Source organism: Nocardioides sp. NBC_00850, assembly GCF_045207335.1.
GTDB lineage: Bacteria > Actinomycetota > Actinomycetes > Propionibacteriales > Nocardioidaceae > Nocardioides.
In genome coordinates, this window is record NZ_CP108845.1 from 3269854 (window position 1) to 3327122 (window position 57269).

Genomic DNA, 57269 nt, shown 5'->3' on the forward strand with positions numbered 1-57269 from the left:
AGGACGGCGTCGTCGTCGACCTCATCGACGGCAAGGCGGAGATCGCGGGCAAGGTCGAGTGCGGCTACGTCTTCGTCGACGGCACCACTGTCGGGGACGTCACCGAGTCCGAGCTCAAGGACCGCCGGATCCTCAGCGAGGAGGGCTTCGTCTCGATCGTCGTCGTGGTCGACTCGGTCAAGGGCATCGTCGCCAGCGGCCCCGAGATCCACGCCCGCGGCCACGTCTGGCCCGACAACGCCTTCGAGCCGATCAAGCAGCCGATCGTCAAGGCGGTCAACCGCGCCATCTCCGAGGGTGCGACCGACACCTACCAGCTGCAGCAGGCCATCCGGCGTACGTTCGGGCGCTGGGTCTCCAGCACCCACCGCCGCCGCCCGATGATCGTTCCCGTAGTCATCGAGGCGTAGCGAGCGAGGTCGAGCACCGAGCTTGCTCGTGTGCTCGCGCCGAGCGAGTGAGCAAGGCGCGAAGCGCCAGGCCTAGGCGAGCGCAAGCAGTACGCCAGCCGTGATCAGCGCCTGGCCGACGTGATAGGTCACCATGATCTGCACGTTGGTCAGGCGCGGCGGCTCGTTGCCGTGCTCGGCGAGGTTGAGCCCGATCAGGGTGTCGCTGACGACGAAGATCAGCGCGCCCACGGCGATCCACACACTCCCGGTCATCCAGCCGAGCACGAGCATGGTGGCGATCACCAGCGAGTACGCCGCCAGGGCAGCCGCCATCGGCGTGCCGCCCATCTCCCGGGCGCCCCGGAGCACCCGGCCCATCGGGATCGCCAGCACGACCGCGACCGCGATCCCGGCCCAGGACCACGCGGGGGTCTCCAGGCCGAGGGCGAGGAAGGTCACGGCGTACGCCAGATGGCCGACGAAGAAGAGCGCCACGCCGCCGAGGAACCGCCGCGCGGAGGAGCCGATCATCGAGATGTCGCCGAGCATCCCGAAGAAGAGCGCGACGACCAGCCACCACGCCGCCGGCTCGCCGTCGCTGACGAGCCCCACCAACACCATCAGCCCCACCATCACCAGGGGCTTGGTGACGTAGTGGACCCGCCGCCAGCCGAACCACACGCAGGTCCAGTCCGCCACGGCATCGGCGGCGGTGAGAAGGGCGACGAGGACTGCCAGGCTCTGCATGGCGGCAAACTACACCGTTGCAACACACCCCCATGGGGGTCCCGGGCCCAGGCCGCTTGGTCGAATACCCTGCTTGTATGGCGACCCGTACGTCTTCCCCGCCGGGTTCGCGGAGCTCGACCACCACCAAGAGCACCCGTCCCCGGAGTACGACCACGACAAAGCGAGCAACGGCCACGAGCCGGGCCCGCTCAAAGGCAGCGCCGAACAAAGGCCAGAACAAGCGCCGTCCCGCCGCAAAATCGAGCAACCGGAAGACGACGAACCGTACGCCACCTCGTGCCGTACGCAACGGGCCCAGCCCGATCGCGGTCCTCTTCGACGCCATCTTCTCCACCATCGCGAGCCTGTGGCTGGCGATCGCCGGGGGAGTGGCGGCCATCTTCCGTGTCGGTGGCCAGGCCGCCAGTGACCTCGAGCCGGAGCACCGGCGCGACGGTGCGGGCCTGTTCCTGATCGGCCTCTCCGTCCTCGTCGCTGCCGGCGTCTGGTTCCAGCTCGGCGGACAGTTCTTCGACGTGGTCCGCATCGCCGTGGCCGGCGTCGTCGGCAAGGTCGGCTGGCTGGTGCCGGTCGGGCTCGTCGTCGCCGGTGCCCGGTTGATGCGCGACCCGGTCAACGCCGCTCCGGTAGGCCGGCTCGCGATCGGCTGGGCAGCGTTCCTGATGGCCACGCTCGGCATCATCCAGATCGCCAACGGCAACCCGCAGCCCACCTCGGGCGACAGCACCGAGCTGCAGTGGGCCGGCGGCGCGATCGGCTACGTAGTGGCCAGCCTGCTGCTCGACGTCCTGCGCTCGACGGCCGTGGTCGTCGTACTCCTGTCCCTTCTCGTCGTCTTCGGGATCCTGGTGATCACCGGGACCCCGCTCTACCAGGTGCCGAGTCGCCTGGTGGAGCTGCGCGACCGGGCGCTCGGCCTGACGCCGCCCGAGGAGATGAGCGAGAGCGGCACCAACATCCGGCGGGTGCGCCGGGGCAACAAGCTCTTCGCCGACGACGACACCTTCGACCCGGAGGGCTTTGAGCCCTACGAGACGCCGCTCCTCGAGGAGGAGAAGCCGAAGAAGAAGCGCAAGAAGGACGGGCTCGACATCGCGCTCGCCCTCGACGAGGACCCGGACGCCGACACCCAGCCCGACGAGGCGGTGCCCAGCGACGCGGCGGGCCTCATGCCCGCGGTCGCGGACAACGCCCCGAAGCCCGGCAAGCGGCGCGACCTCGAGCCGCCGCCGCACGCCGAGCTGCCGCAGCGCGTCGAGCAGCTCATGCTTGCCGGAGACGTGGCCTACACGCTCCCGGGCAGCGACCTGCTCAAGCCCGGCTCGCCGCACAAGGCCCGCTCCAAGGCCTCAGACGACATCGTCAGCCGGCTCCAGGCGGTGCTCGAGGAGTTCAACATCGATGCCGCGGTCACCGGCTACACCCGTGGCCCGACGGTCACCCGCTACATCGTGGAGCTCGGCGCCGGCGTGAAGGTCGAGAAGATCACCGGCATCCAGAAGAACATCGCCTACGCGGTGGCCTCCGCCGACGTACGCATCCTCTCGCCGATCCCCGGCAAGTCGGCCGTCGGTGTGGAGATCCCGAACATCGACAAGGAGATCGTCACCCTCGGCGACGTGCTCCGCTCCAACGCCGCGCGCGGCGACCACCACCCGATGATCACCGGGGTCGGCAAGGACGTCGAGGGCGGCTTCGTCGTCGCCAACCTCGCCAAGATGCCCCACCTGCTGGTCGCGGGTGCGACCGGTTCGGGTAAGTCGTCCTTCATCAACTCGATGATCACCTCGGTGCTGATGCGGGCCACGCCCGACGAGGTCCGGATGATCATGGTCGACCCCAAGCGGGTCGAGCTCAACTCCTATGAGGGCGTGCCGCACCTGATCACGCCGATCATCACCAACCCGAAGAAGGCCGCCGAGGCGCTGGCCTGGGTCGTACGCGAGATGGACATGCGCTACGACGACCTGGCCAACTTCGGCTTCCGCCACGTTGACGACTTCAACAAGGCCGTACGCGCCGGGAAGGTGCAGCTCCCGCCCGACTCCGAGCGGGTCCTGTCGCCCTACCCCTACCTGCTGGTCATCGTCGACGAGCTCGCCGACCTGATGATGGTCGCCCCGCGCGACGTCGAGGACGCGGTCGTACGTATCACCCAGCTCGCCCGTGCCGCCGGCATCCACCTGGTGCTGGCCACGCAGCGGCCCTCGGTCGACGTCGTCACCGGTCTGATCAAGGCCAACGTGCCCTCGCGGCTCGCCTTCGCGACCTCGTCGCTGGCCGACTCGCGCGTCATCCTCGACCAGCCCGGTGCGGAGAAGCTGGTCGGCCAGGGTGACGGGCTGTTCCTGCCGATGGGCTCCTCCAAGCCGATCCGTGTGCAGGGCTCCTGGGTCTCCGAGGCGGAGGTCAACGCGGTCGTCAAGAGCGTCAAGGGCCAGCTCGAGCCGTCCTACCGCGAGGATGTGACCGCCCCGGCGGAGTCCAAGCGGGTGCTGGACGACGACATCGGCGACGACATGGACCTGGTCATCCAGGCGATCGAGCTGATCGTCTCGACCCAGTTCGGGTCGACCTCGATGCTGCAGCGCAAGCTCCGCGTCGGGTTCGCCAAGGCCGGCCGCCTGATGGATATCCTCGAGTCGCGCGGCGTGGTCGGTCCCTCCGAGGGCTCCAAGGCACGCGACGTACTCGTCAAGCCGGACGAGATCGACGGCGTCATCGCAACAATCCAGGGGGAGATGTGAGCGAGAATTCACCGGCGGTCGAGACCGCCGACCCTGCCGAGGCAGTCGAGGCCGTCGAGACCCACGATGTCGACGTCGTCGAGGTGCGCCGCAACGGCCGCCTCGCGCTGGTGGTGGCGCTCGCGTCGCTGCTCGTCGGCATCGCCTTCGTGCTGCGCGGCGGCATCGAGGGCTACCTGGTCGGCCTGATCCTGCTCGTCGTCGCGGCGGTGCAGGGCTGGACGGCCTGGGACTCCCGGATGCCGCTGCTGCTCGTGGACGAGCAGGGCGTACGCCTCCGCTTCGGCCAGACCTGGCAGGGCATCCCGTGGTCGAAGATCGAGTCCGTCGAGCACACCCCTCGTCCGGACGGGATCGAGCGGTTCTGGAAGGACGGCCGCATCGGCGTGCTGCTGCACGACGAGGACGAGGTGCTCGAGGAGCTCTCGCCGACCGCCCGGCGCCAGGCGATGCTGACCGAGCGCCTCTACGGCCTCCCGTTCTCCCTCCCGCTCGGCCTCTCCACCCGCGTCCTGGGCGCCGGTGACGACGTCACCGAGGCCATCGCGATCGTCGCCGCCGACGGCGTCGAGGTCGTCGAGATCGACCCCGCGCTCGACGTGGAGGAGCCGGAGACGGACACCGACGAGAGCGCCGACGACCACACTGCCGAAGCCGCCTCGGACGACGGTGACACCGCGGTCCGCCCGCCCCTCTCCGAGCGGGCCGGAGACACCAACCCCCGGATGCTCCGGGTCTTGGACGAGCCTGATATCAATGCCGCAGACGTGGTGGACGAGGCGGAGCAGGACCAGGTGGACCGGGACACGAACCAGGACGAGACGACGCCGAAGACCGACCCCGAGCCCGAGCCCGAAGTGAATCTCGTGGCCGAGGCGAAGGCAGAGCCGGTCGCCCCGCTGCGCGAGCCCTCGACGGCGGTCCGGGTGGACGTACGCTACGTGCCCGAGGAGCCGCAGGAGACCATCGCCGTCCACGGCGCGAACGCGCTCCAGCTGGACCTGGCAGAGGCGGCGTTCGCCGACGCGGACATCGACGACGTGGATGTCGACGAGGAGACCCAGGTCTTCGCGAACGAGTCGGACGCCGAGGACTCCGAGCCCGAGGGCGTACGTCCGATCGCGGTGCCCGACGAGGGGGTCAAGGCGCTCGCCATCGACGGTGTCGACGACGAGCCCACCGAGGTGGTGCCGACCAAGGTCCCCGAGATCGGTGCCGAGATCGCCGCGGCCCGCCGCCGGCTGGCCCTGGACATGGACGGTCTGGCCGAGTGGACCCGGATCCGTCCGCACGTCATCGAGGCGATCGAGGTCGACGACTTCGGCCCCTGCGGCGGCGACTTCTACGCTCGTGGCCACCTGCGTACGCTGGCGCGCGTCCTCGGCATCGAGGTCGCGCCGCTGCTGCGCACCTATGACGAGAAGTACGCCTCCGGCCCGGTCAGCCCGCGCGCCGTCTTCGAGGCCGAGCTCGCCCACAGCGCGGCGATCCGTCCGGTCCGGCGGATGCGGGGCGGGCCGTCCTGGTCGGTCCTGGTCGCCGCGGTGATGGCGGTCATCCTGGTCTGGTCGGTCGCGCGCCTGGTCATCGACGGCACCCAGCACGAGCCCGAGGCCGGAGCGATCCAGCTCGACGGCTCGGCCGGCACCGACAGCCCCTACGGCAAGTCCTCGCCCGTCCCGGTGACCATCTCCGCCGCCGGTGGTGGTGCCCACGTGGTCGTCCGCGACTCGCGCGGCAAGGTGGTCTTCAGTGGTGACCTCGCCTTCGGCGAGTCCAAGGAGCTCCAGGTCACCCCGCCCCTGCGCGTACAGACCTCCGACGGTTCCCTCAAGGTCGCCGTCGGCGACGGCAAGGCCAAGGCCCTCGGCAAGACCGGCGAAGCCGCTCAGCGCACCTACACCGCCAGCTAGCACGCTCCCTACTCCACGCACGCCGAGTCGGCTCGTCATGACGAGCCGACTCGGCGCTGTTTTCGGTCAGAACGCGCCGACTCGGCGGGTTGTTAAAGAGATCGGGATTTGGTGACGCGGGTCACATCGGCTTTGGGACCATGACACACGAGAGAGCGCTCTCACGAGTCGCCGGACTCATCGCTCATTCATCGGGAAGCGAGTCATCATGAGAAGTCTCAAGGCATTAGGAGCCGCTGTGATCGCGGCCGGCGTGGTCGCAGTGGCGATTCCGCTGACATCGTTCGGGCAGGCGTCGGAGGCGTCGGAGCCGGGCACCCCGGCCGGCTGGACGAAGGTGTGGAGCGACGACTTCACCGGCGCGGCCGGGTCGCGGATCAACACCAACAACTGGATGTACGACATCGGCCACTCCTACCCCGGCGGCGCCGCCAACTGGGGCACCGGGGAGATCGCCTACCACAGCGACAGCACCCAGAACGTCTACCAGGACGGCAACGGCAACCTCGTCATCAAGCCGATCCGCGACGGCGCCGGCAACTGGACCTCCGGGCGCATCGAGACCACCCGTACCGACTTCCAGCCGCCTTCCGGCGGCGTGCTCCGCGTCGAGGGTCGCATCCAGATGCCGAACGTCACCGGCGCGGCGGCCCAGGGCATCTGGCCGGCGTTCTGGATGCTGGGAGAGCCCTTCCGTGGCAACTACTGGAACTGGCCGGGCATCGGCGAGATCGACATCATGGAGAACGTCAACGGCGCCAACCAGGTGTGGGGCACGCTGCACTGCGGCACCTCGCCCGGCGGCCCGTGCAACGAGACCACCGGCCTCGGCGGGACCCTCCAGGGCTGCCCGGGCTCGACCTGCCAGTCGTCATTCCACACCTACGCGATGGAGTGGGACCGCAGCGCCAGCCCGCAGCAGATCCGGTTCTACGTCGACAACACGCTCTACCACACGGTCCGCTCGGACCAGGTCGACGTGACGACTTGGAACAACGCGACCAACCACGGCTTCTTCATCATCCTCAACGTCGCGATCGGCGGCGGCTGGCCCGGCAACCCGACCTCGGCGACGGCCTCCGGCGTGCCGATGCTGGTCGACTACGTCGCGGTCTACTCCAAGGGCGGTGGCACCACCGAGCCGACCGACCCGCCCGCCCCGGGCAACCGGGACGCCTACTCCACCATCCAGGCCGAGTCCTACAACGCCCAGAGCGGCACCCAGACCGAGGCGACCACCGACACCGGCGGCGGTCAGAACGTCGGCTATCTCGGCAACGGCGACTGGCTCCGCTACGACGGCGTGAACTTCGGCTCGAGCGCCGCCCGTACGTTCTCCGCCCGGGTCGCCTCCGGCGCGCCCGCGGGGGTCAGCGGCCTGGTCGAGGTACGCCTCGACAACGTGAACAACGCCCCGATCGGCAGCTTCTCGGTGGCCAACACCGGAGGCTGGCAGAGCTGGCGTACGGTCCCGGGCAGCATCAGCGGGGTGACCGGTACGCACACGGTGTTCCTGCGGTTCACCAGCGGCCAGCCGGCCGACTTCGTCAACCTCAACTGGTTCACGTTCTCCCGGTGAGCGGGAGGCGATAGGTTCCACTCATGAACGAGACCCCGGCCGGCCGGCCGACGCTGGAGACGGTGGCGCGGGCGGCCGGGGCCTCGCGAGCGACGGTCTCGCGCGTCGTCAACGGCTCCACGACCGTGCGCCCCGATGTCGCCGAGAGCATCCGCCGGGCCATCGCCGACCTCGGCTACGTGCCGAACCCGGCGGCGCGGAGCCTGGTGACGCAGCGTACGGACTCCATCGCCCTGATCCTGCCGGAGTCCGCGACCCGGGTCTTCTCCGACGACGCCTTCTTCCCCGGCGTGATCCGGGGTGTCGGGGAGGCGCTGGAGAAGGCGGACAAGCAGCTGGTGCTGCTGCTCGCCTCGACGCAGTCGAGCCACGACCGGATCCTGCGCTACGTGCACGGCCGCACCGTCGACGGTGTCGTGCTGGCATCGATGCACGGCGCCGACACCCTGCCCGAGGAGCTGCGGGCGGCGGGCGTCCCGGTCGTCACCAGCGGGCGGCCGCTGGGCGAGGCGACGGTGCCGTTCATCGACGTCGAGCACGCCAGCGGCGTCGAAGCGGCGATGAACCACCTCGTCGGTCTCGGCCGGCGCCGGATCGCGACCATCGCCGGGCCGCAGGACATGGTCGCCGGGCGCGAGCGCCTGGCCGGCTACCTCACCGGTCTCCAAGCGCTGCCGGGAGCGGTGCCGCTGGTCGAGGAGGGCGACTTCATGCGCCAGTCCGGCATCGACGCGATGGAGCGGCTGCTGGAGCGCGATCCCGGCATCGACGCCGTCTTCGCGGCCTCCGACCTGATGGCCGACGGCGCCCTGCGTACGCTGCGCCGGCTCGGCCGCAGGGTGCCCGACGACGTGGCGGTGATCGGGTTCGACGACGTCGAGGCGGCCCGGTTCACCGACCCGCCCCTGACGACGGTGCACCAGCCGATCCACGAGATCGGCACCCGCCTGGCCGAGCAGATCCTCCGCCTGGTGGCGGGGGAGGAGGTCGAGGCCTCCGTCGTGCTGCCGACGAGGCTGGTGGTCCGCGAGTCCGCCTGAGGCACCAGCCTCAGGCGTCACCCGCGCGGTAGCGCCGCTCGGGTCGCCCGGCGGTGCCGTAGTTGAGACGTACGTCGATCCGGCCCGTGCTCGCGAAGTGCTCGAGATAGCGGCGGGCGCTCACCCGGGAGACTCCGATCGCGTCGGCGCACTCGGTGGCGCTGAGCTCGCCGGCTTCCTGCAGCGCGGCCAGCACGGCGCGGGCGGTCTCTGCGCTGAGCCCCTTCGGCAGCCGCTCACGAGTCTCGCGTGCGCCCTGGTGGCTGAAGACCTCGTCGATGCCGGCCTGGACCTCGTCGCGGTGCTCGGCACCCTCGGCTCCCTTGGCCCGCTGCCCGATCCGGGCTAGCGCCTCGCGGGAGCGGCGTACGTCATCGAGTCGGGCGGCGAGGTCCTCGAACGGGAACGGCTTCACCACGTAGTGGGCGGCGCCGCCGGCCGCGGCGGCCCGCACCGTGTCAGCCTCGCGGGCGGCGGTGATGACGATGACGTCGGCGTCGTCGCCTCGTCCGCGCAGCCGGCGCAGCAGCTCGATGCCGCTGAAGTCGGGAAGGTGCACGTCGAGGAGCAGCACGTCGGGGGAGAGGCGGGCGGTCTCCTCGAGCGCCTGGGAGCCGGTGGCGGCCACGCCGACGACCCGGAACCCCTCGACGCGCTCGACGAACCGGGTGTGGATCGAGGCCACCATGAAGTCGTCCTCGACCACGAGCACGGTGAGCTCTGGTGTGGACGTCATCGGGCCTCCTCGGGGGCAGTGGTGGTGGGTGGGGCGAGCGGCGCGGCGCCCGGCAGGGTGGCGATGAAGACCGCGCCTGGGCGCTCCGTCGACCCGCTATTCTCCACCTCGACCTCGCCGCCGCGTGCACGGCACACCAGCTGCACCAGCGCGAGCCCGACACCGCGGCCGCTGGCGTCGCGCGGCTTGGTGCTGAAGCCGCGCCGGAAGATCTCGGGCAGACGCTCGGCCGGCACCCCGCCGCCGGTGTCGGAGACCCGGACGGTCACGGTCTCGCCCTCGGCGGTCAGGCGTACGCCGACCCGACCGTCGAGCGGTCCGACCAGCGCGGCCGCGTCGACGGCGTTGTCGACCAGGTTGCCGAGGACGGTGACCACGTCGGCCGACCCGTCGGGGGTGAGCCGCGGCAGCGCGCTCGACGTCTCCAGGTCGATGCTCACCCGCCTCTCGGCGGCCAGGCTGGCCTTGGCGATGAGCAGCGCGGCCACCGCGGGGTCGTCGATCCGGGAGGTGATGTGGTCGCTCAGCGCCGCCCGGCGGGCGGTCAGGCCGGTGACGAACTGGCCCACCTCGGCGTACTCCTCCAGCTCGAGGAGCCCGGTGATGGTGTGCAGCTGGTTGCTGAACTCGTGGGTCTGCGCCCGCAGGGTCTCGGTGACGCTCTCGCGGGCGTTGAGCTCGCTCTGCAGCGCCACCAGCTCGGTGCGGTCGCGCAGCGTGGTGACGGTGCCGGCGGGACGGCCGTCGTGGTGGACCCGGTTGCGGTTGAGCACGAGCACCCGCTCACCGGCGACCAGCGGCGCGTCGTGCACCTCCTCGGGTCCGCTGAGCAGGGCGAGTGTCTCGGCGGGCAGGTCGAGCTCGTCGAGCCGGCGCCCGGTCGGGTCCGAGGTCAGCCCGAGCAGCTCGCGGGCGCTGTCGCTCATCAGGCTGACCCGCCCGTCTGCGCCCACGGCCAGCACCCCCTCGCGGATGGAGCGCAGCAGACCCTCGCGGTGGTCGGCGAGGGCGGCGATGTCGCGCGGCTCCAGCCCACGCGTACGCCGCTTGATCAGCCGTGCCAGCAGCCACGAGCCCAGCACGCCGAGCGCAAGACCGGCCAGGAGGACGGTGAGGGCGTCGGCCCAGGTGCGGGCGAGGCGCTCGGTCAGCGGCGGATAGTCCTCGGTCACCACGACCACGCCGACCGGACGCGGCGCCTCGGCGTCCGCACCGGTCGAGCCACCCCCGTAGACCGGGACCTGGGCGGCGATCGCCCGGCGGCCGGCGTCGTCGATGTCGCCCGACCAGGCCCGGCTCGTCTCGCGCCTGCCCAGGTCGAGGGTCTCGCCGACCCGGGTGGGGTCGGTGGCGACCAGGACGGTGCCGTCGAGCCGGGTGAGGTAGGCGGTGTCGGCACCCGCGTCCGCGGCCCGCGTCTGCAGGTAGAAGCCCAGCGCCTGCCGATCGGGAGCGCTGGCGCTGGTCAGTCCGTCCTGGACCGCCGCGATCCCGGCCAGGCTCTCCGCGGCGGCGCGTAGCCGGTCCTCGCGGGAGTCACGGAAGTCGGCGTCGCTCTGTCGCAGGGAGACGATGCTGGTCGCCACGACGACGAGCAGCAGCACCGAGAGCTGCAGCAGCAGCACCTGCCCGGCCAGCGACAGATGGCGCCGCGGTCCCTGTGACCACAAGTTACACAACCTCCTTTGGTTGCCGAATGGTGACGGCGGTCACCCCGGACTGTGACCATCGCCACTGACCGTTTCATCCCCCTGAGTCTGGAGGCCAGCCGTTGTCGACGCCGACATCGCAGTCCCCGCCCCGACCGCCGCTGCCGCCGCAGCGGGGCCGGGCAGCGAGCATACGCCGTACCCGTGCCCTCGCCGTCGTGCTCGTGACCTGCCTGCTCGCCGCGGCATCGGCCTGCGGCGTGACCAGTGGCGAGCAGTCCCGTGACCTCGACATGTGGATCCCGAACAGCCCCGGTGGCGGCTACGACCAGACCGGCCGGGCGGCCGTGGGGGTCCTCGACCGCGACAACATGACCGGCGGCGACATCCAGGTGACCAACATCCTGGGCGCCGGCGGCTCCGTCGCCATGTCCCGCCTGATGAGCGAGGAGGGCAACGGCAACCTGCTCATGACCATCGGTCTGGGCGTCGTCGGCTCCACCTACTCCTTCGGCGTGGACGCCCGTCCGCAGGACGCCACCCCGATCGCCCAGCTCATCGAGGAGCAGGAGGGCGTGCTGGTTCCGGCCGACTCGCCGTTCAAGACCATCGACGACCTGGTGAAGGCCTGGGCCGAGGACCCCGAGTCCATCGTGGTCGGCGGCGGCTCCTCACCCGGTGGCCCCGACCACCTCTTCCCGATGCAGCTGGCCGAAGCCACCGGCATCGACCCGAAGAAGGTCAAGTACGTCCCCTACGACGGCGGTGGTCCGCTCACCAGCGCGCTGCTGGGTCACAAGATCGACGTCGGTTTCTCCGGTCTCGCCGAGTTCGAGGGCCAGGTGGAGGCCGGTGAGCTGCGGGTCCTGGCCGTCTCGGGCGACGAGCGCGGCACCGGCGTCTTCGCCGACGCGCCCACGCTGACCGAGAGCGACATCGACCTGGTCTTCCTCAACTGGCGCGGCGTACTCGCCCCGCCGGGCATCAGCGACGAGCGCCGGCAGGAGCTGATCGACCTGCTCACCCGGATGCACGACTCGAAGCAGTGGCAGCAGGCCCTGAAGGACAACGGCTGGACCGACGCCTTCGTGACCGGCGACGACTTCGACGACCTGCTGGTTGAGCAGGACCAGCGCGTCGCCTCGACCCTGAAGGAGCTGGATCTGCTGTGAGCGTCCACGAAACCGAAACCCAACCCCCCGAGCCCAAGAGCCCGGCGCGCCGGATCGACGTCGCCCAGTACGGCCTGGCCCTGTTCCTGGTCGTCGTCGGGATCTACACCGTCATCGACGCCACCGGCCTGGAGGTCGGCTTCGCCGACCCGGTCGGTCCCCGCGCCTTCCCGTACGTCATCGGCGCCGGCCTCGTCGTCGTCGGTGTGCTGCTGGCTGTCGCCACCGCCCGCGGCTCCCAGCCGGAGCCCGAGGAGGGCGAGGACGTCGACCTGAGCTCGTCGGCCGACTGGCTGACGGTCCTCAAGCTGGTCGCGGTCCTGCTGTTCACGGTCGCGACCGTGAACCTGCTCGGCTGGGCGATCTCGGGCGCGGCGCTGTTCGCCGGCGCCGCCTGGTGCCTCGGCAGCCGAACGCTCGTGCGGGACGTGATCGTCGGGCTCGTCCTCTCGGTCGCCAGCTGGTACGCCTTCTACGTCGGTCTGGGCATCCCGCTCACCCCTGGCGTACTCGACGGGATCCTGTGAGGACTGACTGATGGAGAACTTCGAACTTCTCATGGGTGGGCTCGAGTCCGCCCTGACCCCGATGAACCTGCTCTACGCCGCCATCGGCGTGCTGCTGGGCACCTTCGTCGGCGTGCTGCCCGGTATCGGGCCGGCGATGGCCATCGCGCTGTTGCTGCCGGTGACGTACCGGCTCGAGCCGACCAGCGCGTTCATCATGTTCGCCGGCCTCTACTACGGCGGCATGTACGGCGGCTCCACCACATCGATCCTGCTGAACACACCGGGGGAGTCCGCCTCGGTGATGACGGCGCTGGAGGGCAACCGGATGGCCAGAGCGGGGCGTGGCGCGCAGGCGCTGGCCACCGCCGCGGTCGGCTCGTTCGTCGCCGGCACCATCGGCACCATCCTGGTGGCGTTCTTCTCGCCGGCCCTGGCCGACGTGGCCGTCAACCTGGGTGCGCCCTCGTACTTCGCGCTGATGGTCCTGGCCCTGGTCATGACCACGACGGTGCTCGGCACCTCGGCCCTGCGCGGCTTCGCCGCGCTGTTCCTCGGCCTGACGATCGGCCTGGTCGGTCTCGACCTCAACACCGGCCAGCCGCGGCTCACCTTCGGTGTGACCCAGCTCGTCGACCGGCTCGACATCGTGGTCGTCGCGGTCGGCATCTTCGCCCTCGGCGAGGCCCTGTGGGTGGCCGCCCACCTGCGCCGACGCCCGGCGCACGTGGTGCCGGTCGGCCGGCCCTGGATGGGACGCGACGACTGGGGCCGCTCCTGGAAGCCGTGGCTGCGCGGCACCGCCTTCGGGTTCCCGTTCGGCGCGCTCCCTGCCGGCGGCGCCGAGATCCCGACATTCCTCTCGTACCTGACCGAGCGGAAGCTCTCCAAGCGCGGCGACTTCGGCCGTGGCGCGATCGAGGGCGTCGCCGGGCCGGAGGCGGCCAACAACGCCTCGGCCGCCGGGATGTTCGTGCCGATGCTGGCTCTCGGTCTGCCGGTGACCGCCACCGCCGCGGTGATGCTCTCCGCGCTCCAGGGCTACGGCATCACCCCGGGCCCGCAGCTGATGACCGACCACGCCGACCTGGTGTGGACGCTGCTGGCCAGCCTGCTGATCGGCAACACCCTGCTGCTGGTGCTCAACCTGCCGCTGGCGCCGCTGTGGGCCCGGCTGCTGCGGATCCCGCGCCCGCAGCTCTACGCAGGCATCCTGTTCTTCGCCTGCCTGGGTGCGTACGCCACCAACCTGGACCCGTTCGACATCGCGCTGCTGGTCGCCTTCGGTCTGCTCGGGCTGATGATGCGCCGCTTCGGTCTGCCCGTGCTGCCGCTGATCCTGGGTGTCATCCTGGGGCCGCTGATGGAGACCAAGCTGCGTGAGGCGCTGACGATCTCGGGCGGTGACTACGGTGTGTTGCTGAGCGAGCCGCTCGCGGTGGTCATCTACATCCTGATCGCGTTGTTCATCCTCGGCCGGCCGATCATCTCCCGGGTACGGGCACGGGCCGAGCAGTCGGCCGACGTCGAGGACGAGAAGGAGAAGGTGTTGTGATGAGTGAGACTCCCGCAGGTGGCTGGGTGGTCGTGGCGTGGGCGCCCGACGTCTACGGCTCGGTCGCGCTGGACTGGGCGCTCGCCGACGCCGAGCGTCGCGACCGCGGCGTCGTGGTCGTCAACGCCTCCCGGGGCGACGCCCTGGTCGATGACCGCTACGCGCTCGACGAGCAGGTCGCCGAGCTCGAACGCCGGCTCACCGAGTCGGGCCGGCCGCACGAGATCCGGCAGTCCATCGACCCGGACGTCGCCGGCGCCGTCCTCGACGCCGCCGAGCAGCTCGACGCCAAGCTGGTCGTGGTCGGTCTGCGGCGGCGTACGCCGGTCGGCAAGCTGCTGATGGGCAGCGTCGCGCAGCGGATCCTGCTCGGCGCGTCCTGCCCGGTCCTCTCCGTGAAGCCGGGCTCTGTGCCCGAGTGATCGACGCCGGTCCGGCGCGAGGGTTCGGTCTCCGGGGCGTGTGCCCGTCATACTTCACGGTGATGAGCACTGCCACCGAACCCTCCGCCGAGACCGCGCCGACCGACCAGCAGGCTGACCAGCCACTCGTGTCCGTCGCCATGGTGACCCTCGGGTGCACCCGCAACGAGGTGGACTCCGAGGAGCTCGCCGGCCGGCTGACGGCGGGAGGCTTCCGGCTGGTCGCCGACCCGGACGAGGCCGACACCGTGGTCGTCAACACCTGCGGCTTCGTCGAGCAGGCGAAGAAGGACTCGGTCGACACGCTGCTCGAGGCCGCCGACCTCAAGGAGACGGGCAAGGCGCAGGCCGTCGTCGCGGTCGGCTGCATGGCCGAGCGCTACGGCAAGGACCTGGCCGCCGAGCTCCCCGAGGCCGACGCGGTGCTCGGTTTCGACGACTACCCCGACATCGCCGCCAAGCTCCGCTCCATCCTCAGCGGCGAGGCCCACCACCCGCACACGCCCCAGGACCGGCGCCTGCTGCTCCCGATCTCTCCGGTCGAGCGCGACGCCTCCGCCATCTCGGTCCCCGGCATGGCCACCGTCGACCAGGTGCCCGGTTTCGCGGGACGTACTCGCCTCGATGACGCCCCGTGGGCGCCGCTGAAGCTGGCGAGCGGCTGCGACCGGCGCTGCACCTTCTGCGCGATCCCGCAGTTCCGCGGCTCGTTCGTGTCGCGGCGCCCCTCCGACGTGCTCCACGAGGGCCAGTGGCTGGCCCAGCAGGGCGTCAAGGAGCTCTTCCTGGTCTCGGAGAACTCCACCTCCTACGGCAAGGACCTCGGCGACATCCGGCTGCTCGAGACGCTCCTGCCGGAGCTGGCCGCCATCGACGGCATCGAGCGCGTACGCGTCTCCTACCTGCAGCCCGCCGAGACCCGGCCCGACCTGCTGAAGGTCATCGCCACCACGCCGGGCGTGACGCCCTACTTCGACCTGAGCTTCCAGCACGCCTCCAACGCCGTGCTGCGGCGGATGAAGCGGTTCGGCGACCCGGAGAGCTTCCTGGGCCTGCTCGAGCAGATCCGCGGCTACGCGCCCGAGGCCGGGGTGCGGTCCAACGTCATCGTCGGCTTCCCCGGTGAGACCGAGGAGGACCTCGAGATCCTGACCGACTTCCTGGTCGCCGCGCGCATGGACGTCACCGGCGTCTTCGGCTACTCCGACGAGGAGGGCACCGAGGCCGCCGGTTTCGACGACTCGCTCAAGCTGGACGCCGACGAGATCCGCGCCCGCGTCGAGCACGTCAACGAGCTCGTCGAGGAGCTCACCGCCCAGCGCGCCGAGGAGCGGATCGGCGAGCAGGTCGTCGTGCTCGTCGAGGAGGTCGAGGACGGCGAGATCCTCGGCCGGGCCGCCCACCAGGGGCCCGAGGTCGACGGGATGACCTCCCTCGAAGGAGACATCGAGGGCGTACGTCCGGGTGATCTCGTGAACGCGACCGTCATCGCCTCCGAAGGCGTTGACCTGGTCGCGTCGGTGAACGGTTAAGGTGCAGCCCGTGAACGAGCGCCAGCGAGCGAACCATGAAGTCATCACGCAGCCGCGTCCGTATTCTGGCGCTTGCGCTACGGAGGTGGCTGCGTGAACGCCGAGAATGCCGACGCTGTCGTGAAGACGAGCAACTGGAACGTACCCAACGCGCTGACCACGCTGCGGATCCTCGCGGTGCCGTTCTTCGCGTGGGCGCTGCTGGCCGACGGCGGCGACAACCCGACGCTGCGCTGGGTCTCCTTCGTGATCTTCGTGCTGGCGATGATCACCGACAAGATCGACGGTGACCTGGCCCGCAAGCACAACCTGATCACCGACTTCGGCAAGATCGCCGACCCGATCGCCGACAAGGCGGTCACCGGGATGGCCTTCATCGGCCTCTCGATCGTTGGCGACATCTGGTGGTGGGTGACCATCATCGTGCTGCTGCGCGAGTGGAGCGTCACGCTGCTGCGCCTCTCGGTGCTCAAGAAGATCGTGATCGCCGCCGACCAGCTCGGCAAGATCAAGACCACGGTTCAGGCGGTCGCCCTCGGCGGCCTGCTGCTTCCGCTGCCGCACGGTTCGGCCCACGGCGGTGCCTTCGGCGACGCCCTGGTCTGGGAGCTGCTCTTCTACGCCTTCCAGATCTGCCTCGCGGTCGCGGTCGCGCTGACGATGTGGTCGGGCGCCCAGTTCTTCCACGGCGTCTGGAAGCAGCGCGCCGCGCTCCACTCCTCGTAGTTCTCCAATTTCGGGTAGTTGTAACTCCGTTACCGGACGTTCATCCAAGATCCCCGCCGCGAGGGCGTACGCCGCGTTATGGTCGCGTGGTTTCGGTCGGTGCTGAATCGGGCAGACCGCCCATCGCCTTCTACTTCCATGCGGGGAGTCATCCATGTTCTCAGCACGTCAGGTGCTCGGTTCGGTGGTCGGCCTGACGGCCGCCGTCGCCGGCCTCGGAGCGGTCGCCATCCCGACCGCGCGCGCCGCCACGACGGCCGAGGCCGTCACCATCGCCGACATCCAGGGCACCGGCACCGCCAGCCCGCTCGTCGGTGAGACCGTCACGACCAGCGGCATCGTCACCGCCGCCTACCCCTCGGGCGGCTTCTTCGGCTTCTACCTCCAGACCCCGGGCACGGGCGGGTCGCTCGACCTCGGGTCCCACGACGCCTCCGACGCGGTCTTCGTCTACCAGCCCCGCTCGGCAGGTGCCGTCACGGTCGAGCCGGGTGACGCGGTGACCGTGACCGGTGCGGTGACCGAGTACGCCGGGCTGACCGAGATCTCGGTGCCTACGGCCGCCGACATCGTCACCGACGGCACCGGGTCGATCGACCCGGTCGTGTCGCAGTGGCCGGCGACCGCCGCCCAGAAGGAGTCGCTGGAGGGCATGCTCTTCGCGCCCCAGGGCGACGTCACGGTGAGCAACACCTACGGGGTCGAGAACTTCGGCGAGCTCGGTCTCGCCCAGGGCGACCACCCGCTGCTCCAGCCGACCGAGGTGGCCCGTCCCGGGTCGGCCGAGGCCGAGGCCGTCGAGGCCGACAACGCCGCTCGCGGGATCGTGCTCGACGACGGCTCCTCGACCACGCTGCGCCCGCCGACGAGCCGGACGATCCCCTACGTCTCCAACGCCGCGCCCGTCGTGGTCGGTGCCTCCGTCGACTTCCGCGGCCCGGTGATCCTCTCCGAGGGCGGCTCGCCCTCGGCGCCGACCTACCGCTTCCAGCCGACCCAGGTCGCGACCGCCGATCCGGCGTCGTGGCCGGCCGACTTCGAAGACGTACGCACCGACGCCCCCGACGAGCGCAAGATCGGCCGCCGTGCCGACGTGAGGATCGCCTCCTTCAACGTGCTCAACTACTTCACCACGCTCGGCGACGCCAACGACGACAACGTCGGTGACGGTGGCTGCACCGCCTTCAAGGACCGTGCCGGCGACGGCAACAACGTCAGCGGCGGTTGCGACCAGCGCGGTGCCTGGGACCCGGCCGACTTCGGTCGCCAGCAGTCGAAGATCGTCTCGGCGATCAACGCGCTCGACGCCGATGTCGTCGGTCTGATGGAGATCGAGAACTCCGCCCGCCTTGGCGAGACCCCGGACGAGGCGACCAACTCGCTGGTCGCCGCGCTCAACGCGGCCGCCGGGCGCAAGATCTGGACGGCCAACCCGTCCTCGGCCGAGCTCCCCGACGCGTCCGGCGCCGACGTGATCACCAACGCGATCATCTACAAGCGCTCGGCCGTACGCCGCATCGGTGAGGCCCGCGCGCTGGGCGACCAGAGCGGCGACGACCAGGCCTTCGGCAACGCCCGCGAGCCCATCGGCCAGATCTTCAAGCCCGCCGACGGCGGCGCGCCGTTCTTCTTCGTGGTCAACCACTTCAAGTCGAAGGGCTCGCCCGGCCCGTGGCCGGGCGACGGCGACACCGGCGACGGCCAGGGCGCCTCCAACGAGTCGCGGGTCCGCCAGGCCACCGCGCTGGTCTCCTGGGTCTCCTCGATCCGTTCCCAGACCGGGGTCGCCGACGTCGCGCTCGCCGGCGACTTCAACTCCTACACCCAGGAGGACCCGATGCAGGTCCTCTACCAGGCCGGCTACGCCGACTCCGAGACGCTCAGCGGCAACGACGAGTACAGCTACTCCTTCTCGGGTCTCGCCGGATCGCTCGACCACGTGCTCCTCAACCGGCACGCCCAGCGCCGCTTCACCGGCTCGGACATCTGGGGGATCAACTCTGGTGAGTCCCTGCTGATGGAGTACAGCCGCTACAACTACACCGGTGCCGACCTGCACACCGACTCGCCGTTCCGCTCCTCGGACCACGACCCGGTCGTGGTCGGGCTCCAGCGCAACGCCGGCTGACCGGGCTCGGGGCCCCGCGAGCGGGGCCCCGAGCCCGGTCGCTTGAGGAAGAATTTGCTCGGGCACTGACCTAAATCGGTTAAGGTCCTTCGCGAACCCCATTCTCGCGAGGGAGACGTGCCATGCGTAAGCGTTCGAGAACAACCGTCACGATCACGGCTTGGCTCACGGCGGCCCTGGCGGCCACGGCCACGATGTCGCCCCTGGGGCCGGCCTCGGCCAGCGCCGACACGGCGCCGACGAGCGCAGCGGCACACCCGCTCCCGACGATCTCACCGACGCCGCGGTCTGTGGCCCGGGCAGGTTCGGACGTGCCGGTTCCCGAACGGGTCGAGCTCGTCGTCGGCGACGACACCGACGCCCCGGCTCAGGAGCTGACCAGCCGGTTGTTGCGTGAGCACGGAGCGACGCGTCTGGACGTGGTCACCGACGTCACCGGCACGGCGCCGCTGACGGTGCTGCTCGGGTCGGCGGAGCGCAGCGACGTACGTCATGGGCTCGGTGACGTCGAGGTCCCAGCCGATGCCGAGGGCTACGCGGTCCTGGCCGACGCCTCCTCGGGCGGCGCCGGCACGGTGACGCTGGCCGGGCGCGACGGGGCGGGCCAGTTCTACGCCGCCCAGACGCTGCGCCAGCTCTTCGTGGCGGCCGCCGACGATTGGAAGATCGCGGGCGCTGAGGTGAGCGACGCCCCGAGGATGCCGCTGCGCGGGAGCATCGAGGGCTTCTACGGCAAGCCGTGGACCCACGCCGAGCGTCTCGACCAGCTGGGCTTCTACGGGCGGGTCAAGGCCAACACCTACATCTACGCTCCCAAGGACGACCCCTACCACCGCGAGCGCTGGCGGGAGCCGTACCCGGCCGAGAAGCTGGCCGAGCTGCGCGAGCTCGTGGCTGCGGCCACCGCGAACCACGTCCGGTTCACCTTCGCACTCTCGCCCGGCAACACCGTCTGCTACACCGGCACGAGCGATCGGGCGGCGCTGACGGAGAAGTTCCAGGCGATGTACGACATCGGGGTCCGAGCCTTCTCGCTGCCGCTGGACGACATCGCGCTCTCGTTCAACTGTGCGGAGGACACCGCGGCGTACGGGGAGGCGACCCAGGCCAGCGTCGGTCGTGCCCAGGCCGAGCTGCTGAGCTGGCTGCAGGAGTCGTTCGTCGCGACCCACGACGGGGTCCAGCCGCTGCAGACGGTGCCGACGCAGTACGGCGACCTGACCGAGACGCCCTACAAGCAGGCCTGGCGCGAGCATCTCGCCCCTGAGGTCGAGGTGATGTGGACCGGCACGGACGTGGTGCCCCCGGCGATCACCGTCGACCAGGCCTCGGCGGCCCGCGAGCTCTTCGGCCGCAAGGTGTTCGTCTGGGACAACTACCCGGTCAACGACTTCGGGCAGACCGCAGGCCGGCTGCTCCTCGGCCCGTACGCCCATCGCGAACCGGGTCTCTCCGGGCATCTTGCCGGCATCGTGTCGAACCCGATGAACCAGGCGTACGCCAGCAAGCCGGTCGTCTTCACGATGATGGACTTCGCCTGGAACGACATCGGCTGGGACCGGGTGACCTCCGCACGCCAGGCCGCACGCGACCTCGCCGGTGGCGATCCGCGGGTGACCGAGGCGGTGGAGATGTTCGTCGACCTCAATCACGCGGCTCCGACCTTCGGGCCGGACCTGTGGCTTCCGCAGTCACCCGAGCTCGCCGCGCGCATCGATGCCTTCTGGGAGACGTGGACGGCTCGCCCGCAGAGCGCGATCAAGGGCCTGCGACCCACGGCGCGGCTGATGGCCTCCACCCCCGAGACCATCAGGGCCGGGGTCGAGGACGGGTTCGTCGCCGACGCGGACCGGCATCTGCAGGCCACCGACCTGTGGGCGAAGGCGATGGGTGAGGCGCTCGCGGTGCTCGACGCCGTACGCCGCGACGACAAGGGCGCCGCCGCGGCCGCGCGGTCGCGGATGGAGGCGTTGGCCGAGGAGGCCTCGCAGATTCGCTCCGAGCCTGGCAAGAACCGGGTCGAGGGTCTGGTCATGATCGGTGACGGCGTGCTGGACGCCTTCATCGAGGACGTCGCCGCTGAACACGACTCCTGGCTGGGCCTGCCGCCACTGCGCAACATCTCCGAGGGCAAGGCGGCCACCCAGATCTCGGACTGGTCCTCGAGCTACGGCGCAGATAAGGCGGTCAACGGCAGCACCTCCGACTTCAGCACCACCTCCGGTAGCGAGGCGCAGCCATGGTGGCAGGTCGACCTCGGTGCGTCCTTCTCGCTCGAGACGGTCAAGATCTACAACCGGCTGGACTGCTGCGCCGAACGCCTCCGCGACTACCACGTCCTGGTCTCGGACTCGCCGTTTCCTGCCACCCTGGCCCAGGCGCAGGCCGACCCCGCGGTGACCTCGCACCAGGAGACGGCCCAGGCCGGGCGACCGACGAACATCGAGCTGCCCGCGAAGGGGAGGTACGTCAGGGTCTGGCTGTCCTCGCCGACCCCGACCGAGCTCAACATGGCCGAGGTCCAGGTCCTCGGCCGCGCTCGATGATGTCGATACTGTCTGTGGCATGAATCGAGTCGAGGAGCTCAACGGCGCTCTGCAGGAGGCCGGTGCCACCGTGGCGACCGCCGAGTCCCTGACCGCCGGCCGCCTGGCCGCGCTGCTCACCGACCCTCCTGGCGCCTCGAAGACGTTTCGCGGGGGTTTCGTGACGTACGCGACGGAGCTGAAGCACACCCTGCTGGGTGTCCCCGTCTCGGTGATCGAGACTGTCGGGGTGGTCTCCGCGGAGTGCGCGGCGGCGATGGCCGCAGGGGCGCGGGAACGGTCGGGGGCGACGTACGGAATCTCGACCACGGGCGTGGCCGGGCCGGAGGAGCAGGAGGGAAAGCCCGTCGGGACGGTGTATGTGGGCGTTTCCGGTCCGCACGGTGAAACAACGACGTGTCTCGGTCTGTCGGGCTCGCGCATGGAGATCCAGCGTGATACGTGTTTGTTCGCTGTTGATGAACTACTCGGACTACTTCGGCGGGAACATCGAAGGGTCAGGTAGCGTTGGAGCAAGACGTCACCCAGATGTCGGTGACTTGTGAACTGTAGGAGGCTGACCGCAATGGTGCTCTTCCGTCGACTTCTCGGCGAGGTGCTTCGTGCCCAGCGGCTGGAGCGTGGGATGACCCTGCGCGAGGTCTCCGCGCAGGCGCGAGTCAGTCTCGGCTACATCTCCGAGGTCGAGCGTGGCCAGAAGGAAGCCTCCTCCGAGCTCCTCGCCTCGCTCTGCAGCGCCCTCGACGTCGCTCTCTCCGACGTCCTTCGCGACGTCTCCCACGCGGTCGCCGCCGAAGAGGCCACCATCCTCCGGATGCCGGTCCGCGCCGCGGCCGACGCCGCCGCGGCTTGATTCTCTCCCCAATCTGGGGGAGTTTTCGTCACCCGTGTCTCAACACGGATCGTTCCGTCTCCTTGCCGATGTGAGCCCACCACGGGCTCGCGCATTCATGGGGAGATGGTGCGATGACCATGGCAGTCGAGAACGAGCTTCCAGACCTGACGGTGCCGTCACCGGGTCTCGAGGGCGACGTGGATTCCCCCGACCTGCTCGAGGCCGAGCTCTTCGGGCTGGAGGAGACCCTGAACATCCTTCGCGACGAGTTCACCTCGGTCGCTCCCGGCGAGCGGACGCATGTCGCCCGCCACATGCGTGACACCCGCGTCCGGATCGCCCAGATCCGGTTGCGTCTGCTGCACGGGCGCTAGGCCTGGCAGCTCGCGCAGTAGTAGGCCGGGCGCTCCTTGCCCGGAGGGCCGACCCGGGCGACGGTCACGGTGCCGCCGCAGCGTCGGCATGCCCGGCGGCCATAGACCCACATCTGCCGGGAGAGTGACCAGTCGGCCTGCATCAGGTCGCGGGTGCGCTGGAGGATGCGGGGGAGCTTGTCGCCGGCATCCGCGACCGTACGCAGCGGGTTGATCCCGGCGATGAAGCAGGTCTCGGCGGCGTAGATCGTGCCGATCCCGGCGAGGTTGGTCTGGTCGCGCAGCGCGTCGAAGAGTGGCCGTTCGGGTTGCCGGGCGAGGCGCTCGACGGCTGCGTCGGGGTCCCAGTCGTCGGCGAGGATGTCCGGGCCGAGGTGGGCGACCAGTCGCTCCTCCTGGTCGCGGGGGACGAGCTCGACGATGCCGAGGAGGAAGCCGACCGCCTCGGTCTTCTCGGTGCGGAGGACCACGCGTGCCTGGAAACCGGGCTTCGGCCAGCGCCGGCCCGCCTCGAATACCCGCCAGGATCCCTCCATCTTCAAGTGGGTGTGCAGCGTCCATTCGCCGGTGCGGTGGTCGATCCGGGTCAGCAGGTGCTTGCCGCGGGTCAGCGTCCCGCGCACGGTGCCACCGGACAGGTCCGCCGTGGCCAGCTGCGGCACCCGGAAGTCCGTACGCGTGAGCACCTGCCCCGCCAGCCCCTTGTCCAGCCTGCGGGCGGTCCGGAGCACCGCGTCACCCTCGGGCACGCGCTCACCTGCTCGGCGAGGTCAGGCGCAGGCCGCGCGGAGTGGCGACGAAGCCGGCGTACTGAAGCGCCTGGCGCAGCGGGGTGTCTCCCGAGCCGAGCAGCGGGGCGCCGTCCGCCTTCTCGACGGTGAGCCGTCCCAGCGCGCCTCTCCGGACGGCTTCGGCGAGCGCCTCGGCGCCGGGCTCGAGAAGGTTGGGGTCCTCGGACCAGGTCAGCAGGGTGCGGCCGCCACGCTCGACGTACATCGCCAGCTCGCCGTCGACCAGCACCACGATCGCGCCCGCCTTGCGGCCGGGCCGGTGGCCCTCCTCCGCGACCGGCCACGGGAGGGCCGCGCCGTAGGGATTGGCAGGGTCGGTCGCGGCGAGCGCGAGGGCGACCGGCTTGTCGGCCGGCTCGACCCGCGAGAACGTACGCAGCCGATCGACCGAGCCCGCGGTGCCGAACTGGGCCGCGCCCAGGCCCTCGACGAAGTAGCCCCGGCGGGCCCGGCCGGAGTCCTCGAACGCGCTGAGCACCTTGTAGACGGCGGCGAACCCTCCGGGGGTGCGCTCGGACTGCACCGCCCCACGGGTGACCACACCGTGGCGGTCCAGGAGTCGCTCGGCGGCCGCGTGGGCGCGCTTGGTCGGATCGGGATCGGGCTCGGGCAGGATCGTCCATCGCCCGGCCGTCTCCGGTAGACCGGCCCGGGCCGGCATCCGCGCACCGCCGGTGTAGCGCCCGCCGCGGGCGCGCGGTGGTGGCCGGCGGGAGCGGTGCGACGGCGTGCCGGAACGGGTCAGCGCGCGCAGCGGCAGCAGGGTGTCGTTGCTGACCCGCCCCGACCAGACCAGATCCCACAGCGCCGCGCTCAGGTCGGCGTCGCTCGGGGTCTTCTCGCTGTCGGCCACCAGCGTCCGGGCGAGCTGGTGGAAGAACCAGGCGCCGCCGGGCGCCAGGGCCTCGAGGAGCCGCCCGGCGAGCGGTCCTGGCGGCATCTCGGCGGGCGATGGCAGGGTCAGCTCGGCGGTGTCCGCCGGGTGCAGTGAGACCCAGCCGTCGGTGCCGGGCAGGGTGCCGTGGCCGGCCCAGAGCACCTCGCCGCCGGAGGTCAGCTCGTCGAGGAAAGCGGGCTCGTAGTCGACCACCCGGGCCGGCAGGATCAGGCTCTCCAGCGCGCTGGCCGGGACCGGGCAGCCGGCGAGCTGGTCGACCACGCTCAGCACCCCGTCGACCCCGCGCAGCGCGCCCTTGCGTACGGATGTCTTCTGCCACGCCGGCAGGAACCTGCCCAGCGCTGCCGGCTCGACGGGCTCGACCTCCTTGCGCAGCCGGGCCAGCGAGCGTCGGCGCAGCATCCGGAGCACGTCGGCGTCACACCACTCCAGCCCGCTTCCACCGGGCCGGAACTCCCCGTCGAGCACCCGCCCGCGCGCCGAGAGGCGCGCCAGGGTGTGCCGGACGACCGCCTCGCCCAGCCCCAGCCGCGAGGCCACGTCGGCGGCCGTGAACGGACCGTGTGAGCGCGCGTACCGAGACACCAGGTCGCCGACCGGGTCTTCGACGGGCTCGGTGAACGCCGACGGTACGCCCGGAGGAACCGCCACCCCCAGCCCGTCCCTGAGCCTGGCCACATCCTCGACCACCGCCCACCGAGCCTCCCCGGCAACCCGCACCTCGACCACCCGCCGCGTCGTAGCGAGATCTGCGAGCAAGTCAGGGACCCCACTGCCCTCGCTGGTCGAGCCGGATTCGTGAGGAACGAGCGAATCCGTGTCGAGACCAACACGGTCCCGGTCGGCGCTCGGATCGACTGTGTTGGTCTCGGCACGCTCGCTCTCCCTCGGGGTCTGAACGGAGTGGCCCCGACCAGCGGGGTGCTCGGTGCGGGCGGTGATCTCCTCGAGGGTCAGCGGGCCGATGGTGCGGATGACGTCGGTGATGCCTTCGGCGCCTCGGGCCCGTCGGCCGGGGGCGAGGCGCTGGAGCTCGGACTCGACCTCGGCGAGGACCTCGGGGTCGAGGAGCTCGCGGAGCTCGGCGCGGCCGAGCAGCTCGGCGAGGAGGCCCTGGTCGAGGGTGAGGGCGGCGGCGCGGCGCTCGGCGAGTGGCGAGTCGCCCTCGTAGAGGAACTGGGCGACGTAGCCGAAGAGGAGCGACTGGGCGTAGGGCGAGGGGGTCGGGGTGGCGACGTCGACGATCGAGATCTCGCGGCGCTCGATGCGGCGCAGGAGGCCGACGAGGGAAGGGAGGTCATAGACGTCGCGGAGGCACTCGCGTACGGCCTCGAGAATGATCGGGAAGCTCGGGTATTGCGAGGCGACCTCGAGCAGGGCGGCGGAGCGCTGGCGCTGCTGCCACAGCGGCGAGCGGCGGCCGGGGTCGCGGCGGGGCAGGAGCAGGGCCCGCGCCGCGCACTCGCGGAAGCGGCTGGCGAACAGCGCCGACCCGCCTACCTCGGTGGTGACCAGGTCCTCGATCTCGTCGGGCTCGAAGACGATGATCTCGCCGGTCGGCGCCTCGGCATCGGTGTCGGGCAGCCGGATCACGATGCCGTCGTCGCTGTCGATCGCCTGCCCGTCGACGCCGTATCGCTCCCGGATCCGCGCGTTGATCGCCAGCGCCCACGGTGCGTGGACCGGGCGGCCGTAGGGGGAGTGGACCACCAGTCGCCAGTCGCCCAGCTCGTCGCGGAAGCGCTCGACGACGATGTGGCTGTCGGAGGGGAGGACGTTGGTCGCCTCGGCCTGTTCGTGCAGGTAGGTGATCAGATTGGCGGCGGCGTAGGCGTCCAGGCCGTCCTCCTGCGCTCGCGCCTCGGCCTTCTTCGCAGGCAGCGCGGCGAGCTCGCGGGTGTAGGCGCCGACGGCCTCGCCGAGCTCCGCGGGCCGGCCGAGCGAGTCGCCCTTCCAGAACGGCAGGCGTCCCGGGATGCCTGGAGCGGGGGTCACCAGCACCCGGTCGTGAGTGATGTCCTCGATCCGCCAGCTCGTCGCGCCGAGGGCGAAGACGTCGCCGACCCGGGACTCGTAGACCATCTCCTCGTCGAGCTCGCCGACGCGCCTTCCGGTGCCTTCGCCGACGAGGTAGACGCCGAAGAGCCCGCGGTCGGGGATGGTGCCACCGCTGGTGACGGCCAACCGCTGCGCTCCCGGACGCCCGGTCACGGTCCCGGCGACCCGGTCCCACACGATGCGCGGCCGCAGCTCGGCGAACTCCTCGCTCGGATAGCGCCCGGCGAGCAGGTCGAGAGTGGCGTCATAGGCGGAGCGGGGGAGGGTGGCGTACGACGCCGTCCTCCTGACCAGCGTGAACAGCTCGTCGACGTCCCAGGTGTCCAGCGCCGTGGCGGCGACGATCTGCTGGGCGAGTACGTCGAGAGGGTTGGCCGGGAGGCTCATCGACTCGATCAGGCCCTGCCGCATCCGCTGCACGCTGACCGCGGTCTGGGCGAGGTCGCCGCGATGCTTCGGGAAGAGCACGCCGCGCGACACCTCGCCGACCTGGTGGCCGGCTCGCCCGACGCGCTGAAGTGCGGAGGCGACGCTCGGCGGCGACTCGATCTGGACGACGAGGTCGACCGCACCCATGTCGATGCCGAGCTCGAGGCTGGAGGTCGCGACCACCGCCGGCAGCCGGCCGGACTTGAGGTCGTCCTCGATCAGGGCGCGCTGCTCCTTCGACACGCTGCCGTGGTGAGCCTTCGCGATCACCTGAGCCGCGCCGTGCGACTGCCCCGACTGCGCCATCACCTGGGCGGGCGGCGGCCCGGCCTGGAAGACCCGGTCGGAGGCGATCTCGTTGAGCCGCGCGGTCAGCCGCTCCGCGATCCGGCGCGAGTTGGCGAAGACGATGGTGGAGCGGTGGGCAGTGACGAGGTCGGCGACGTGCTCCTCGACGTGGGGCCAGATCGAGGAGGCCCGCTGCGGGTCCTCGTCCTCCTCCTCGCCATAGGCGCTCGGCGCGGTCATGTCCTCGACCGGCACGACGACGCTGAGGTCCCAGCGCTTCTCGGCGGGTGGCGCGACGATCTCGACGGGCTGGGCGCCGCCGAGGTAGCGCGCGACCTCCTCCAGCGGTCGTACGGTCGCGGAGAGCCCGATCCGCTGCGCAGGCTTGTCCAGGAGCGCGTCGAGGCGCTCCAGGGTCAGCGCCAGGTGGGAGCCGCGCTTGGTCGCCGCGACCGCGTGGACCTCGTCGACGATCACCGTCTCGACGCTGCGCAGCGTCTCGCGGGCCTGGCTGGTGAGCATCAGGAAGAGCGACTCGGGCGTGGTGATCAGGATGTCCGGGGGAGTGGTGGTCAGCTTGCGCCGGTCGGCCGCGGTCGTGTCGCCGGACCGCACCCCGACGCGCACCTCGGGCGCCTCCACGCCCAGCCTCTCGGCGGTCTGCCGGATCCCCACCAGGGGGCTGCGCAGGTTGCGCTCGACGTCCACGCCGAGCGCCTTGAGCGGGGAGATGTAGAGCACCCGGCACCGCTGCTTCTTCTCGGGCACCGGCTCGCTCAGCAGCTTGTCGATCGACCACAGGAACGCGCTCAGCGTCTTCCCCGACCCGGTGGGCGCCACCACCAGCGCGTTGCGCCCCGCCCCGATCGCCTCCCAGGCACCGGCCTGAGCCGCGGTCGGCGCCGCGAAGGCAGCCGCGAACCACGTACGTGTCGGGTCGCTGAACTGCGCCAACGACTGGGATGTATCGCTGAAGCGGAGCCCGAAGCCATCTGGTTGGCTCATGGGGACAAACCTAGTCGCGACCACCGACACTCAGCGGCCACACTGAGCCCATGCATCTCATCAACCTCTTCGGCCCACCGGCGGTCGGCAAGATGAGCGTGGGCCGGGAGATCGCGGCACGCACGCCGTACCGCCTCTTCCACAACCACGCCACGATCGAGCCGCTGCTGGAGGTCTTCGACTGGGAGATGCCGTCGTTCGGAGTGCTCAAGGCCGAGTTCCGGCAACGGGTGATCGAGGAGGCGGTGGCCTCCGAGCTCCCCGGCCTCATCTTCACCTACGTCTGGGCGCTCGAGCTCCCCGAGGACGCGCAGGCCGTCACCAAGCTGGTTGCTCCCGTGGTCGAGGCGGGAGGGAAGGTCGACTGCGTCGAGCTGTACGCCGACATGCCGACCCGTCTGAGCCGCGAGGGCACCCCGGAGCGGCTGGCCGCGAAGCCGTCCAAGCGCGACACCGAGTGGGCGAGGGCGAACGCCGTGGACTGGAACGAGCGCCATGTGCTCTCGACCGGCCCGGAGATGCCGTTCCCTCTGCACTTCCCGCACACCGTGATCGACAACACCCGCCTGTCCGCGGCTGAGACCGCCGAGGAGATCATCACCCGCCTCGGACTGCCGACCAATCCATGATGTGTGTCGGCTGTCCTGAAACCCACGCGCGCTCGGCGCCCAGGTGTGGTCCAATCCCGCTGTGGACCTCGCGCTTGACCTGACCGACCGCGCAGTACGATCCGCGTCGCTCTATCAGGCGCTGCGCGACGCGCTCGGCGACGGCAGGTTGAAGGCGGGCGACCGGCTCCCCGCGAGCCGCGCGTTGGCCAAGGACCTCGGCATCTCCCGGAACACGGTCGCCACGGTCTATGAGCGGCTGGTCGCGGAGGGGTTCCTGGAGTCGCGCGTGGGCGCGGGGACGTACGTCGCGGAGACCACGCGGCAGCGAAAGGACCACGCCCCCGGGTCGCTGACCCCGCGCCCGGGCTGGCGCTGGGCGCCCCGGCCGACGAGCGCGGAGGCGGCGGTGCCGGCGTACGACCTGCGGGTGGGGATCCCCGATGCCGAGCTCTTCCCGTTCGACACCTGGCGGCGGATCCTCGCGGCCGAGTCGCGGCTACGCGGCCACAACCCCGGCACCTACGCCTCGCCCGCCGGTCTGCCGAGGCTGCGCGAAGCGCTGGCGCACACCGTGGCCTACCACCGTGGGGTGCGGGCCGACCCGGGGCAGATCGTGGTCACCAGCGGCACCCAGCAGGCGCTCGATCTCGTCGCCCGCGTCCTGCTGGAGCCGGGCGACGTCGTCGCCGTCGAGGATCCCGGCTACCCGTCCGCGCTCGACCTCTTCGCCTCTCACGGCGCCCGGGTCGTACCGGTCCCGGTCGACGAGGAAGGGCTGGTCGTCGAGGAGATCCCGGAGCAGGCCCGGCTGGTCTATACGACCCCGAGCCACCAGTTTCCGCTCGGCGTACGCCTCTCCCTCCCACGCCGCCGAGCCCTCCTCGCCTTCGCGAACACGCACGATGCGGGCATCGTGGAGGACGACTACGACAGCGAGTTCCGGTTCACCGAGCGGCCCCTGGAGCCGTTGCACGCCCTCGACGACCAGGGCCGGGTGATCTATGTCGGGACCTTCTCCAAGTCGCTGCTGCCGAGCCTGCGCACCGGCTACCTGGTCGCCCCGGGCTCGCTGGTCGACAGCCTGCTGTCCGCCAAGCAGCTTACTGACGGCTTCGGCCCCGTCCAGCCCCAGGCCGCCCTGGCCCGCTTCCTGGAGGAGGGCCTCCTCGCCCGTCATGTGCGCAGGGCGTCCAAGACGTACGCGGAGCGCCGCTCGCTCCTCCTCGAGACCCTCTCCACGTGGCCGGTCGAGGTGCTCCCGTCGGCCGCCGGACTGCACCTGTCCGCCTACGCGGAGCTCCCCGCCGACCTGCCCGAGCGTGCCGCGGCCGAGGGGCTGGCGCTGGACACGATCGCCGCTCATCGCCTGCTGCCTGGACGCGACGGGCTCTTCCTAGGCTACGGAGCCGTCCGGACCGACAGCCTGCCCCGCGGGCTCGAGCTGCTGGCCGACCTCGCGGGCTGGGCGTGACCGGCCTCGACGTGACGTGGCCAGCGACCAGACCAGACCGGCCCCGCCGCAGAGCACCGGGCCGAGCAGGTGGGCGCCGGTGAGGCCCAGCAGGAGCAGCGCCGCGACCAGCGAGCAGACCGCGGCCCACCACGAACGCCCGCCCCGCGGCAGCAGCCGCAGCGCGGCCGCCGCACCCACCACGTAGAGCAGCGAGAACGTCCCCGATGCCATCAGCAGCGCCGCGTCCGTCGAGGCGTCCGCAGCCCAGGTCACCGCGATGGTGCCGAGCGCCACGGCACAGATCGCGAGCAGCGATCGCCGCGGGATCGCGGACGCCGGAGCGGCCAGGGCGCGTGGCAGTCCGCCCTCACGGGCCAGCGACGCCCCGAGCCGCGAGCCGCCGGCGAAGTAGGCGTTGATCGCCCCGATGGTCAGCAGCACGGCGACCACGGCCGTTACCGGCCGCGCGGGCTCCCCGAAGCCCAGCACGAGCAGGTCCGCCAGAGGCGCGGCACCGGAGGTGGACTTGAGCGCGGCGACCGTGGCGAAGGCGATCCCGAGGTAGAGCACCGTGACGACCACCAGCGCGATGACGGTCGCCCTGCGGATGTCGCGCGCCGGGTCGCGATAGTCGGCCGAGAGGGACGAGAGGATCTCCCACCCCGCGAACGCCCACACCAACATCGCCGCCGCGGTGCCGACCGAACCCCACCCGTGCGGCGCGAACGGCGTCAGTCGCGCCAGCTCGGCGTGCGGCAGCGCCACCACGACCGCCACTGCGAGCAGCACCGCGATCGCCCCGGCGATCGCCAGCTGAACGCTTCCGGACACCTTGATCCCGAACCAGTTCATCGCGGTGACCAGCACGATGATCCCCGCCGTCGCCGCCAGCGACATGCCCTGGCCCCCGCCGAAGGCGTCGGCGACGTACGCCCCGCCGAACCCCGCCGCGACCGGCGCCCCCACGCCGATCGTCAGGTAGAACGCCCAGCCGACCATCGTCGCGACGTGCTGGTTGAAGGCGAGCCGTGCGTACGTCGCGACCCCGCCGCCGTCAGGATGCCGCGCCCCCAGCGCGGCGAAGGTCGCCGCCAGCGGCACCGAGAGCACGATCAGCGCCAGCCAGGCCACGAGCGAGGCCGGTCCGGCCTCGCTCGCCGCCAGCGCGGGCAGGGAGATGACACCGGTGCCGAGCACCGCGCCGAGGGTGAGAGCCGCGCCCTGGGGCACGGAGAGTCCGTTGTTCTTCACGAGCGTGACGCTAGTGAGCGCAGAGCCCTCCGCGCCCGGCCAATCAGGCCCTCATCTCCTGGGCCAATCTCCTGAGCCGATGCGGCCTAACGTACGTTGCGCCGCACCCGCTTCTCATACGCCGCCCGTGCCGCCGGGTCGACGCCGGCGAGCAGGTTGGACGCGTTGGTGGCACGGTCGACGAAGTCCTGGAACCGGCGCGGCATCGCCTGGGTGATCTTGGTCAGCGCCTGGGTCCAGTTGGGCACCCAGACCTCGGGCCGCGGTTCGCGGATGACCGACTCGATCGCGGCCGCGACGTCCTCGGGAGTGACCGGCTTCATCCCCTTCGCCTGCGGCACCCCGTCGGCGAGCTCGGTCTGCACCACCGCCGGCAGGATGAGCGAGACGTCGACCCCGGAGGGCGCCAGCTCCATCCGCAGCGCCTCCGAGAAGCCGACCACGGCGAACTTCGAGGCCGAGTAGGTCGCCGCGTCCGGCACCGGCACCCGGCCGACCGCCGAGGAGACGTTGACGATGTGGCCCTGGCCCCGCTCGACCATCGCCGGGGCGACCGCCTTGATCCCGTTGATCGGACCGTGCACGTTGACCTCGAAGATCGCCCGGGTGAGCGCGTCCTCCTCCTTCAGGACCGACCCGAGCGGCATGATCCCGGCGTTGTTGACCAGCACGTCCCACGGCCCCAGGTCCTCGACCGACTCGAGGAACGTACGCCAGGAGGCGGGGTCGGTGACGTCGAGATGTGCGGCCTTCACCCGCGTCCCGAACTCGGCGGTCACATCGTCGAGCAGGTCCGGGTCCAGGTCACCGACGGCGACCGAGGCCCCGGCGCGGGCCAGCCGCTCGACCGTGGCGCGGCCGATGCCACGTGCGCCTCCGGTGACGATGACGGCGGTTCCCTCGATCTGGCGTGTCATGACTCTCCTTCGGTCGTGCGGACCAAGCTGCGTACGGCTTTTCTGTCGGTCTTGCCCACGCTGGTGACGGGGATGGCGTCGAGGATGAGTACCTCGCGGGGGTACTTGTGCGGCGCGAGCCGCGTCTTGACGAAGGCGATCAGCTCCTCGGGGGTGGTGCGGGCACCGGGATGGAGGGCGACGGCCGCGACCACTTCCTCGCCTCGCTGAGCGTCGGGGCGCCCGACCACCGCGGCGGCGGTGACGGCGTCGTGGGCGAGGAGCGCGTCCTCGACGTCGCGGGGGAAGACGTTGAAGCCGCCGCGGATGATCAGGTCCTTGATCCGGTCGTCGACGTAGAGGTAGCCGTCGGCGTCGAAGTGGCCGATGTCGCCGGTGTGCAGCCAGCCGTCGACGACGGTGGCCGCGGTCTGGGCAGGGTCGTTCCAGTAGCCCTGCATGACTCCGGGGCCACGCACCCAGATCTCGCCCTCCTCGCCGGTCGGCACCGGCTCACCGGACGGCCCGGCGATGATCACCTCGGCGTGCGCGAGCGGCTTGCCGACGCTGCTGGGCCGCGACTCCTCGAGGGTCGAGGCGGCGATGACCGCGCTCGACTCCGTGCAGCCGTAGCCCTCCAGGATGGTCACGCCGAAGGCCTCCTCGGCCTTCTCCCGCAGCGCCGGCAGCAGCGGCGCGCCACCGCTGCCGAAGGAGCGCAGCGAGCTCAGGTCGTAGTCCTGGTAGGGCTGGTCGAGCAGCATCTGCAGCATCGACGGGACCACCGTGCTCGACTCGACCCGGTGCTCCTGGGCGAGCTCGAGCCATCCCTTTGCGTCGAACCACCGCTGCAGCACGGAGCTCTGCGGACGCGACGAGTGCATCCCGCTGATCACCACGATCAGGCCGTACGCATGGGAGAGCGGCAGCGGCAGCAGCCACCGTGTCGTGCCCTGGCTCTCCCCGACCCGGTGGAGGGCGTGCCCGGACTCCCACAGCCCGCGGTGGCTGAGCATGACGCCCTTGGCCCGCCCGGTGGTGCCGCCGGTGTAGAGCAGCGCCGCGAGGTCGTCGTCACCGCGCGGGGCGATGTCGATCGGGTCGGCGCCCTCCAGGCTCTCGTACGCCACCGCATCCGTTCCCTCAGGGACGTCCCCGGCCACGACGACGGTGAGATCGAGACCCTCGCCGGCAGCCTGCACCAGCGGCAGCAGCTCGGGCGTCACGATGGCCGCCCTGGCTCCGGAGTCCTCCAGGATGTCCCGCAGCTCGGGCGGGGTCTGCAGGAAGATCACCGGCGTCACCACCGCGCCGAGGCGCCACAGGGCGCGGTAGCTGACGAAGACCTCCGGGGTGTTCATGGTGAGCACCACGACCCGGTCGCCGGGCTCGATCCCGAGTCCGCGCAGTCCGCCGGCGACCCGCGCGGACCGCTCGGCGATCTCCTTGGACGAGTGCCAGGTGCCCTCGAAGAAGACCATCGGATAGTCGCCGTGGCGGGCGTAGGACTCCTCGGCGAGCACCGCCAGGTTGTGCTCGCCGGGCTGCGCACTCATCGGACGCCCAGCTTCCGCAGCGCCTTGAGCTGTCCGTTGCCGAGCTGTACGAACTTCTCGACCGTCTGGCCCTTGAACGGCCCGATCGGGCCCATTCGGGAGGCCGCGACGGTCTGGGCGTCGGTGAACTTCCGGATCCCGTCGGCGCCGTGGCGACGACCGAGCCCGCTCGATCCCATGCCACCCATCCCTGCCTCGATGCTCCCGGCCGCCAGGGCGGCGCCGTCGTTGATGTTCACCGCGCCCGCGCGGATGCGCCGAGCGATCATGTCGGCCTCGCGTACGTTCTTGCTGAACACGCTGGCCGAGAGCCCGGCCTCGCCCTGGTTGGCGATCCGGACGGCCTCCTCGTCGCTGTCGGCGCGATAGAGCGCGACGACCGGTCCGAAGGTCTCACCGAGACACAGGTCCATCTCGGAAGTGACGCCCTCCAGGACCGTCGGGGCGAAGGCGTACGGACCGACCTCGGCGAGCGGCTCGCCACCGGCCAGTACGGTCGCGCCCTTCGCGACCGCGTCGGTGACGTGGGCGGTGACCTTGTCGAGCTGCGCCTGCGAGGCCAGCGACCCGACGTCGGCCGAGTAGTCGAAGGTCTGCCCGACCACCTGGTTCTCGGTCTCGGCGACCAGCGCCTGGCGGAAGGCGTCGTAGACGTCCTCGTGCACCACCACGCGCTCGATGTGGACGCACATCTGGCCGGTGTTGGCGAAGGCCGCCATCACCGTGCCACGAGCCGCCTGGGCGAGGTCGGCGTCGCGGCGGACGATGAGCGGGTTCTTCCCGCCGAGCTCGAGCGAGGCGCCGATCAGCCGGCCCGCGGCGCGCTGGGCGACGATCCGCCCGGTGGCCGTCGAGCCGGTGAACGCGATGTAGTCGACGTTGTCGATGACCGCCTCACCGGTGGCCGCGCCCGGCCCGGCGACGACCTGCCAGACGTGCTCGGGGAGCCCAGCCTCGGCCATCAGCGCCCTCGCCCACAGCAGCGTCAGCGGCGCCTGCGGGTCGGCCTTGCTGATCACGGCCGCGCCCGCGAGCAGCGCCGGGATGGCGTCGCCGACCCCGAGATAGAGCGGGTAGTTCCACGGCGAGATGATCCCGACGACCTTCTTCGGCACCCGCAACTCCTTCACGGAGGTGATGCCGGGGATCGCCCCGCGAACGCGCTTGTCGGCCAGGTACGCCGGACCGCGCCGGGCGTAGTGGCGGGCGATCGTGCCGACCTGGAGGATCTCCTGCCAGGCGTGGAAGCGGGCCTTGCCCATCTCCCACTGGATCAGGTCGAGCACCTCGTCCTGGCGCTCGACCAGCAGGTCGTGGAAGCGGAGCATGACCTCGGCACGGTCCTGGAAGGCCAGGGTCGCCCAGTCGGGCTGGGCGGCCCGCGCCGCGGCCGCGGCCTCGGCGACGTCCGCGGCGGTCACCGAAGGCACCGGGACGGTCGGCTGGGCGTCATAGGGTGCGACTGCGGTCAGGGTGCCGTCACCTCCGGAGACCGGGCAGGCCACCCATCGGGTCCAGGAGGCGAGGCGTGCCTCGTCGATCCATCCGGGACGTACGCTTTCGGCCTCCGCTGTCTTCGTGGTCATCGATCTCCTCAGATCCGGGTCAATTGGATGGGGTTGCCGTCCTTCGGGAACGGCAGTGAGCTGTTGTCCAGGGGCGCGCGGTAGCCGGGGGAGACGCTCCATCGGTAGTCGCGCAGGAGCCGGTGCAGGATCGACTTGACCTCGAGACCGGCGAAGTAGAGCCCGATGCACTTGTGCACCCCGCCCCCGAACGGCTCCCACGCCATCCGGTGGCTCTTGTCCTCGCGCCGGTGCGGCGCGAAGCGCTCGGGGTCGAAGACGTTCGGGTTGGTCCAGTACTCCTCCATCATGTGGCTGAACTGGACCCCGACCATCACGCCCATGTCGGCCGGGATGCGGACCCCGAGGAGGCGGGTCTCCTTGACCGTACGCCGGATCAGCGCGGGCACGGGGGCACGCAGCCGCAGCGCCTCCCGCATCACCAGGTCCAGGCTGGTGAGGCTCTCGATCTCTTGCATCGTCGGCGCCTCGCCGAGCGCGAGGGACTCCTCGCGGCAGCGCTGCTGCCACTGCGGATGCTGGCCGAGGTACTGGAGCATCGTCGAGGAGGTGATGGTCGAGGTGTCGTGCGCGGCCATCATCAGGAAGATCATGTGGTTGACGACGTCCTCGTCGCTGAACCGCTCGCCGTCGTCGGTCTCGATGTGGCACAGCACCGAGAAGATGTCGTCGCTCGCGGTGGCCCGTTTGGCGGGCAGGTAGTGGCGCAGGAAGCCCTCCAGCACCTTCCGGCCGCGGAACGCCCGGCCCCAGCGAGTCATCGGCACATCGCCGCGTACGACACCGGCGGCCGCCTGCACACAGGCGATGAACGCCTTGTTGACCCGGTCCATCTCTGCCCGGCTGGTCTCGGCCGCACCACCCATGAAGATGTCGGCGGCGATGTCGAGGGTGAGCTGCTTGAGCCGCGGATAGGCCTGGAACGCGGGCGTGTTGGCCCAGCCGCGCATGCCCTGCGCGATCGCCGGGTGCATCGCGGTGGTGTAGGTGGCGAGCCGGTCTCGGGTGAAGGCCTCCTGCATGATGCGGCGATGGGCGTGGTGCTCCTCGAAGTCGAGCAGCATCAGGCCGCGGTCGAAGAAGGGGCCGACGATCTGCCCCCAGGCCGGCCCGTTGGCGAAGGCCTTGTCCTTGTTGCGCAGCACCGCCTCGCACGCGTCCGGTCCGAGCGCGACCACCCCGGCCTCGCCGGCACGGAAGAACGGCGAGACCGGGCCGTACGTCTCCCACTGGTGCCGATAGAAGCCGACCGGGTCGCGGGAGTAGTCCAGCAGCCGGCCGATCCAGGGGAGGCCGCGGTCGCCGGGCACGAGTCGCGGGATCTCGCGTAGCGCCTCGGTCGCTGTCATGGTGTCTGATCCATCGTGTCCGACCTCCCGGTCCCGAGTGACTCTGCCGAGGGTAGTCAAGTAGAACGTGTTCCCGCAGCCGTTCGGTGGGCATGGATGGGCCTCGTGCGTTGTTGAGGTGTCCGTGGAGAGCTACGAATCAGTGGTGATCGGTGCCGGTCAGGCCGGTCTGTCGGCGTCCTACCACCTCAGCCGGCTGGGCGTACGCCACGTCGTGCTCGACGCCGAGCGTCGCCCGGGTGGCGCCTGGCAGCACCGCTGGGACTCGCTCACCATGCACGACGTGCACGGTGTCGCCGACCTGCCGGACGGGCGCGCGCCGGGGGAGTCGGGGGAGCGGGCCAACGTCGCAGTGCCGGGATGGTTCGGGACCTATGAGTCCTTGCACGACCTGCCGGTCGAGCGCCCGGTGAAGGTCACCTCGGTGACCTCGGTCGGCGACCTGCTCGCGGTGAACTCGGCCGACGGACGGACCTGGTTCACCCGGACGCTGGTCAACGCGACCGGGACCTGGACGCGACCGTTCGTGCCGCACTACCCGGGGGCATCGACGTTCCTCGGGGAGCAGGTGCACACCCACGACTATCCGGGTGCCGCTCACTTCCGGGGTTCACGGGTCGCAGTGGTCGGTGGAGGAGCCTCGGCTGTGCAGTTCCTCGGTGAGCTCGCGCCGGTGACCGACGTCCTCTGGGTGACCCGGCGTGAGCCGGTCTGGCGCTCCGACTTCGACGCCGAACGTGGGCGCGAGGCGGTGGCGTTGGTGGCGGAGCGGGTCGAGGCCGGCCTGCCGCCCGCGAGCGTCGTCAGCGTCACCGGTCTCTCGCTGCGTCCGCAGGAGCAGGAGGCCGCGCGGCTCGGGGTCTACGAGCGCCGGCTGCCGATGTTTGCGCGGATCGAGCCTGACGGGCTCCGATGGGACTCGGGGGCTTTCGAGCGTGTCGATGCGATCCTGTGGGCTACCGGCTTCCGCCCTGCCGTCACCCACCTCGCTCCGCTTCATCTGCGCAGCTCGCACGGCGGGATCCCGCTGCTGCGCGACTCGGCGGACGTCCAGACCGCCGTCACCGCTGCGTACGACCCGCGTGTCCAGCTCGTCGGCTACGGCCCCTCCGCGAGCACCATCGGGGCCAGCCGTGCCGGCCGGGCCGCGGCCCGCGCGGTCCGGCGACAGCTGGCTGAGAAGGGTCAGCTCGTGGCTCGGTGAGCCTTCTTCACGGCGAGGTCACAGCGAGCCGAGGTCGGCAGAGATCCAGTGCTCCGGCGTGAGCCGGATCGTCACCTCGGGCGGAAAGTTCGCCGCCTGCGCCAGGTAGGCGTCGGCTGCCTCGGGAGGCAGGTACCGTCGGGCCATCGCTTCTGCTTCGCCCTCGGCGGCATCGGCGATCCGCACCGGCCCTTCGACCGAGACGTACCTGACCGTCGGCTCGAGGCGCTCGACCATCAGCGTGCAGCGTCCTGCTGCGCGGATCAGTCGCGTCTTCAGCGAGTCTTTTCCCGTGACGAACCATGCGTCGCCGCCGGGGGTGTAGTCGTACCAGATCGGGACTGTCAGGGGTGCTCTTCCGTCTTCTCGGGCTACTGAGAGTGCTGCGATCAGGGGTTGGGTCAGGAGGTCTTGGCGGTCTTTGAGTGGGATACCCATGTTTTCGACCGTACTTCTTGGTTGGTGTGGCCGCCGACCCGTTTTGGAGGGTCTTCTCGATCTGGTCCGGCGTCAAGGACGCCCTTCGGGCGCCGGCTTCGCCGGCCGCCTTCGGCGGTCCTGGACTCCGGACCAGATCGAGAAAAGATTTGGCTGGCTATCGGGGCGGCGGCCGGGGTGTGGCGCGGAGAGATTCTTTGCTCAGAAGGCTGGTGTTGATGGGGCGGAAGGGTGGCCCTGCGGGCCACTTACCATCCACAGAGACGAGGCCGTTCGCTCACCGCGAAAGCAGTGTTTGACCTGGGAAAATAGATGGCCAAGGAAGGGCTGGCGGCGTAGAATCAGAACCATCACAACACCTCTTTGAAGGGAGGATGGCGATGAGTCTCGGCCGCTCGATCGACCCCTGGGGCACCAACCCCGACGACGCGATCGACGCCGAGCTGACTGCCATCGAAACCTCCCTCGACAGGCTGCTGACCCGCGACCCCGCCTACTGGCGCACCGGACAAAAGAAGAACTCGCTGGAGCAACTGGAGAAGCTCCAGGCCAAACTGGCCGCGGTCAGACTCCGGGTGCTCGCATCTGCCGGCGACATCGCCGAAGAGACCGGCGCCAAAGACGCCTCCGGATGGATGCGGGCCGAGCTGTTGGTCGACAAGGCCGTGGCCCGCTCGCAGATCAAGCTCGCCGCAGGGGTCGCTAAGTACGACCTCGTCGCCGCTGGTCTGGCTGAAGGTGTCGTGTCCCAGGACAAGGCCCGGGTGATCACCCGGGCGCTCGACAAGATCGAGACCAACCCGGTCGCCAGCTCTGAGGACCTGGTGTTGGCGGAGAAGCTGCTGGTCGACTACGCCACCCGGTTGACCGCCAACGAGCTCCACATCGTCGGGAAACGGATCCTGGCCGAGATCGACCCGGCCCGGTTCGAAGACGCCGAAGCCAAAGCACTCCTCGCCGAGGAAGAACGCGCCCACCAGAAGACCGCCCTGCGGGTGTGGGACAACCACGACGGCACCATCGGCTTCGAGGGCGTCTTCCCGACCTCGATGGGGATGAGGTTCAAGCGGCTGGTCGAGGCCTGGGCCCAGCCCCGCAAACAGCAGCTGGTCGGCAAGGGTGCCCCGCTGCCTCCGTGGGAGCGGCTGATGGGCCAGGGCTTCTCGCGGTTGCTGGAGACCGTGGACCCGACAGCGTTGCCCCGTCACGGTGGCGACGCGACCACCATCAACGTGGTGATCTCGCTCGAGGAGCTCCGCAAAGACCTCGGGATCGCGATTCTGGGCTACGACGAGACCAACGGCACCACCATCTCCGCGGCGGAGGCCCGGAGGATGGCGTGCAACGCGACCATCATCCCCTGGGTCCTCGGCGGAGACGGTGAGGTGCTCGACGCCGGTCGAGGCAGCAGGTTCTTCCAACCGATTCAGCGCAAGGCGATGCGGCTGCAGCAGAAGTGCTGCCAGGCCGAGGGCTGCGACATGCCACCGGAGTGGTGCGACGCCCACCATCTAGAACCATGGGCTGCCGGCGGGAAAACGGACCTCAAGGACGGGGCGTTGTTGTGCCCGCATCATCACCGCTTGGCGCACAACCCGGCGTACGTCCATGAGCGGCTGCCGGATGGCACGATTCGGTTCACCCGCCGACCCTAGACACGCAACGCGGGAACAGTCTGCGCCGAAAATGAGTATCGGCGCTCACGCCAGGCCCGATGAGGCCGTCGAGACTGGCGAGGTGAAGACTCTGTGGGCCGTTCTGACCGTCGTTGCGCTGACTCTGGTCGCGGCTGTCGGAGGGTTCTGGGCCTGGGCTCAGGGGTCGCCGGCGGAAGCGCAGACGCATACGCGCGCGGTGGCGATCTTCAACGCGATGGAGACCTATCCCGGCATGACCGCCTACGAACAGGCGCGCGAGGGGGAACGGCAGGGAGAGGTGGAGATTCTGGTGGCGACCGACAGTCCCGAGGACGGCCGGCGGATCGTGCTGGCGATCACGGCGCACCACGAGTGCCGGACGAACTGGGAGTGTGCCACTCGGATCTGGCCCGACTCCACGAGCACCTACTCCGCCACCCGCTGCTTCGAATGGTCGGAGCCGCGCGAGTGGGACACCGCCGACGAGGTCGACTGTCCGAAGAAGCAGCAGATCGACACGACTCCCGCCGCGACCGTCGAGCTTCCGGAGGATGCCGAGACCCGGCTCGAGTCGGCGCTGCGTGGGGATGACGCGGCGGCGAGAGTAGGCGCCCTCAACGACCTCCCAGGGCTCGAGGTGCAGGAGGAGGGGACGAGGATCTACGTCGCGGCTGGTGGGGTCACCGGCTACTGGACCGGGCGGATGACCACCGACTGCCTGCTCGGGTGGAAGGTCGACGGCGAGGTCGAAGTCGTACGTCTCTCCGCAAGCCCCCACGAAGACCCGCTGAGCTGTGGCTGGGAGGGCGCTCGAGCCCGCGCGGAGGAGTGAACTCGCGCGGGGCGTTGCGCGGCGAATGCTAGAACCGGCACAGACGGTTTCCGCAATGCCAGGAGGTCACATGTCGAAGCCGAGCAGCGACGTACGAGCATTCGAAGCCCACGCGACCGACGCCGACCTCGACGACCTGCGGGCGCGTCTGGCTGCGGCGAGGTTGCCGGAGGCCGAGACAGTCGATCCCGCGGCGCGCGGCCGGGGTCGGTGGGAGCAGGGCGTTCCACTCGCCGACCTCGTCGATCTCGTGGAGCACTGGCGCACGGCGTACGACTGGCGGTCGTTCGAAGAGCGCCTGAACCAGGCCGGACAGTTCCGCATGACCATCGACGGTCTGGGAATCCACTTCCTGCACCGCAGGTCGCCGCGTGCGGACGCGACGCCGCTGCTCCTGACGCACGGGTGGCCCGACAGCATCGTCAGGTTCATCGACGTGATGGACGAGCTGGCGGAGCCGAAGGAAGCGGACGCTCCGGCCTTCCATGTAGTGGTCCCGTCTCTGCCGGGCTTCGGCTACAGCGACCGGCCGGCCACGACCGGGTGGGGCACCGAGAAGACCGCGGCCGCCTGGGTGGAGCTGATGGGACGGCTCGGCTACGCCCGGTTCCTGGCGCACGGCGGCGACTGGGGCGGCAACATCACCACGGTGCTCGCCGGCAGGTTCCCGGAGCACGTCCTCGGCATCCACACGACGTTCGCGGAGGGTCTGCCCGGGTTGACCATGGACGGGCTGACGCCGCGGGAGCGGACCTGGGCCGAGGGGACCCGTGACTTCTGGCGCAACCGGGCGGCATACGCGAAGCAGCAGGCCACCCGCCCGCAGACCATCGGCTACGCGCTCGTCGACTCTCCCGTCGGGCTGCTCGCCTGGCTACTCGACAAGTTCGCCGAGTGGTCGGACACCGACGACAGCCCGTTCGAGACCATCTCCCGCGAACGCATCCTCGACAACGTCACCCTCTACTGGCTGACGCGGACCGGCGCGTCCGCAGCCCGTATCTACTACGAGAGCCACAACGCGCTCGACCCCGAGCTGCGGGTCGACGTACCGTCGGCGATCACGATCTATCCCAACGACGTCGAGCGCTGTCCGCGTCCGTGGGCACAGCACCGCTACCGGCGCATCGTCCGCTGGGGGACACCCGAGGCAGGTGGGCACTTCCCGTCGATGGAGGTTCCTGATCGGTTCGTCGAGGATCTGCGCGAGGGCCTCGCGGCTGTGTTGCTCGCCCAGGGACACTGAAGGCATGCGAAGGATCGGCGTACTGGGCGGAATGAGCTGGGAGTCGACGGCGGAGTACTACCGCCTGCTCAACGAGATCACCGCGAAGCGACTCGGCGGGCTGCACTCGGCGGACCTGCTCGTACGGTCGGTGGACTTCGCGGAGATCGAGGAGATGCAGGCATCCGGCGAGTGGGAGCGAGCGGGGGAGCGCCTTGCCGCGGAGGCGGCGACGCTCAGCAGGGCCGGGGCCGAGGTGATCGTGCTGGCCACGAACACGATGCACAAGGTGGCCGGGGCGTTGGAGGAGACGTACGGGGATCGTTTCCTGCACCTCGGCGACACGACGGCAGCCGCGGTCCAAGCGGCAGGGGCCGGGCGGGTGGGGCTGCTCGGCACCGGGTTCACGATGTCGCAGCCGTTCTACGCCGACCGGCTCCGCGGCCACGGCCTCGAGGTGACCGTCCCGAACGAGCCGGACCAGGAGACCGTCCATCGGATCATCTACGAGGAGCTGTGTCTGGGGATGTTCCTGGACAGCTCCCGGCAGGCGTACCTCGAGGTCATCGACCGTCTGGTCGCCGCCGGCTGCGAGGGCGTGATCCTCGGGTGCACCGAGATCGAGCTGCTGCTGCCGATCGAGACGTACGCGGGTGTGCCGCTGTTCCCGACGACCCGGCTGCACTGCGAGGCAGCGATCGAGGCTGCACTCAGCCCCCGGGATCAGCGCAGCGCCCACTCCTCGGCGAGGATCGCGTAGGAGAGGCCGTCGAGCCAGCCGCGGGTGCGGTGCAGGGAGTCCTTGACGGTGTGCGACTCGCGCCGCATGCCGAGGCGCTCCATGAGTCGCCAGGAGGCCTCGTTGTCGGCGAAGCACTCCGCGACGACGCGGCGCAGACCCAGGGGACCGAAGCAGACGTCGAGCACGGCGCGTACGGCCTCGGTGGCGTAGCCGTTGCCCTGGTGGGCGGGGTCGATCGTCCAGCCGAGCTCGGCCTGGGTGCCGTTGGCGTGCTCGCGCACCTCGGTCTGCGACCACGGGTCGGTGATCCGCAGCATGAGGTCGCCGACGATGATCCCGTCACGCTCGATCACCAGGCCGGGCCCGATGACGTCGGGGTTCTCGAAGACCTTGCGGTAGGCCTCGAGGTCCGCGAACGCTGTCGTCACCCATTCGGCCACCTCGGGAAGCCCTCGGAAGGCCCAGGTCGGCTCGATGTCGGCGGGCGTCATCCGGCGGATCAGGAGGCGCTCCGTGCGTAGCGGCCAGTCGGCCTTCTCCAGCGGATCAGGTCGGGCGTCGATCATGCGCCTACTTTCGCATCCACCCGTTCCGGGACGCCACCGAGTTCTTCGGGGAGGGCGTCGTGTCGTACGACCAGGGAGGTGACCGCGCGGGTGAGGCAGACGTAGAGGCGGCGGAGTCCGGTGTCGCGGTCGGGCTCGCCGGCGACGATCCCGGTGGGGTCGGAGACGACGACGTGGTCGAACTCGAGCCCCTTCGCGAGCGAGGCGGGGACGAGATCGAGATGGGCATCGAACTCGGTCTCCTCGTCGGCCCCCACCCCGATCTCGGCGAAGGAGAGCCCGGCCGCGGTCAGCTCGGCGCGCACCGTCGCGAGCGAGGCGTCGGGCACGATCAGCCCCACCGACCCGGGGCGCTCCAGCGCAGCCCCGAGCGCCTCCACGACAGACGAGGTGGTGAAGGTGAGGTCACCACGCGTGCGGCGCACCGCGACCGGCGCCTCCAGGTCGGGGGCGATGTGGGGGAGGAGACGGGCCGCGTAGGCGATCACGTCGGCCGGGACCCGGAAGCCACGCGTCAGCTGCTCGACATGGCCGTCGGGCTTGCCGAGGTGCGCCAGGGCATCGGCCCACGACGAAGAGGCCCACGGCGTGGTCGCCTGGGCGAGGTCCCCGAGGATCGTCAGCGAGCCCGTGGTCGAACGACGGCCGAGCGCGCGCAGCATCATCGCGGAGAGGTCCTGGGCCTCGTCGGCGACGATGTGTGCCACCGACGGCGTGCGGTCGAGCAGGTCGGCGATCTCGTCGAGGAGCACCAGGTCGGCCAGCGACCAGCGCGCCGCGCCTGCCGAGCGCGGCGGCTTCTCCCAGATCAGGCTCGCCTGCTCCGCCTCCGAGAGGAGCCCGTCGGCGACCTCCGCCAGCCAGGCCGCGTCGGTGAACAGCCGGAACAGGACCCGGGCGGGCTTGAGATCGGGCCAGAGCGCGGCGGCGTAGTCCTTGACCGGCTTCGCCCGCGCCACCGCGTCGTGCACCCGGTCGTCGGGCGAGTCGCCCGAGCGCTCCATCTGCACCAGCACCCGGTGGGCCAGGGCGCGCGGGAGCAGCGCGCGGCCCGCCGCGTACCGCAGATCGTTGGCGCGCAGCCCCTCCAGCGCCTCCCGCGCCTCGTAGGTCGGCACCCGCCAGCGCCGCGAGCCACGCGGGACGACCAAGGCCTCCTCCGGGTCACCGACGTGGGACCAGACGGCCCTGTGGAGCACCTCGGCCATGCGTACGTCGCCCTTCAGCGTCGCCACCGGCGCGGGCTCCTCCGCGCGGACGGCGCCATGGATGGCGACCAGTTCCGCGATCGTCGCCTGCTTGGCCTCGATCTCACCCAGCGCGGGGAGAACGTCGCGGATGTAGCGCAGGAACGAGGCGTTGGGGCCGATGATCAGGACCCCGCGCCGGGTCAGCTGGTCGCGGTGCGCGTAGAGGAGGTACGCCGCCCGGTGCAGTCCCACGGCGGTCTTCCCCGTCCCCGGCGCGCCCTGCACGACGATCGTCTGGGACAGGTCGGCGCGGACCAGCACGTCCTGCTCGGGCTGGATGGTCGCGACGATGTCGCGCATCGGTCCCACGCGCGGCCGCTCGATCTCGGCCTCGAGGATCGCCGAGTGCTCCGGCCCGGCTCCTGCGTCGGTCAGCGACTCGTCCTCGAACGCCGTCAGCTCCCCGTGGGAGAACCCGTAGCGCCGCCTCCGCGCCAGCCCCATCGGCTCGGTCCGCGAGGCCCGGTAGAACGGGACGCTGACCGGGGCCCGCCAGTCGACCACCATCGGGTCGCCCGCGCTGTCGGAGATGTGGCGCCGGCCGATGTGGAAGGACTCTGCCCCCAGATCGGCGGTCCGGTCGATGCGACCGAAGAAGAGCGGCACGTCCGGATCGTCCGCGAGCTGCTCCAGCCGGCGCGCGAGGGTGGCGTCGAGGATCTCGGCGCTGACCCAGTTGCCGGCCGTGGAGGAGTCCAGCGACTCCACCTTCTTCCGCATCCGGGCCAGATCCTGCCGGGAGGCGGCCAGATGCTCGCGCTCGGCGTCGAGGTCGTCTATGGGCATGGCTGGTTCATCGCTTCTCCGTGGCGGCAGGTCTCGATGCGGGCGTGGGGTCAAAGGCTCCAACATAGGCGACCACGGAGTGGGCGCCCAACAGGTTTATCCGGGCGTGCGTTGGGCACCAGGATGCACAATTGCACCGTGAGCCTGTTCGATCGTTTCCGCCGCGGGACGCGCATGAGTCGTCCGACAGGCGAGAGCTACACCGGATCCACAAGGGTGCGCGCCGCGGACTCCACCGACCAACAGCATCTCGAGCAGTTCGTGAAGACCCGGCGTGGTGTCGAGGGGTTCGTCGAGCCGCGCACCGTCGTCAGCGAGGTGACCCTGCTGCTGGTCGCGCATGATGGCGAGTGGACCCGGCGGCGCGTGCCGTCGGCGCAGTGGGCGCACAAGTTCGCCAACAAGCACCAGGTCCCGTCCTACGACGCCGCGGTGGTCGGCGTACCGCAGCGGATGCGCGACTACAACCGGCGCAAGCGTCAACAGGGTTGATCTAGTCTTTGCCGACGTGGGTGAGGATCTGATGATCTCGGCGCGCGGCTTGCGCAAGTCCTTCGGCGACTTCGAGGCGGTGCGCGGGATCGACGTGTCGGTGCGCCCCGGTGTGGCCTTCGGTTTCCTGGGGCCGAACGGCGCCGGCAAGTCCTCGACGATGCGGATGATCTGCTGCGTCTCGCCGCCGAGCGGGGGAGAGCTGCGGGTCTTCGGGATGGATCCGGCCAAGGACGGGCCGAAGATCAAGGCGCGGCTCGGGGTGTGCCCGCAGGAGGACACCCTCGACGTCGAGCTCAACGTCTACGACAACCTCTTCGTCTACGGCCGCTACTTCGGGCTGCCGAGGGCCGAGGTGAAGGGCCGGATCGAGGAGCTGCTCGACTTCGTCCAGCTCACCGACAAGGCCAAGGCGAAGGTCGATGACCTCTCCGGCGGCATGAAGCGACGGCTGACGATCGCCCGGAGCCTGATCAACCGACCCGAGATCCTGGTGCTCGACGAGCCGACCACCGGCCTGGACCCTCAGGCCCGCCACGTCATCTGGGACCGGCTCTTCCGGCTCAAGCAGGCGGGCGTGACGCTGCTGCTGACCACCCACTACATGGACGAGGCCGAGCAGCTGTGCGATGAGCTCGTGGTCATGGACCAGGGCCGGATCGTGGCCCACGGGACGCCGCTGGGACTCATCCAGCAGCACTCCACCCGCGAGGTCGCCGAGCTGCGCTTCGGCGTCGGCGAGCACGAGGCGCTGGCGGCCAAGGTCGAGGACCTCGCCGAGCGGGTCGAGGTGCTGCCCGACCGGCTGCTGCTCTACAGCGACGACGGCGAGGCGGTCATCGAGGCCGTCCACAGCCGCGACCTGTCGCCGGTGGCCACCCTGGTGCGGCGCTCCTCGCTCGAGGACGTCTTCCTGCACCTGACCGGCCGGACCCTGGTGGACTGATGACCGACTACGCCGACTCGGGGCCGGCGACCCCGCCGACGGCGCCCGCGGGGCTGGTCTCCGGCGCGCTCCGGATGGGCGACTACTGGCTCACCGTCCTGGCGCGCACCTGGAAGGGCGGGGTGATCACGACCTTCGTGACGCCGTTCTTCTACGTGCTGGCGCTGGGCGTGCTGCTCGGCGGCTTCGTGGAGGCCGATCCGGCCACGCTGGAGGGCGCCGACTCCTATCTGGCCTTCGTCGCGCCGGGCATGGTCGCGGCCCACGCGATGACGATCGCCTTCTCCGAGATGACCTACCCGGTCTACGGGATGGTCAAGTGGCAGCGGATCTACTTCTCGATGATCGCCTCGCCGCTGACCGCCTCCCACATCGTGCTGGCCCAGCTGGGCTTCCTGATGCTGCGTACGCTGTTCGCCTGTGGGGTCTTCCTGCTGGTCCTGGCCCCTTTCGGCGTCTTCGAGACGTGGTGGGGCGTACTGACGGCGTGGCTGGTGCAGGGGCTGGTCGTGCTGGCGTTCGGGACGCCGGTGCTGCTGTTCTCGCTCTCGATCAAGGGCGAGGAGTCGTTCGCGCTGATCTTCCGGCTGGGGATGATCCCGCTGACGCTCTTCTCCGGCACGTTCTTCCCCGTCGCCAACCTCGGGCCGGTGCTGGAGAAGGTCGCGATGGCCTCGCCGCTGTGGCAGGGCGTCAACCTGACCCGGATGCTCGCGCTGGGCGAGATCGACTGGGCGCTGGCCGCCGTCCACGTCGGCTATCTAGGGCTGCTCGCGGGCGTCTGCTGGTGGCTCGCGGTGCGCAAGCTGGACGAGAGGCTGGTCTCCTGAGATGGCGCTCTTCACCGCTGCCGTGGGCGCCACCGTCGCCCGGCCGCTGCGAGGCGGCGAGGCCGCCCGGCTGCTGCTCTGGCGCAACATCCTGGTCTACCGGCGCGCCTGGCTGGTGTTCATCACCGGGTTCCTGGAGCCGGTCTTCTACCTCTTCTCGATCGGCATCGGCGTGGGCGCGATGGTTGTCGGCTTCGAGTACGCCGGGAAGCCGGTCGACTACCGCGAGTTCGTCGCCCCCGGGATGATCGCGGCCTCGGCGATGAACGGGTCGCTGCTGGATGCGACGTTCAACTTCTTCTTCAAGCTGAAGTACAACAAGCTCTACGACCAGATGCTGGCCACCCCGCTGCGTACGGTCGACATCGCGGTCGGCGAGATCCTCTGGAACCAGCTGCGCAGCGGCATCTACGTGACCGCGTTCCTGCTGATCATGGTCGCGATGGACCTGGTCCACTCCTGGTGGGCGCTCCTGGTGGTGCCGGCGGCGCTGCTCATCGGGTCGGCCTTCGGGGCCGTCGGCATGGCGCTGACGACTTACATGACCTCTTGGCAGGACTTCGAGAAGGTCACCCTCGCGATGATGCCGATGTTCCTGTTCAGCGCGACGTTCTTCCCTGTCACGGCCTATCCGGAGTGGCTGCGCTGGGTCGTGGAGGTCACGCCCCTCTACCGCGGTGTCGTGCTCTGTCGAGAGCTGACGCTCGGGGTGCCGTCGTGGGGCTCGCTGGTCTCGGTGGTCTACCTGCTGGCGTTCGGGGCGGTCGGCCTCGTCGTCGTGCGCCGCCGGCTCGACTCCCTACTCCTCACCTGAGCGGCAGCAACTCGCGTCTCACAGGCAGGATCTCCCTCGTGACGGCCGCGGTGGGCCGTCAAGATGGATCCCATGACCTATGACGCGATCAAGCCGGACACCAAGGACTGGACGTGGGTGCTCGACCGGCCCTGCCCGGAGTGTGGCTTCATCGCCGGTGCCGTGACCGCGGACCAGCTCCCCGAGATCGTGCGGGACAACGCCACCTACTGGGAGATCTACCTCGCTGCTGACAACGCCCGCGAGCGGCCCCGGCCCGGGGTGTGGTCGGCGCTGGAGTACGGAGCACACGTACGCGACGTCCACCGCATCTTCGGCGAGCGGCTGCAGCTGATGCTGACCGAGGACGAGCCACGCTTCGCCAACTGGGACCAGGACGTGGCCGCCCGCGAGGGCGACTACGCCGGCCGGGACCCGGCGGTCGTCGCCGAGGAGCTGATGGACGCCGCCGACGAGATCGCCACGATCTACGAGAAGGTCCCGCCTGACGCGTGGGGCCGTCGTGGGACCCGGTCCAACGGCGACGTGTTCAGCGTCGAGTCGCTGGGCCGCTACCACCTCCACGACGTCGTCCACCACCTGTGGGACGTACGCGCGGCCGCCAAGCAGGCGACCGTCGCCGCCTACGACGCAAGCGTCGCGACGTACGTCCAGGGCAGCTCGTTCTCCGAGGAGAACCGTTCGGTCCTGGACAGGTTCCTGGCCGTGCTCGAGCCCGGCGACCACGTGCTCGAGATCGGCACCGGACCCGGCCACGACGCGAAGGCGCTCGAGGCCGGGGGAGTGCGGGTTCGGCGCACCGACATCAGCGAGGGGTTCGTGGCGCACCTGCGCAAGCAGGGGTACGCCGCTGCCTGCCTGGACCCGCTGACCGACGATCTGCGCGACCCGGTCCACCCTGACGTCCCCTACGCCGCGGTCTGGGCCTCGGCGACGCTGCTGCACGTGGCCCGCGACGACTTCGGGACGGTGCTCGCCCGGCTCGCCGAGGTGACCCGCCCGGGCGGTGCGCTGCACGTGTCGATGAAGGAGGGCGACGGCGAGGAGTGGACCAACCGCGGTCACATCGAGGCTCCCCGCCTCTTCGTCTACTGGCGTGAGCCCGCGCTCCGGGCGGCGCTGGACGAGGCCGGCTGGGAGGTGCTCGAGGTCGGGCACGCCGACGGACGCCTCGGCGACGTCTGGCTCGACGTCCTCGCCCACCGGCGCGCCTGAGTAGCATTCGGGGCGATGAGACACACGGAGTTCTGGTCCCGGATGGACGAGGCGCTCGGCGCGGGCTACGCGCGAGCGTGGGCACGCCAGTTCGTCATGGGCGACCTGGGCGGGCGCACCGTCCAGGAGGCCCTCGACGACGGCGTCCCGCCCAAGGAGGTCTGGGCCGCTGTCTGGACGGCCCTGGAGCTGCCGGCGCGTGAGCGGTGACGCTGGTCGCACCGGCCTCGGTGGCCGCGGTCCAGAAGCGCACCATCCTCACCCTGGTCGCCACCCAGGCGGTCGGGGCGATGGGCATCACGATCGGCATCGCGACCGCCTCCCTGCTGGCGCGCGACCTGTCCGGCTCGGAGTCGATGGCGGGTCTCTCGCAGACGACCCAGGTGCTCGGCGCGGCCGTCGCTGCGTACGTCCTGGGGCGGGTGATGGACGCGCGCGGGCGCCGGTTCGGGCTGGTGGCGGGCTACCTGCTCGGGGCGGCCGGTGGGCTGCTGGCGGTGCTGGCCGGCGTGGTCGGCTCGATGACGCTGCTGCTGGTCGGCGCGGTGCTGCTGGGCGCGACCACCGCGGCCAACAACGGAGCGCGCTACGCGGCCACCGACCTGGCACCTGCCAGGAGCCGTGCGCGGGCGCTGTCGGTCGTCGTGTGGGCGACGACGTTCGGTGCGGTGATCGGCCCCAACCTGACCGGCGTCGCCGAGATCTTCTCCGACTCCGTCGGGATCCCGGTGCTCACCGGGCCGTTCGCGATCGGGTCGATGGGGATGCTGGCCGCCGCGCTGGTGGTCGGGGTCTTCCTGCGACCTGACCCGCTGCTGGTCGCCCGGGAGGGTGCTCCGCCGGCAGAGAAGGCGAAGGGCACGAGCTGGCGCCGGGCGATCGCGGTGATCCGGGAGCGGCCCGCGCTGGCGGCGGCGGTCGTCGGGCAGGCCGCGGCCCACGCCACGATGGTGGCGGTGATGGTGATGACCCCGCTCCACATGGAGCACGGCGGCGCCGGCCTGGAGATCATCGGGCTGGTGATCAGTGGGCACGTACTGGGCATGTTCGCCTTCGCGCCGATCGCCGGCTGGCTCGCCGACCGCGTCGGCCGGGCCGATGTGATGGCGCTGGGCGGCGGGGTGCTCCTGGTGTCCCTGGTCCTGTGCGCCGCGGCGCCGGAGGGCAGCTCGGGGCGGATCTTCGTCGGGCTCTTCCTGCTCGGCCTCGGCTGGTCGCTGGCCACGATCGCGGCGGCCACCTCGGTCGCGGACCACACCCCGCTCGAGGTGCGTGCCGATGTCCAGGGCACCGCCGACCTGATCATGGGCGTCGCCGCTGCTGTCGCCGGGGCGCTGTCGGGCGTCGTCGTCGACCTGGCCGGATATCCGGCGCTCGCGCTCGGCACGATCCTGCTGGTCATGGTGCTGTTCGGGGCTGCGTACGTGGCCCGTAAGTCGACCTGACAGGCCTGCATGATGGGCAGGGCCGCTGACGGCCCTGCCCATCAAGGCGTCCTCAGCCGAGGAGCTTCTCCATGGTGTCGATCTCGGCCGTCTGGGACTCGATGATCGTCCCGGCCAGGTCGACGGCGGGCTTGAACTCGCCCTCGTCCTGCTCGGTCTCGGCCATTTCGATCGCGCCTTCGTGGTGCTCGATCATCATCTTCAGCCACATGTCGCTGAACTCGGCGTCGGAGGCGTTCTCGAGGGCGTCCATGTCCTCGACCGACATCATCCCGGGCATGTCGTCGTCCATGCCCTCCATCGAGTCGGACATGCTGCTGTCCTCGTCGTCGCCGTGGCCCTCGTGGCCGCCGTTGACGTGGTCACGCATCGTCGACGGCACCTCCTCGCCCCACTGCTGGAGCCAGCCGGACATGGTCTCGATCTCGGGGCTCTGGGCCGCCCGGATCGAATCCGCCAGCTCCTGCACCTCGGGATCGAGGTCGCGGTCCATGGTCAGGTCGACCATCGACAGGGCCTGGGCGTGGTGCTGGATCATGTCGGTCGCGAAGGCGACATCGGCCTTGTTGTTCTCGGTCTCCGAGAGCTTCTGAGGAGCCTCGGCCTCCTCGCTGCCGCCACAGGCGGACAGGGTGAGCAGCACGGCCAGGCCGGCCGCCGCCCAGGTCGCGCGGAAGAGGGGACGTTGCGTACGCATCTGTTGTTTCTCCTTGTCAAGTGCTGATTACGGGCATCGCTGACCCACCTGCGGACCTCGGGCGTGGCCCGGGTCGCGGGGTGGGTCAGGCCGCTCAGCACCTGATGACGGAGTAGGCCCATACGGAGGGCGGGCCGGTCGCGGGACAGGTGAGCAAGGGCGCGAACCCGCTGGTCCGGGACCAGCCGCGGGCCCGCGAGAACCACCAGGCAGGAGTACGTCGCCACAGCCCGCTCAGCAGCAGCGCGCCGGCGGCGAGCAGGAACGCCGCGCACAGCATCATCGCCGTGTGTTCGTCGCCGCCCGGGTGCCCGGCGTCGTCGGCTGCTCCGTGGCCGGTGTGCTCGAGAGCGTGCGTGTGCTCGACGTGGGCGGCCGGCAGGCTCAGCGCGCCGTGCTCACCGTCGGTGTCGGTGCCGTGGAGGCTCAGCGCGTGCATGGCCAGCAGACCGGCGACCGTGACCACGACCGCTGCCAGCAGGCCGGCGCGCGCGACCGCACGGGTCCTCCGCTGTCGTCGTCGCGCTGCCGTCCACACACAGCACACCCTAAGGAGTCCTTCGTGGTTGGACAAAGTGAGGTCTTCGACCGGATGTCGCTTGCGAGTCATACCCCCATGGGGTATGAATGTCGGGTAGGCACAACGGACCGATCGATCAAGGGAGCGACATGACGTCGCATGACGAGCACCTGCACGCCGGACACGACCACGGCGGACATCAGCACTCGATGCACGAGGGCCATGAGGGTCACGAGGGTCATGACGGCGACCACTCGGCGCATGACGCGCACGGTGCGCACGGTGCGCACGGTGCGCACGGAGGCGGCGGGGTGAACGCGATGGCGGCCAGCGCCACGCTGCACTGCCTCACCGGATGTGCGATCGGCGAGATCGCCGGATTGATGATCGGCACCGCGATCGGGCTCAGCACCGGATGGACGATCGTCCTGGCCGTCGCGCTGGCGTTCGCCTTCGGCTACGCCCTCTCGACCCTGCCGCTGCTCAAGTCGGGCCTGGCCGTCGGTGCGGCGTTCAGCGTCGTGCTGGCCGCCGACACCCTCTCGATCGCCACGATGGAGCTGGTCGACAACCTGGTGATGGCGCTCATTCCCGGGGCGATGGAGGCCGGCCTGGTCAACGTCGTGTTCTGGATCGGGATGATGATCGCCCTCTCGGTGGCCTTCGTGGCGGCCTTCCCGGTCAACCGATACCTGCTCCAGCGGGGCAAGGGGCATGCGCTCACCCACCAGTACCACGGCGCGGAGCCGGTCCAGGAGGGCGTACGCCGCTTCATCCCGTCCTTCTCCAGCGGTGCCCTGGCGGCGGTGATCATCGCCTTCATGCTCGGTGGCCTGTCGGTCGCCGTCGCCGACGAGATGGGTGGCGGATCGGCTCCCGCCGAGCAGGTCGAGATGCAGGGCCACTGAGGATCCGACGACCTCGACACGCCCGAACAGGTGTTCACATCGAACGCTTGTTCGGGCTAGTGTGTGGTAGTAGGTGGAGCGTGGTTCGTGCTATCGGCCAGGCAAAAACAGGGTCGTGAAACACCGTGCCAGAGGGTCCCGTTCAAAACTGTCGGTGGTCCCGTCTAGCGTCTGCCTTGATGACGACGAAGACACGTGGACAAGCGGCAGGCAAGGGGAAGAAGTCTGCCCCTCAGGAAGGAAAGAACATGGCGGCAGGTGATCGCGAGAAGGCATTGGACGCCGCTCTCGCCAACATCGAGAGGCAGTTCGGCAAGGGCTCGGTCATGCGGCTGGGCGATGAGACCCGGGCTCCGCTGGAAGTGATCCCGACCGGCTCGATCGCGCTCGACGTGGCGCTGGGTCTGGGCGGTCTGCCCCGCGGGCGGGTCGTGGAGATCTACGGTCCGGAGTCCTCGGGTAAGACGACGGTGGCCCTCCACTCGGTCGCCAGCGCGCAGCGCGCCGGCGGCATCGTGGCCTTCATCGACGCCGAGCACGCGCTCGACCCGGAATACGCGAAGAACCTCGGCGTCGACACCGACGCCCTGCTGGTCTCCCAGCCCGACTCGGGTGAGCAGGCCCTGGAGATCGCCGACATGCTGATCCGCTCGGGTGCGCTCGACCTGATCGTCATCGACTCCGTCGCGGCCCTGGTGCCGCGGGCCGAGATCGAGGGCGAGATGGGCGACAGCCACGTCGGTCTGCAGGCTCGACTGATGAGCCAGGCTCTGCGAAAGATGACCGGTGCGCTCAACAACTCCGGCACGACCGCGATCTTCATCAACCAGCTGCGCGAGAAGATCGGCGTGATGTTCGGCTCGCCCGAGACCACGACCGGTGGTCGCGCGCTGAAGTTCTACTCCTCGGTGCGACTCGACGTGCGCCGGATCGAGACGCTCAAGGACGGCACCGACATGGTCGGCAACCGCACCCGCGTCAAGGTCGTGAAGAACAAGGTGGCCCCGCCGTTCAAGCAGGCGGAGTTCGACATCATGTACGGGAAGGGCATCTCCCGCGAGGGCGGCCTGATCGACGTCGGTGTCGAGGCGGGCCTGGTCCGCAAGGCCGGCGCTTGGTACACCTACGAGGGCGACCAGCTCGGTCAGGGCAAGGAGAACTCCCGCAACTTCCTCAAGGACAACCCCGACCTGGCCAACGAGCTGGAGAAGCGGATCCTGGAGAAGCTCGGCGTCGTGCCGACGGTCGACGCCCCGGCCGACGGTGAGGCGCCCGCGGCCGAGCCCGCCGGCGTCGAGGACTTCTAGGTCCACAGGCACCGGCTGACCCGTGGCTTCGTCAAGGCCTGACCGTTCGTCCACCCAGGATCCCTGGGTGGACGAACGGCCCGCGCCCGACTGGCTGGGCGACGTCTCGCTCGGCGTCGAGGCCTGGGCCGGCAAGACCCCGTCTCCGTCGTCGGTCGAGCCACCGCCCCCGTCGGTTGAGCCGTCGTCGCGACGAAGGAGCGACGACGTGTCGAAACCAACACGGTCGCGTCGACGACAGAGCCGCCCCGCAGACCCCGCGGACCCCAAGAACGACCCCGAGCCCGACCACGAGGCGATCGCCCGCAAGATCCTCCTCGACGCCCTGACCGGCCAGGCGCGCAGCCGCAAGGAGCTCGCCGACAAGCTGGAGAAGAAGGAGGTCCCCGCAGCCCTGGCGACGCGGCTGCTGGACCGCTTCGAAGAGGTCGGCCTGATCGACGACGAGGCCTTCGCCAGGGCCTGGATCGCCAGCCGACAGCCCGGAAAGGGCCTGGCCCGACGAGCCCTGGCCCAGGAGCTGCGCCGCAAGGGCATCGACGATGACGTGGCTCGCGATGCGCTCGACGAGATCGACCCCGACGACGAGCGTGAGGCCGGTCGGCGGATGGTCCGGCGCAAGCTGCGCTCCCTGGAGCGCTTCGACGACCAGACCAAGACCCGGCGCCTGGTCGGGGTGCTCGCCCGCAAGGGATACGGCGCCGGTGTGGCCTACAGCATCGTTCGCGAGGAGCTCGCTCTGGCCGATGACGATGGGGCCGGCGGTCTCGTGTCAGAATCCGATCTGTGAGTGAGCAGCAAGAGCGCGAGATCCTGACCTACGACCTCTTCGGCACCGCGGTGCGCGACATCGCCCAGAAGGTCGTCGACAGCGGCTATGAGCCCGACATCGTGCTCTCCATCGCCCGTGGCGGCCTGGCCCTCGGGATGGGCTTGGGCTACGCCCTCGACGTGAAGAACCTGTCCGCGATCAACGTGGAGTTCTACACCGGCATCAACGAGCGCCTCGACGTCCCGATCATGCTCCCGCCGACCCCCGCGGCCGTCGACCTCACCGGGATGAAGGTGCTCATCGCCGACGACGTCGCCGACACCGGCAAGACCCTGGAGATCGTCCACGACTTCTGCGAGGGCCACGTGGCCGAGGCCCGCACGGCGGTGATCTTCGAGAAGCCGTGGACGGTGATCAACGCCGACTACGTCTACAAGAAGACCGACCGCTGGATCGACTTCCCGTGGTCCTCCCAGCCGCCGCTCGTCGACCGCCGCGGCGGCCAGGCCCACTGACCCAGCGGCGTTAACCTGGGTGCATGTTCACGCCGGTTGCGGTCCATACCGGGACACACCGTCTCGGTGGGGTGACGCGCCCGGGGGAGAGCTGGGCAGCGGCGGCGACGAGGATCGCCGGGCGGCCTGCGTACGCGGTGGATCTCTCCGGTGAGGTGAAGGAGTTCTCCTCCGACCCGATGCCGGTGGTGGCGCTGCGGCCGATGACCCGCGGCGACCTGCCTCACCTGATCCGTTGGCTCAACGCGGAGCACGTGCACCGCTGGTATGCCGTCGACGGTGAGCCGACGCCCGAGTGGGTGACGGAGAACTACGGGCCCGACATCGACGGCAAGACCCCGGTGACGTTCTGGGTGATCGAGGTCAACGGACGGTCGATCGGCTTCTGCCAGGACTACCGGATCAGCGAGGAGCCAGACTACGCGTTGCTCACCCCCGACCCGGACGCGATCGGCTTCGACTACGCGATCGGCGAGCCCGCCTTCGTGGGCCGTGGGATCGGACCGCGGATGGCCTGGGTCTGGCTCACCTCGATCCCGCGCCGCTATCCCGGTGCGACGGCCTGCTTCGCGGCCCCCGACCACCGCAACGCCGCCTCGCTGCGGATGCTCGCCAAGGTCGGCTTCGAGCAGGGCACCTGGTTCGACGAGCCTCAGCCCGACGGCTCGACGACCACGATGGTCGGCTGCTCGCTGGATCTTCGGCGCGTTCTCGGCTGACCCGCCCCGGTGGCTCCTCTTGCGGGCCTATCGTCGACCCATGAGCCTTCTTGACGAGCTGCGGCTGCCGGCCGGACCGGTGGACCTGCGGAAGTACGACACCAACTCCGCGCCCGGCGTCGACGTCGACAAGGAGACCGGGAAGCAGGTGCTCGCCGAGCTGGGCCCGATGCTGCTCGAGCTGCAGACCAAGCTGTTCGCCTCCAAGGAGAGCGACGACCCCAGGCGGGTGCTGCTCATCCTGCAGGGGATGGACACCTCCGGGAAGGGTGGCGTGCTCAAGCACACCGTCGGGCTGGTCGACCCCGTCGGCGTGAAGATCACCAGCTTCAAGGCACCGACCGAGGAAGAGCGGGCCCAGGACTTCCTGTGGCGGGTCGAGAAGGAGGTGCCGGAGCTCGGCTACCTCGGTGTCTTCGACCGCTCCCACTACGAGGACGTGCTGATCGGCCGCGTCCGCGAGCTCGCCGCGCCCGAGGAGATCGAGCGGCGCTACGGCGCGATCAACGACTTCGAGAAGCGGCTGGCCGACGATCGCACCGTCATCCTCAAGTGCATGCTGCACATCTCGCCCAAGGAGCAGAAGAAGCGGCTCCTGGCCCGCCTCGAGGACCCGACGAAGCACTGGAAGTACAG

Annotated in this window: 51 protein-coding genes (2 of these 51 only partly in view); 36 read left to right on the forward strand and 15 right to left on the reverse strand. The window is 70.4% G+C overall.

Going from position 1 to position 57269, the window contains the following annotated elements; genetic code table 11:
* Nucleotides 1-410 carry the 3' portion of a ribonuclease J gene (locus tag OH802_RS15875; protein WP_406019978.1) on the forward strand. 1276 nt of this gene lie to the left of the window's left edge, so only the last 410 of its 1686 coding nucleotides appear in the window; the start codon falls outside the window, past its left edge; its stop codon occupies nt 408-410.
* Nucleotides 411-482: 72 nt separating this feature from the next.
* Here the strand turns inward: OH802_RS15875 and OH802_RS15880 are convergent, their stop codons facing one another.
* Nucleotides 483-1139 carry a lysoplasmalogenase gene (locus OH802_RS15880; RefSeq protein ID WP_406019979.1) on the reverse strand — a complete coding sequence of 219 codons (657 nt, stop codon included), beginning with the start codon at nt 1137-1139 and terminating at the stop codon, nt 483-485.
* Between the two features lie 77 nt (nt 1140-1216).
* Here OH802_RS15880 and OH802_RS15885 point away from each other — a divergent pair, with 77 nt between their 5' ends.
* The 4 genes from OH802_RS15885 (at nt 1217) to OH802_RS15900 (ending at nt 8421) form a co-directional block, all read left to right on the forward strand.
* Entirely contained in the window at nt 1217-3889 is a 2673-nt protein-coding gene (locus OH802_RS15885) for a DNA translocase FtsK 4TM domain-containing protein (protein ID WP_406019981.1), read from the forward strand.
* The gene (locus OH802_RS15890) at nt 3886-5802 is read left to right on the forward strand and encodes a helix-turn-helix domain-containing protein (protein ID WP_406019983.1); all 1917 of its coding nucleotides are present in this window, start codon (nt 3886-3888) and stop codon (nt 5800-5802) included. The genes OH802_RS15885 and OH802_RS15890 overlap by 4 nt, the downstream gene beginning before the upstream one ends.
* A gap of 208 nt (nt 5803-6010) precedes the next feature.
* On the forward strand, nt 6011-7381 hold the full coding sequence (locus OH802_RS15895) for a glycoside hydrolase family 16 protein (protein ID WP_406019985.1): 1371 nt from the start codon (nt 6011-6013) through the stop codon (nt 7379-7381).
* 23 nt (nt 7382-7404) lie between these two features.
* Nucleotides 7405-8421, forward strand: coding sequence for a LacI family DNA-binding transcriptional regulator (locus tag OH802_RS15900; protein WP_406019987.1), 1017 nt, complete (start codon nt 7405-7407; stop codon nt 8419-8421).
* Between the two features lie 10 nt (nt 8422-8431).
* Here OH802_RS15900 and OH802_RS15905 read toward each other — a convergent pair whose 3' ends face one another.
* Both OH802_RS15905 and OH802_RS15910 read right to left on the reverse strand, forming a co-directional pair.
* A complete protein-coding gene (locus tag OH802_RS15905; protein ID WP_406019989.1) occupies nt 8432-9157 on the reverse strand; it encodes a response regulator in 726 nt (241 codons plus the stop codon).
* On the reverse strand, nt 9154-10827 hold the full coding sequence (locus OH802_RS15910; protein ID WP_406019991.1) for an ATP-binding protein: 1674 nt from the start codon (nt 10825-10827) through the stop codon (nt 9154-9156). Before OH802_RS15910 ends, OH802_RS15905 begins: the two co-directional genes overlap by 4 nt.
* Before the next feature lie 197 nt (nt 10828-11024).
* Here OH802_RS15910 and OH802_RS15915 point away from each other — a divergent pair, with 197 nt between their 5' ends.
* From OH802_RS15915 to OH802_RS15965, 11 genes are all read left to right on the forward strand, one after another.
* Nucleotides 11025-11978, forward strand: coding sequence for a Bug family tripartite tricarboxylate transporter substrate binding protein (locus OH802_RS15915; protein WP_406019993.1), 954 nt, complete (start codon nt 11025-11027; stop codon nt 11976-11978).
* Complete coding sequence (locus tag OH802_RS15920; protein ID WP_406019995.1) at nt 11975-12505, forward strand: tripartite tricarboxylate transporter TctB family protein; 531 nt, start codon at nt 11975-11977, stop codon at nt 12503-12505. Before OH802_RS15915 ends, OH802_RS15920 begins: the two co-directional genes overlap by 4 nt.
* Before the next feature lie 10 nt (nt 12506-12515).
* Nucleotides 12516-14039, forward strand: a complete 1524-nt coding sequence (locus OH802_RS15925; RefSeq protein WP_406019997.1) for a tripartite tricarboxylate transporter permease — start codon at nt 12516-12518, stop codon at nt 14037-14039.
* Nucleotides 14039-14461, forward strand: coding sequence for a universal stress protein (locus OH802_RS15930; RefSeq protein WP_406019999.1), 423 nt, complete (start codon nt 14039-14041; stop codon nt 14459-14461). The genes OH802_RS15925 and OH802_RS15930 overlap by 1 nt, the downstream gene beginning before the upstream one ends.
* A 128-nt stretch (nt 14462-14589) precedes the next feature.
* On the forward strand, nt 14590-15993 hold the full coding sequence (gene rimO / locus OH802_RS15935; protein WP_406029315.1) for a 30S ribosomal protein S12 methylthiotransferase RimO: 1404 nt from the start codon (nt 14590-14592) through the stop codon (nt 15991-15993).
* Between the two features lie 93 nt (nt 15994-16086).
* Complete coding sequence (gene pgsA / locus OH802_RS15940) at nt 16087-16719, forward strand: CDP-diacylglycerol--glycerol-3-phosphate 3-phosphatidyltransferase (protein WP_406020001.1); 633 nt, start codon at nt 16087-16089, stop codon at nt 16717-16719.
* A gap of 154 nt (nt 16720-16873) precedes the next feature.
* A complete protein-coding gene (locus OH802_RS15945; protein WP_406020003.1) occupies nt 16874-18847 on the forward strand; it encodes an ExeM/NucH family extracellular endonuclease in 1974 nt (657 codons plus the stop codon).
* A 122-nt stretch (nt 18848-18969) separates the two neighbouring features.
* On the forward strand, nt 18970-21393 hold the full coding sequence (locus OH802_RS15950) for a beta-N-acetylglucosaminidase domain-containing protein (protein WP_406020005.1): 2424 nt from the start codon (nt 18970-18972) through the stop codon (nt 21391-21393).
* Between the two features lie 19 nt (nt 21394-21412).
* Entirely contained in the window at nt 21413-21898 is a 486-nt protein-coding gene (locus OH802_RS15955) for a CinA family protein (RefSeq protein WP_406020007.1), read from the forward strand.
* Between the two features lie 60 nt (nt 21899-21958).
* Nucleotides 21959-22246 (forward strand): helix-turn-helix domain-containing protein, encoded by a 288-nt coding sequence (locus OH802_RS15960; protein ID WP_406020009.1) that lies wholly within the window; start codon nt 21959-21961, stop codon nt 22244-22246.
* A 113-nt stretch (nt 22247-22359) separates the two neighbouring features.
* Nucleotides 22360-22602, forward strand: a complete 243-nt coding sequence (locus OH802_RS15965) for a hypothetical protein (protein WP_406020011.1) — start codon at nt 22360-22362, stop codon at nt 22600-22602.
* Here the strand turns inward: OH802_RS15965 and OH802_RS15970 are convergent.
* A complete protein-coding gene (locus OH802_RS15970) occupies nt 22599-23351 on the reverse strand; it encodes a DNA-formamidopyrimidine glycosylase family protein (RefSeq protein WP_406020013.1) in 753 nt (250 codons plus the stop codon). The genes OH802_RS15965 and OH802_RS15970 overlap by 4 nt on opposite strands.
* Before the next feature lie 4 nt (nt 23352-23355).
* On the reverse strand, nt 23356-28071 hold the full coding sequence (locus OH802_RS15975) for a DEAD/DEAH box helicase (RefSeq protein WP_406020015.1): 4716 nt from the start codon (nt 28069-28071) through the stop codon (nt 23356-23358).
* Nucleotides 28072-28121: 50 nt separating this feature from the next.
* On the opposite strand from OH802_RS15975, the gene OH802_RS15980 reads away from it, so the two are divergent.
* Nucleotides 28122-28700 carry an AAA family ATPase gene (locus OH802_RS15980; RefSeq protein WP_406020019.1) on the forward strand — a complete coding sequence of 193 codons (579 nt, stop codon included), beginning with the start codon at nt 28122-28124 and terminating at the stop codon, nt 28698-28700.
* Nucleotides 28701-28761: 61 nt separating this feature from the next.
* A complete protein-coding gene (locus OH802_RS15985) occupies nt 28762-30153 on the forward strand; it encodes a PLP-dependent aminotransferase family protein (RefSeq protein ID WP_406020021.1) in 1392 nt (463 codons plus the stop codon).
* Here the strand turns inward: OH802_RS15985 and OH802_RS15990 are convergent.
* The 5 genes from OH802_RS15990 to OH802_RS16010 form a co-directional block, all read right to left on the reverse strand.
* Nucleotides 30076-31386 (reverse strand): APC family permease, encoded by a 1311-nt coding sequence (locus OH802_RS15990; RefSeq protein ID WP_406020023.1) that lies wholly within the window; start codon nt 31384-31386, stop codon nt 30076-30078. The two genes, OH802_RS15985 and OH802_RS15990, sit on opposite strands and share 78 nt — an antisense overlap.
* Nucleotides 31387-31472: 86 nt before the next feature.
* A complete protein-coding gene (locus OH802_RS15995) occupies nt 31473-32303 on the reverse strand; it encodes an SDR family oxidoreductase (RefSeq protein ID WP_406020025.1) in 831 nt (276 codons plus the stop codon).
* Nucleotides 32300-33838, reverse strand: coding sequence for a class I adenylate-forming enzyme family protein (locus tag OH802_RS16000; protein WP_406020027.1), 1539 nt, complete (start codon nt 33836-33838; stop codon nt 32300-32302). Before OH802_RS16000 ends, OH802_RS15995 begins: the two co-directional genes overlap by 4 nt.
* On the reverse strand, nt 33835-35424 hold the full coding sequence (locus tag OH802_RS16005; protein WP_406020029.1) for a succinic semialdehyde dehydrogenase: 1590 nt from the start codon (nt 35422-35424) through the stop codon (nt 33835-33837). The genes OH802_RS16000 and OH802_RS16005 overlap by 4 nt, the downstream gene beginning before the upstream one ends.
* An 8-nt stretch (nt 35425-35432) precedes the next feature.
* Complete coding sequence (locus OH802_RS16010) at nt 35433-36773, reverse strand: cytochrome P450 (protein WP_406020032.1); 1341 nt, start codon at nt 36771-36773, stop codon at nt 35433-35435.
* A gap of 124 nt (nt 36774-36897) precedes the next feature.
* Between OH802_RS16010 and OH802_RS16015 the strand changes: the two genes are divergently transcribed.
* Nucleotides 36898-37977, forward strand: a complete 1080-nt coding sequence (locus OH802_RS16015) for an NAD(P)-binding domain-containing protein (protein WP_406020034.1) — start codon at nt 36898-36900, stop codon at nt 37975-37977.
* A gap of 18 nt (nt 37978-37995) precedes the next feature.
* On the opposite strand, the gene OH802_RS16020 is transcribed toward OH802_RS16015, so the two are convergent.
* On the reverse strand, nt 37996-38415 hold the full coding sequence (locus tag OH802_RS16020; protein WP_406020036.1) for a pyridoxamine 5'-phosphate oxidase family protein: 420 nt from the start codon (nt 38413-38415) through the stop codon (nt 37996-37998).
* A gap of 380 nt (nt 38416-38795) precedes the next feature.
* On the opposite strand from OH802_RS16020, the gene OH802_RS16025 reads away from it, so the two are divergent.
* The 4 genes from OH802_RS16025 to OH802_RS16040 all read left to right on the forward strand — a co-directional run bounded on the left by OH802_RS16025 (nt 38796) and on the right by OH802_RS16040 (nt 42869).
* The gene (locus OH802_RS16025; RefSeq protein WP_406020038.1) at nt 38796-40070 is read left to right on the forward strand and encodes a DUF222 domain-containing protein; all 1275 of its coding nucleotides are present in this window, start codon (nt 38796-38798) and stop codon (nt 40068-40070) included.
* Nucleotides 40071-40152: 82 nt separating this feature from the next.
* Nucleotides 40153-40884 carry a hypothetical protein gene (locus OH802_RS16030; RefSeq protein ID WP_406020040.1) on the forward strand — a complete coding sequence of 244 codons (732 nt, stop codon included), beginning with the start codon at nt 40153-40155 and terminating at the stop codon, nt 40882-40884.
* Nucleotides 40885-40954: 70 nt separating this feature from the next.
* A complete protein-coding gene (locus tag OH802_RS16035) occupies nt 40955-42130 on the forward strand; it encodes an epoxide hydrolase (RefSeq protein WP_406020042.1) in 1176 nt (391 codons plus the stop codon).
* 4 nt (nt 42131-42134) lie between these two features.
* On the forward strand, nt 42135-42869 hold the full coding sequence (locus OH802_RS16040) for an aspartate/glutamate racemase family protein (protein ID WP_406020044.1): 735 nt from the start codon (nt 42135-42137) through the stop codon (nt 42867-42869).
* Here OH802_RS16040 and OH802_RS16045 read toward each other — a convergent pair.
* Nucleotides 42833-43417, reverse strand: coding sequence for a GNAT family N-acetyltransferase (locus OH802_RS16045; RefSeq protein WP_406020046.1), 585 nt, complete (start codon nt 43415-43417; stop codon nt 42833-42835). The genes OH802_RS16040 and OH802_RS16045 overlap by 37 nt on opposite strands.
* The gene (locus tag OH802_RS16050; RefSeq protein WP_406020047.1) at nt 43414-45453 is read right to left on the reverse strand and encodes a HelD family protein; all 2040 of its coding nucleotides are present in this window, start codon (nt 45451-45453) and stop codon (nt 43414-43416) included. Before OH802_RS16050 ends, OH802_RS16045 begins: the two co-directional genes overlap by 4 nt.
* Before the next feature lie 174 nt (nt 45454-45627).
* On the opposite strand from OH802_RS16050, the gene OH802_RS16055 reads away from it, so the two are divergent.
* The 7 genes from OH802_RS16055 to OH802_RS16085 all read left to right on the forward strand — a co-directional run bounded on the left by OH802_RS16055 (nt 45628) and on the right by OH802_RS16085 (nt 51195).
* Entirely contained in the window at nt 45628-45945 is a 318-nt protein-coding gene (locus tag OH802_RS16055) for a hypothetical protein (protein ID WP_355232570.1), read from the forward strand.
* 31 nt (nt 45946-45976) lie between these two features.
* Nucleotides 45977-46891 (forward strand): ABC transporter ATP-binding protein, encoded by a 915-nt coding sequence (locus OH802_RS16060; protein ID WP_091042336.1) that lies wholly within the window; start codon nt 45977-45979, stop codon nt 46889-46891.
* Nucleotides 46891-47721, forward strand: coding sequence for an ABC transporter permease (locus tag OH802_RS16065; protein ID WP_406020050.1), 831 nt, complete (start codon nt 46891-46893; stop codon nt 47719-47721). The genes OH802_RS16060 and OH802_RS16065 overlap by 1 nt, the downstream gene beginning before the upstream one ends.
* Nucleotide 47722: 1 nt before the next feature.
* Complete coding sequence (locus tag OH802_RS16070; protein WP_406020052.1) at nt 47723-48535, forward strand: ABC transporter permease; 813 nt, start codon at nt 47723-47725, stop codon at nt 48533-48535.
* Between the two features lie 72 nt (nt 48536-48607).
* Nucleotides 48608-49750, forward strand: a complete 1143-nt coding sequence (locus OH802_RS16075) for a methyltransferase domain-containing protein (RefSeq protein ID WP_406020054.1) — start codon at nt 48608-48610, stop codon at nt 49748-49750.
* Nucleotides 49751-49765: 15 nt separating this feature from the next.
* Complete coding sequence (locus tag OH802_RS16080; protein ID WP_406020056.1) at nt 49766-49960, forward strand: DUF3046 domain-containing protein; 195 nt, start codon at nt 49766-49768, stop codon at nt 49958-49960.
* Nucleotides 49957-51195, forward strand: coding sequence for an MFS transporter (locus tag OH802_RS16085; RefSeq protein WP_406020058.1), 1239 nt, complete (start codon nt 49957-49959; stop codon nt 51193-51195). The genes OH802_RS16080 and OH802_RS16085 overlap by 4 nt, the downstream gene beginning before the upstream one ends.
* 52 nt (nt 51196-51247) lie before the next feature.
* On the opposite strand, the gene OH802_RS16090 is transcribed toward OH802_RS16085, so the two are convergent.
* The gene (locus OH802_RS16090) at nt 51248-51892 is read right to left on the reverse strand and encodes a DUF305 domain-containing protein (protein ID WP_406020060.1); all 645 of its coding nucleotides are present in this window, start codon (nt 51890-51892) and stop codon (nt 51248-51250) included.
* A 94-nt stretch (nt 51893-51986) separates the two neighbouring features.
* Nucleotides 51987-52430 (reverse strand): DUF6153 family protein, encoded by a 444-nt coding sequence (locus tag OH802_RS16095; RefSeq protein ID WP_406020062.1) that lies wholly within the window; start codon nt 52428-52430, stop codon nt 51987-51989.
* Nucleotides 52431-52561: 131 nt separating this feature from the next.
* On the opposite strand from OH802_RS16095, the gene OH802_RS16100 reads away from it, so the two are divergent.
* From OH802_RS16100 to OH802_RS16125, 6 genes are all read left to right on the forward strand, one after another.
* The gene (locus OH802_RS16100; protein WP_406020064.1) at nt 52562-53320 is read left to right on the forward strand and encodes a DUF4396 domain-containing protein; all 759 of its coding nucleotides are present in this window, start codon (nt 52562-52564) and stop codon (nt 53318-53320) included.
* A gap of 248 nt (nt 53321-53568) precedes the next feature.
* Nucleotides 53569-54627: a recombinase RecA gene (gene recA / locus OH802_RS16105; protein ID WP_091040930.1), complete on the forward strand. Its 1059-nt coding sequence runs from the start codon at nt 53569-53571 to the stop codon at nt 54625-54627.
* 67 nt (nt 54628-54694) lie between these two features.
* Nucleotides 54695-55417: a regulatory protein RecX gene (locus OH802_RS16110; protein ID WP_406020066.1), complete on the forward strand. Its 723-nt coding sequence runs from the start codon at nt 54695-54697 to the stop codon at nt 55415-55417.
* The gene (locus tag OH802_RS16115; RefSeq protein ID WP_350659047.1) at nt 55414-55914 is read left to right on the forward strand and encodes a phosphoribosyltransferase; all 501 of its coding nucleotides are present in this window, start codon (nt 55414-55416) and stop codon (nt 55912-55914) included. The genes OH802_RS16110 and OH802_RS16115 overlap by 4 nt, the downstream gene beginning before the upstream one ends.
* 23 nt (nt 55915-55937) lie before the next feature.
* Entirely contained in the window at nt 55938-56633 is a 696-nt protein-coding gene (locus OH802_RS16120; protein ID WP_406020069.1) for a GNAT family N-acetyltransferase, read from the forward strand.
* Nucleotides 56634-56673: 40 nt separating this feature from the next.
* Nucleotides 56674-57269 carry the 5' portion of a PPK2 family polyphosphate kinase gene (locus OH802_RS16125; RefSeq protein WP_406020071.1) on the forward strand. The gene runs 247 nt beyond the window's last position, so 596 of the gene's 843 nt are visible here — the first part of the coding sequence; the start codon lies at nt 56674-56676; the stop codon falls past the right edge of the window.

What these genes read in the sequence shown, in the direction of transcription:
- OH802_RS15880 (WP_406019979.1), bottom strand. Translation starts at nt 1,139, where the DNA reads ATGCAGAGCCTGGCAGTCCTCGTCGCCCTTCTCACCGCCGCCGATGCC.
- OH802_RS15885 (WP_406019981.1), top strand. Translation starts at nt 1,217, where the DNA reads ATGGCGACCCGTACGTCTTCCCCGCCGGGTTCGCGGAGCTCGACCACC.
- OH802_RS15895 (WP_406019985.1), top strand. Translation starts at nt 6,011, where the DNA reads ATGAGAAGTCTCAAGGCATTAGGAGCCGCTGTGATCGCGGCCGGCGTG.
- OH802_RS15900 (WP_406019987.1), top strand. Translation starts at nt 7,405, where the DNA reads ATGAACGAGACCCCGGCCGGCCGGCCGACGCTGGAGACGGTGGCGCGG.
- OH802_RS15905 (WP_406019989.1), bottom strand. Translation starts at nt 9,157, where the DNA reads ATGACGTCCACACCAGAGCTCACCGTGCTCGTGGTCGAGGACGACTTC.
- OH802_RS15925 (WP_406019997.1), top strand. Translation starts at nt 12,516, where the DNA reads ATGGAGAACTTCGAACTTCTCATGGGTGGGCTCGAGTCCGCCCTGACC.
- OH802_RS15930 (WP_406019999.1), top strand. Translation starts at nt 14,039, where the DNA reads ATGAGTGAGACTCCCGCAGGTGGCTGGGTGGTCGTGGCGTGGGCGCCC.
- OH802_RS15945 (WP_406020003.1), top strand. Translation starts at nt 16,874, where the DNA reads ATGTTCTCAGCACGTCAGGTGCTCGGTTCGGTGGTCGGCCTGACGGCC.
- OH802_RS15950 (WP_406020005.1), top strand. Translation starts at nt 18,970, where the DNA reads ATGCGTAAGCGTTCGAGAACAACCGTCACGATCACGGCTTGGCTCACG.
- OH802_RS15955 (WP_406020007.1), top strand. Translation starts at nt 21,413, where the DNA reads ATGAATCGAGTCGAGGAGCTCAACGGCGCTCTGCAGGAGGCCGGTGCC.
- OH802_RS15960 (WP_406020009.1), top strand. Translation starts at nt 21,959, where the DNA reads ATGGTGCTCTTCCGTCGACTTCTCGGCGAGGTGCTTCGTGCCCAGCGG.
- OH802_RS15965 (WP_406020011.1), top strand. Translation starts at nt 22,360, where the DNA reads ATGACCATGGCAGTCGAGAACGAGCTTCCAGACCTGACGGTGCCGTCA.
- OH802_RS15975 (WP_406020015.1), bottom strand. Translation starts at nt 28,071, where the DNA reads ATGAGCCAACCAGATGGCTTCGGGCTCCGCTTCAGCGATACATCCCAG.
- OH802_RS15980 (WP_406020019.1), top strand. Translation starts at nt 28,122, where the DNA reads ATGCATCTCATCAACCTCTTCGGCCCACCGGCGGTCGGCAAGATGAGC.
- OH802_RS15995 (WP_406020025.1), bottom strand. Translation starts at nt 32,303, where the DNA reads ATGACACGCCAGATCGAGGGAACCGCCGTCATCGTCACCGGAGGCGCA.
- OH802_RS16000 (WP_406020027.1), bottom strand. Translation starts at nt 33,838, where the DNA reads ATGAGTGCGCAGCCCGGCGAGCACAACCTGGCGGTGCTCGCCGAGGAG.
- OH802_RS16005 (WP_406020029.1), bottom strand. Translation starts at nt 35,424, where the DNA reads ATGACCACGAAGACAGCGGAGGCCGAAAGCGTACGTCCCGGATGGATC.
- OH802_RS16010 (WP_406020032.1), bottom strand. Translation starts at nt 36,773, where the DNA reads ATGACAGCGACCGAGGCGCTACGCGAGATCCCGCGACTCGTGCCCGGC.
- OH802_RS16020 (WP_406020036.1), bottom strand. Translation starts at nt 38,415, where the DNA reads ATGGGTATCCCACTCAAAGACCGCCAAGACCTCCTGACCCAACCCCTG.
- OH802_RS16025 (WP_406020038.1), top strand. Translation starts at nt 38,796, where the DNA reads ATGAGTCTCGGCCGCTCGATCGACCCCTGGGGCACCAACCCCGACGAC.
- OH802_RS16035 (WP_406020042.1), top strand. Translation starts at nt 40,955, where the DNA reads ATGTCGAAGCCGAGCAGCGACGTACGAGCATTCGAAGCCCACGCGACC.
- OH802_RS16040 (WP_406020044.1), top strand. Translation starts at nt 42,135, where the DNA reads ATGCGAAGGATCGGCGTACTGGGCGGAATGAGCTGGGAGTCGACGGCG.
- OH802_RS16045 (WP_406020046.1), bottom strand. Translation starts at nt 43,417, where the DNA reads ATGATCGACGCCCGACCTGATCCGCTGGAGAAGGCCGACTGGCCGCTA.
- OH802_RS16050 (WP_406020047.1), bottom strand. Translation starts at nt 45,453, where the DNA reads ATGCCCATAGACGACCTCGACGCCGAGCGCGAGCATCTGGCCGCCTCC.
- OH802_RS16055 (WP_355232570.1), top strand. Translation starts at nt 45,628, where the DNA reads ATGAGTCGTCCGACAGGCGAGAGCTACACCGGATCCACAAGGGTGCGC.
- OH802_RS16060 (WP_091042336.1), top strand. Translation starts at nt 45,977, where the DNA reads ATGATCTCGGCGCGCGGCTTGCGCAAGTCCTTCGGCGACTTCGAGGCG.
- OH802_RS16065 (WP_406020050.1), top strand. Translation starts at nt 46,891, where the DNA reads ATGACCGACTACGCCGACTCGGGGCCGGCGACCCCGCCGACGGCGCCC.
- OH802_RS16070 (WP_406020052.1), top strand. Translation starts at nt 47,723, where the DNA reads ATGGCGCTCTTCACCGCTGCCGTGGGCGCCACCGTCGCCCGGCCGCTG.
- OH802_RS16075 (WP_406020054.1), top strand. Translation starts at nt 48,608, where the DNA reads ATGACCTATGACGCGATCAAGCCGGACACCAAGGACTGGACGTGGGTG.
- OH802_RS16080 (WP_406020056.1), top strand. Translation starts at nt 49,766, where the DNA reads ATGAGACACACGGAGTTCTGGTCCCGGATGGACGAGGCGCTCGGCGCG.
- OH802_RS16090 (WP_406020060.1), bottom strand. Translation starts at nt 51,892, where the DNA reads ATGCGTACGCAACGTCCCCTCTTCCGCGCGACCTGGGCGGCGGCCGGC.
- OH802_RS16100 (WP_406020064.1), top strand. Translation starts at nt 52,562, where the DNA reads ATGACGTCGCATGACGAGCACCTGCACGCCGGACACGACCACGGCGGA.
- recA (WP_091040930.1), top strand. Translation starts at nt 53,569, where the DNA reads ATGGCGGCAGGTGATCGCGAGAAGGCATTGGACGCCGCTCTCGCCAAC.
- OH802_RS16120 (WP_406020069.1), top strand. Translation starts at nt 55,938, where the DNA reads ATGTTCACGCCGGTTGCGGTCCATACCGGGACACACCGTCTCGGTGGG.